The following is a 57483-nucleotide window of genomic DNA, read 5'->3' as shown; positions in this document are numbered from 1 at the left end:
CAATCCGGCTTTTCACGGTAACCGGTATCGACACGGTATCCAGCATTGCGGCAACGCAACTGGCCACTAATTCAGGTTTCGCCATCAGGCAGGCACCAAACATGCCGTTTTGTACCCGGTCCGACGGACAACCGACATTTATATTTACTGCGTCATAGCCGCGCTGCTCTGCCATTTTTGCACACTGCGCCATCTCTGCCGGATTAGAACCGCCCAATTGCAGCACTAATGGATGCTCCTGCTCGTTAAACGCCAGATAGTCGCCCTTGCCATGAATCAACGCGCCAGTGGTTACCATTTCGGTATACAGCACAGCGTGTTTCGTCATTAGCCGGTGAAAGTAGCGACAATGTTTATCGGTCCAGTCGAGCATAGGGGCGACAGAAAATTTGTGGTCGATAAGTTTTGAAGCCAAAAGTCACGTACCTGCAGAGAGTAATAAATATAAAACCAGATATTGTACAGCAAATAGCGTTAAAATTGACGGTTTACGGGCAATTATCAGTAGTCTCTGTGCGTGGAACTTAAATAGCAATATGCTACACTGCCTGCGACTGCTGCCAGGAGATCAGATTAAGTATGTCAACAGAATCATTAGTAACCCGGGCCAAAGCAATTTGCGATAAAAATGGCGCACGCTTTACTGCCATAAGGGAAAAAGTATTTCGGTTAATGGCTGAAACTGATGGCGGCATGGGTGCTTATGACCTGCTGGAGCAATTAAAACAGACTGAGCCGGCGGCTAAACCCGCTACTATATACCGGGCACTGGAGTTTTTAACCGAACAGGGCTTTATTCATAAAATCGAATCCAGCAACGCTTTTATGCTGTGCCATCACTTTGGCCATCACCACCCGGCACAACTTCTGATCTGCGACAGGTGCGGTAACGTAACTGAATTACACTCTGCAGTATTGCACCAGGAATTCAGTACACTGGCAACCGAAAAAGGTTTTAAAATTGAGCACCAAACTATTGAAGCTCATGGTTTTTGCCATAAATGCCAGCACGTTGCATAAATAACTGCAAACTCGTAGGCTAACTTGTATGATAAGCAAAATGCTCCTAGTCTTATAACGTCGAGCTGGTATATTCCATCGTATAACTTACAGGCGCGCTCCATGAATGTTGAGTATATAAATCCGTTTCTCTCTTCTCTGGTTAATGTTTTAGCTACCATGGCCAATACTACTATTGTTCCGGGCCAGCCACGGATTAAAAAAGATGAAATCGCGCGAGGCGACGTTTCCGGGTTGATTGGCATGGTCGGTACCGATATTAAAGGCTCGTTTTCAGTTAGTTTTGAAGAAGGCCTTGCGCTGGAAGTGATGTACCGCATGCTGGGTGAAAAACCCAAAACTATTAATGCCGATGTTACCGATATGGTCGGTGAAATTACCAATATGGTTACTGGCGGCGCCAAACGTATTTTAGGCGATAAAGGCTACGAGTTTTCGATGGCCACGCCAATAGTGGTATCCGGTAAAGCGCATACCATTACCCACAAATGCGAAGGGCCGACTATCTTAATGCCCTTCGATTCGGAATTTGGCAAAGTGCATATTGAAGTGAGCTTTGATAAATGAAAGACCGGGCTACTGCCTGGTTATGTACTGATAATCAACCCGCGGCGTAATGTTACATAGCAGCTCATAAGGAATGGTCTCAGCGCATTGCGCCACCCGTTCAATGGCCAGCTCCGGGCCCCACAACACCGCTTCATCACCAATACTTTCTGTTGGCGCATCACCAAGGTCAACGGTGATCATATCCATTGACACTCTGCCCACCAGCTTTACTTCGCGTCCGGCAAGCCATACTGGGGTACCGTTAATAGCATGACGCGGGTAACCATCGCCATAGCCAATGGCAATAACGCCAATCCACGTTGTTTGCTCCGCCCGCCAGGTGCCGCCATAGCCTACCGTTTCGCCAGCTTGAACCTGACGCATAGCAATTAAGCGGCTACTTAAGCGCATAACCGGTTGTAACTGATGCTGCTGGCCGAGCTTATCGGGTAGTGGCGAAATACCGTGTAGCATTAAGCCGGGCCGCACCCAGTCGCCATGACTCTGTGGCAAGCTGATTATTGCTGCACTATTCGCCAGGCTTTGTTGCTCGGCTTTATCGGTGCAAAGCTGTTGAAACAAAGCCAGTTGTTCTGCTGTTTTGGCAGAGCCCGGCATATCGGCACAGCAAAAATGGCTCATCAAGCGAATGCCCGGCTGCACTGCCTGACACTGCCATAGTCTTCGGTAGAACTCGTCAAACCGCTCAGGTGTAATACCTAAACGGTGCATACCAGTATCAATTTTTAACCATACCTTCAGCTGACCATCAAATGCAGTTTGCTCAAGTGCCTGCAATTGCAGCTCATTATGCACCACCGTTTGCAGGTTATTTGCTAACAGGATTGGCAGTTCAGCGGCTTCGTAAAACCCTTCCAGCAGCACTATCGGTTTAACAATACCAGCGGTACGCAGCGCCAACGCTTCATCTATCCGGGCGACAGCAAACGCATCCGCTGCCGTTAATGTCTGGGCCACTTTAACCAGGCCATGGCCATAGGCATTGGCTTTTAATACTGCCAATATCTTACTGGCCGGTGCCAGCTGCTGCACTCGTTGTAAATTATGGCTAAGGGCCGCCAGATTAATTTGAGCTACCGGCCGGCGCGACATTAATACTCGTCCTCGAAGCGGGCGCTGCCCGCATAGTTGTCAAAGCGTGAGAAATGGCCATGGAAGGTTAAGCGCACTTTGCCGATAGGGCCGTTTCGCTGCTTACCAATAATAATTTCAGCCAGGCCTTTTTCGGCACTGTCTTCATGGTAAACCTCGTCCCGGTAGATAAACATAATTAAGTCGGCATCCTGCTCAATAGAGCCGGACTCCCGTAAGTCTGAGTTGACCGGGCGTTTATCGGCACGTTGCTCCAGGCCCCGGTTTAGCTGCGATAACGCAATTACCGGCACTTTCAACTCTTTGGCTAACGACTTTAACGAGCGGGAAATTTCAGCAATTTCCAGGGTGCGGTTTTCACTTAAGCCTGGCACGGTCATTAATTGTAAGTAGTCGACCATAATCATACTCAGGCCACCATGCTCACGCGCCACCCGCCGGGCCCGCGAGCGCACTTCAGTCGGGGTCAGGCCAGAGGCATCGTCGATATACATTTTGCCTTTGCTGTTCAGCAATTCAATGGCTGAAGATAACCGCGCCCAATCTTCATCCTCCAGCTGGCCGGTACGTACTTTGGTCTGATTTATCCGTCCTAACGAGGCCAGCATCCGCATCATAATCTGATCGGACGGCATCTCCAGACTGAATATCAGCACCGGCTTATCACTGGTAATAGCCGCATGCTCGCACAGGTTCATGGCAAAGGTGGTTTTACCCATTGATGGCCGGGCCGCGACGATGATTAAATCAGATGGCTGAAAGCCATTGGTCATTTTATCCAGGTCCATATAACCCGATGATAAACCGGTAATGCCGGTTTGCGGCGAGCGAAACAGCGCGTCGATTTTATCGATGGTTTTGGCCAGAATATTGTTAATCGGCTCGGGGCCTTCATTAGCATTAGCCCGCTGCTCGGCAATTTTAAACACCTTACTTTCAGCGAAATCCAACAGCTCGGCACTGGTGCGGCCCTGGGTGTCGTAACCGGCATCAGCAATATCATGGGCTACCGCTATCATATCGCGCACCACCGCGCGCTCGCGTACGATGTCGGCATAGGCCATAATATTGGCCGCACTGGGGGTGTTTTTAGCAATTTCACCCAGGTAAGCAAAACCACCAATATCGTCCAGTTGCTGGTTGGCTTCCAATGCTTCGGATACGGTAATTAAATCGATGGGTTGATTGGCTTCGGCAATCCGCGCCATAGCGCTGAAAATGAAACGGTGTGAACGCAGGTAAAAATCCTGCTCAACCACCTTTTCTGACACCCGGTCCCAGGCCTGGTTATCCAGCATTAAACCGCCCAGCACAGATTGCTCAGCTTCGATAGAGTGCGGTGGCATTTTCAGGCCGGCGACTTGCTTGTCTTTATTACTGCTCATAACACCTGACAGAATTGGAAATAACTGTGCAATGCTACCTTGCAAGCGGCAGAATAAAAAGCGACGTTGCGAGTTTTTTTAAATGAACTGGTCAGGGTTAGATAAAACGGGGGAAAGAACAGAGTGGCGCACTGCATTGCAGTGCGCCAATAGCCTTAGGCTTCTGCGATAATAACAACTTTAATGGTTGCTACTACTTCAGCGTGTAACTGCAGATCGATGTCGAACTCGCCAGTTTCACGTAAAGTACCGTTAGGTAATTTCACTTCAGCTTTAGTGACTTTAACGCCAGCTTCAGTAATGGCATCTGCGATATCGCGGGTACCTACTGAACCGAACAGCTTGCCTTCGTCACCGGCTTTAGAAGCGATAGTCACTTCAGCCAGTTCTGCCAGCTTAGCAGCGCGGTCGTTAGCGGCAGCTAAGTCAGCAGCCAGTTTGGCTTCTAATTCAGCGCGACGCTGTTCGAACTTTTCAGTGTTAGCTTTGTTAGCCGGAACTGCTTTACCCTGTGGGAATAAGAAGTTACGAGCATAACCAGACTTAACAGAAACATTGTCACCTAAACCACCAAGGTTGGAGACTTTGTCTAACAGAATAACTTGCATACTTATACCCCTTCTGTATTAGCTGTGTGAGTCGCTGTACGGCAACAAGGCCAGGTAGCGAGCGCGCTTAATAGCACGAGCCAGCTGACGCTGATACTTAGCGCTGGTACCAGTAATACGGCTAGGTACGATTTTGCCGCTTTCTGTAACATAGTTTTTCAGAACAGCGGTATCTTTGTAATCAATCTCTACAGTGCCTTCTGCAGAAAAACGGCAGAATTTACGGCGACGGAAAAAACGTGACATTTGTCTGTCTCCTAACTTATTTGTTCAATCTGCTGGGCGTGCAGTACCAGTTTTGCCTGACCACTGCGGTTTTGGTGCCGGTTTAAAAACCCGCTAACCTTTACCATGCTACCCAACGTCAAAGTTTGAGCTTGCTGATGTAACACTGTGCCACTTAACACTGCCTGCATTCTGACATAAGCCTGGCGGTTAAGGCCGGCTTCCTGCTGATTGCTGCGATGCTCTATCGTGATAACAGTGTGCGGGATACCCGCCGGACTCTCACTGCGTTCAGGGTGCCGGCATACGGCGCCACTAAGCACGATGATATTGTCCATCAAACTTACTCTTCGTTTTCAACCTGCTCTTCTGTTTCACGAGGAGCACGGTCACGAGGACGCTCGTCACGTGAACGCTCTTCACGTACCTTAGCCATTGGAGATGGCTCAACTACGGCACCGTTAGTGCGCATAATCAGGTTACGTAATACAGCATCGTTGTAACGGAAGTTAGTTTCCAGCTCATCAATCACTGTTTGTGGTGCTTCCACGTTCAACAGCACATAGTGTGCTTTGTGCAGCTTTTGGATTGGGTAAGCCAGTTGACGACGGCCCCAGTCTTCCAAACGGTGGATAGTACCGCCCGCTTCTTTGATAGAGCCAGTGTAACGCTCGATCATGCCAGGCACTTGTTCACTCTGATCAGGGTGAACCATAAAAACGATTTCGTAATGACGCATTGTAGCTCCTTACGGTTAGTAAGCCTCGGGTGAGCTCGGCCAGGCTCGCATAGAGGCAAGGAACGTGAGTGTATGGCCGAAGGTCGCGTATTTTACGGAGTTAGCGGGTAAATAACAAGCAGAATATAAAGCAAAGAATTTAAAACCCAAACAAGTTGAAACAGTTTAACTTCGCTGGCGTACTGCTTCGAACAGGCAGATACCCGCGGCTACCGACACATTCAAGCTTGATACTGAGCCAAACATTGGTATTTTTACCAGACTGTCGCAGGTTTCGCGGGTTAACCGGCGTAAGCCTTCACCTTCAGCGCCCAACACTAATGCCAATGGGCCTTTAAAGTCGGCCTGGTAAATCGTGGTATCGGTTTCCCCGGCAGTGCCTACCACCCAGACGCCGGCTTCCTGCAATTCACGCAGGGTGCGGGCTAAATTAGTCACAGTAATAAAGGGCACCGCTTCGGCGGCACCACAAGCCACTTTGCGAACGACTGAGGTTAATTTAGCCGAGCGGTCTTTAGGCGAAATAACGGCATGCACCCCGGCAGCATCGGCGCTGCGTAAGATTGCACCCAGATTATGCGGATCGGTAACGCCATCCAGCACTAATAAAAACGGCTTATCTTTTTGCTCAAGTAAAGTCGCCAGGTCACTTTCATTGCCACTGCTGGCTAAGCGCGCTTTAGCCACTATGCCCTGATGCTGGCCATTAACCATATCGTCCAGGGTTCTGCGGTTACAAAACTGGATAGAGATACCGTTTTGGCGGGCTTGCTGAATAAGCGGTTGCATCCGCTTATCTTCGCGGTCTTTCATGATAAACAATTCTAAAATATCCTGCGGCGCCCGTTCTAACAGGGCATTTACCGCATGAATACCAAATACAAAATCTGCGCTCATAGTTAGCTTTATCTCAAATTTTTTGTTTAGCCAGCCTGGCCAATCAGGATTTTTTCGCCCGACGCCGCGGCTTTTTCGGGCCGTTTTTCGCCGTTTTAGGTTTATCAGTTGCCTTCGCTGCGGGCTTAGCAGCGGCTTTGCCACCACCTTTGCCACCGCGCCGCCCGGCGCCGCCAGCTTTCGCTTCTTTTTCAGCAAAGGCTGCGTTACGGCTGGCTTTACTGCCCGGCCCGAGACATTATGTTTTGGCTCGCCCACCACAGCTAAATCAATTTTGCGCGACTCTAAACTTACTGCCAGCACTTTTACTTTAACCTGATCGCCCATCCGGTAACTGACACCACTATGCTCACCGTTTAGCACCTGGCGCTCTGCATCGAAGCGGTAGTAATCGTTTTGCAACGAGGTAACGTGCACCAGGCCTTCAATGTACAAATCACTTAAGCGGACAAATAAACCAAAGTTGGTTACCGTCGCTACCACACCGTCAAACTCGGCGCCCAGATGATCCTGCATGTACTCACATTTCAACCAGTCAGATACCTCACGGGTAGCATCATCGGCCCGGCGTTCTGTCATTGAACACTGCTCGCCAAAATGGGTAATTTCTTTTTCGCTATAGGCCCGCTCACCATTTACTTTCTGGTTTTGCCTGAGCAGTATCGCTTTAATCGCCCGGTGCAACACCAAATCCGGATAACGGCGAATGGGTGAAGTAAAGTGGGCATATGCTTCCAATGCCAAACCAAAGTGGCCCTGATTATCGCCCTGATACACGGCCTGCTTCATTGAGCGCAGCATGGTGGTTTCTATCAGTTCCCGATCCGGCCGATCAGCCAGACTGGCCAGCACCTGAGTCAACTCCAACGGCGTCGGCTCGCTGGATAAGTTAGCTTCAATACCTAACTCAGCTAAAAACCGCCGGAAGTTAGCAAAACGGTCGCCATCAGGCCGTTCATGCACCCGGAATAAGGCCTGAGCCTCGTGCTTCTCAATAAAGCGGGCCGAGGCAACGTTGGCCATAATCATACATTCTTCAATGATTTTATGGGCCTCGTTGCGATGCACCGGCACAATTTGCTCAATTTTACGATGACTGTTAAAAATAAAGCGGGTTTCCACCGTTTCAAATTCTATAGCACCACGTTGCCCACGCACCTTAGCGAGCTTTTTATAAAGGCTGTAAAGTGTTTCCAGATTGGTCAGGTTTGCCTGATATTGCTTACGCAGCTCCGGGTCACCCTGCAAAATGGCATGGACTTTATTGTAAGTAAAACGCGCTGCCGAGTGCATAACGGCTTCGTAAAACTGGTAGCTTTCCAGTTTGCCGCTGGCACTGATGTGCATTTCGGCAACAAAACATAAGCGGTCGGTATGCGGATTCAGTGAACACAGACCGTTGGATAACGCTTCGGGCAACATCGGTACTACATGGTCGGGGAAATACACCGAATTACCCCGTTCCAGCGCACTGCGATCCAGCGGCGTGTCAGGTTTGACATAGGCACTGACATCCGCAATCGCAACCCATAGCTTCCAGCCACCATTGTCTTTGGCTTCAGCATATACGGCATCATCAAAATCGCGGGCATCTTCGCCATCAATGGTTACCAGTGGCAGTTTGGTCAAATCAACTCTACCGAGCTTGGCGTCCTCGGGTACCTGCTCACCGTATTTCGAAACTTGATCCATGACCGCTTGCGGGAACTCATGCGGGATCTGATGATTGCGAATGGCCACTTCGATTTCCATGCCAGGCGCCATATGCTCGCCCAGTACTTCAATAACTTTACCCACCGCGCTGACCCGCTTGGAAGGGCGCTGGGTAATCTCCACCAATACAATCTGGCCGTGACGCGCAGCGCCCTGTTCGCCCTCGGGGATCATGATATCCTGGGTAATGCGCGGGTCGTCAGGCACCACCACACATACCGCGGAGTCCTTGTAATAACGGCCAACTACCGGCTCGGTGCGAGGCTCGAGCACCCGCACGACGCGGGCTTCTACTTTGTCTTTGCTCTTCATCGCGGCGGCAGTGGCCAGGACTTTATCGCCTGGCAACACCCGCTGCATTTCATGATAAGGCAGATACCAGTCCGGACCGCCCTGCTCCAGCTTTAAGAAGCCAAAGCCTTCCCTATGACCGATTACCACGCCTTTTACCAGGTCCATATGGTCAACCAAACCATAGCGTTTACTTTTGGTAAAAATAAGCTGGCCATCGCGCTCCATCGCCCGTAAGCGCTTTTTCAGGGCGAAAATGGCATCGTCGTCGGTAAGAGCGAGTTCAGTAACCAGTTCGTCAAAGTAGGCAGGTTGTTGCCGCTTTTCGATATGCTCGAGAATAAATTCGCGGCTGGGGATAGGGTTGTCGTATTTTTCTTGCTCACGCGCAAGATGCGGATCATTTACCGTCATTAATTAAACTTTTTTTTCCTTTATTGATATATAGAGTGTAACAGCTAAGTGGGGACAGTGGATGAATTTCATTTGACAGGTCGTCTGGCATTGGCCACTACCCGCTCCGGCATCTTTTTGGCAAGCTGTTGCGACAGTTGTTGTATTCTAGCATGAGTGTTAGCGTCTGCACTAATAGCATGATGCAGCCAGCGATAGCTTTGTTCGTAATCAACCGGTGAGCCATGACCATCCACTAGTAACTGGGCATAGCGCAATTTAGCATTAAGGTTGCCCATTGCAGCAGCTTCATGCAGATACACCAGCGCTTTATCTATGTCAACCTGGACAAAACGGCCAATATGATAGTAACGGCCAACCTGTTCCAACGCTTCGGGTAAGCCTTGCGCTGCAGCTTGCAGCATTAAATCCCAGCCCCGCTCAACATTACGAGGTACGCAAACTGCGTAGGCCAGCATATCGCCATATAAAAACTGATAAGCTGGCAGACGCATAATATCAGCCCGGGCTTCGATATCCTCGACCAACTGGCAATCATCCGCCCGCACCCGGCGTAAGTGGCTATTAGTTTTAATTAAATCTAACAGCTCATCCTGACTGTAAAGTTGCACCGCATCGACTTGCTGGGCGCTAGCTGCCGGGGCAACCAGTAATCCAACCAGCAACAGGGCAGTTGGCAATAGCATCGCTGTTTTCATAAGGCGTCAAATAACCGTTAAATAATTCTGAGCAGTGATTATCCTGCAAAAAACAGGCCATACAGCTTTATTGCTCGTCATAGCGTAACCATTGAGGTTGCACCGGCTCCATAATGCGCCGTTGTTGTAAATTCTGACCACTTACCACGACTTCCGTGCACCTATCGTTATTGATGTAGGCCAGAGCTTCCGCATACAGCGGGTCATCGCTAACCCCCCAGTCGCCGGTTACAGTAGCCGTTACCGGGCAATTCGGACTTAATCCGTCAAAGTAGTCGCCAAAATCTAAGGCATTAACGGTCTGGAAGTTAATCGCAAACAGCCGGAAGTCACCTACCCGGTCTGGTATCTGACCGACCGGCTTGCCACAGGTTGTCTCGCCAATTTGCACCACGTCGATAAAGGGGCTGAGGGCATTGATTACCAGTTCGCTGGAAGAACAACTCCCCGCTGTGGTCAGTACAAAAACCCGGGGCAGATTCAGGTTAGTGCGACCAGCCCCTAGCGAGAAACTGACATTGTTATTTTTTCTGGTGTTCTTGTCGTTGTAGCGATATTTAACAAAAATGTTGCCCTGTAATTCTGGCAAAGCAATATGTGAGCTAAGCTGGTTGGCAACCCGGATTAAGCCCCCACCGTTGTAGCGAACATCCAGTACCAGCTCATCAATATTCTGCTGCGAAAAATAGCTGAAGGCCTGCTCCAGTTCCGTCTCTGATAATTCAATAAAGGTATTAAAAACCAGATAACCTACGGTTTTATCTGCAACCTGAGTTACTGAACGATGCATAACGGTATTAGTGCTGACGGTACCTTTAACAAAATCTGCCTGCCGCTCGCTATTATCCGGCTTACGCCAGACAAATTGCCGCACTACACCCTCTTCATTCGGGCCATATATATCTTCATTACTTGCAGTACCAGCGTCCAGCCTGGTTAACCACTCAGCAACGCTGATACCATCAATTTCAATTATTTTATCAGCCCGGCGTAAGCCCTGCTGGGCAGCAGAGCCGGCATCATAAACATATAGCACCTGCAAGGCACTATTATTATCTGTACGCTGAGTAGCAAAACCATACCCAAAAAACACGGCATTAATATAACGGTCCTGATACTGCTGTTCTGTCATAACAAAACTGTAGCGGTCCCGGTCTGCGATAACCTGTTCTAAATAGGCGGAGGGGCTGCTGAAGGCTAGCGGATCAACCCCGGTTTTCAGTTCGTCATACCATAAGTAGTCAGCATATAGCTTGCAGTACAACTGACTATTAATATCATTGCGACTGCATTCTGCAATGTTGGTATCCAAATTGTCGTCTGAACTGTCAGACCCACCACAAGCGGCTAATAACAGGCTTAAACAAACTACCAGAAGCTTATTCATCAGATACCTCCAACCATCATAGCTACAGCGTATAAAAAAACGCCACCAAATGGCAGCGTTTTTTTATACGAGTGGGTTACTGAAATGGATGCGTTAACACTATGGTCTGCACCCGATCCGGACCAGTGGAGACAATATCAATCGGCACCCCGGTTAGCTGCTCCAGTCGGCTGATATAGTCGCGTGCCGCCTGAGGTAACAGTTCAAGCTGTTGGATACCAAAAGTATTATCAGACCAGCCAGGCATAGTTTCATAAACCGGCGTTACCAGCTCATAGCCTTCAGCTGCCAATGGCGGCGTATCCAGCACGCTGCCGTCAGGCTGCTGGTAGCCGACACAAATACTGATCTGTTCCAGCCCATCCAGTACATCCAGCTTTGTCAGGCAAAAACCGGAAATACTGTTCAATTGCACCGCACGGCGCACGGCAACCGCATCGAACCAGCCAGTACGGCGTTTGCGCCCGGTAGTGGCACCAAACTCATGGCCCTTAACGCCAAGGTGTTCGCCAACGGCACAATCCAGCTCGGTTGGGAAAGGGCCGGAACCAACCCGGGTGGTGTAGGCTTTAACAATACCCAGCACATAGTCAAGGTAACGCGGGCCAAAGCCACACCCGGTGGCAACACCACCTGCCGTCGTGTTAGACGACGTAACATAGGGGTAAGTACCATGGTCAATATCAAGCAAAGTACCCTGAGCGCCTTCAAACATAATGTTGTCACCATTTTTGCGGGCTTTATCCAGCAAATCAGTAACATCAACGACCATTGACTTCAGTAAGTCAGCCATTGCCAGCGCATTATCCAGCGTAGATTGATAATCTACTGCATCAACTTTGTAATACTGAGTAAGCGTGAAGTTATGCAACTCCATTATTACTTTCAATTTTTCAGCAAACAGTTCAGGGTTAAATAAATCACCAACCCGTAATCCACGACGCGCTACTTTATCTTCGTAGGCCGGACCAATACCCCGGCCGGTCGTGCCGATTGCTTTGTCACCACGGGCTTTTTCCCGCGCCACATCCAGCGCCACATGAAATGGCAGGATTAACGGACAAGCTTCGCTAAGCAGTAGCCGTTCTTTTACCGGCACACCTCGCTGCTCCAGCATGGTCATTTCTTTTAAGAAAGCTTCCGGGGAAAGTACGACACCATTGCCAATAACGCACTTTACATTTTCACGCAAAATACCAGATGGAATTAAATGCAGTACGGTTTTCTCACCGTCAATAACCAGAGTATGCCCAGCATTGTGACCGCCCTGATAGCGCACCACATAACTGGCTTTATCGGTTAATAAGTCAACGATTTTACCTTTTCCTTCGTCACCCCATTGAGTGCCGAGCACAACGACGTTTTTGGCCATGGTTCCTACATCATGGAAAAAATTAGGCGAGGATTCTACCAAATCGCTGGCCAACTTACAGCTGTGTTGCCAAAAAAAAGCCGGTTTTTTATCCGGCTTATTCTGAATACTCACATTTAAGGATGCTGCAGGCAGGATAAATCAAATGCATCACTGTTCTGATACAAGCCAAAACCAAAGCGTAAACGGTCGCCCCGGTAGTCAGTAATAATACTGTTGTTCTTCAGAAACGCTGCTAATTCAGCTACCTGGCTGGTACTGGTCAGTTTGAAGGTGAAAAAATGGCCATGCTGCTCACCGTTGGCGAGTAACAGAGTATTTTGATTTAGTAACGGGTGTTGCCAGCGGCTAAGTTCAGTCATAAATGCCTGTTGCAACTGTTTAACGTATTGATGAATTCTGCCCACGGTAATGCCCTGCTGCTTAAATAGCAGTAATACTGCATGCAAACGGTAGAGGGCGGTGTAGTCCATGGTGGCGCCGGCAAAATGATTACCGTCGTTACTGTAGAGCACCAGGGCTGACTTTTCAGCTGCCAGTGTACCAAATTCTGCAAACCAGCCGGTATACCATGGCCGCTGCTGGCTGCCCGGCGGTACAACCATAAAACAACATCCTTCGCCGCCCTGGGCATACTTGTAACTGCCTGCCAGATAAAACGCCCGTTCAGTAACTTTCGATAAATCTGTTGGCAACGCCATAAAGCCATGGTAGCCATCAATCGCTATCAGCGCGTCAGTAACCGTAGCCAGAGCACTGACAAAGGCCGGTAAATCTGCAATTGCATAGCCTGAATTAAAAAAAACCTGACTGCAAAATACCATGTCCGGCTGTTGCGCCTCGGCTTCAGCTATGAAACGCTCAGTAAAGCTGGCAAAGGGTTCAGTTGGCACGGGTATCAGCTCTATGTTTTCAAACTCAGCCAGTCTTTTTGCCTGGCGCTGAAAGCTGTAAAATTCACTATCAGTGCTTAAAACTTTCAGAGGCTTACTTAAATCAAAACAACTAAACAGCCGCATGACTAATTCGTGGGTATTGCCTGAGAAAACAATTTGTTCAGCTACGGGTAAATTAAGTACATCCGCAATCAGTTGCTGGGTTTGCGGGATCATTTCGCCAAAAATATGTTGCCACTTATCATCTACCATGCGGGCGCTGTCGTCCCAGTATGCCAAAGTAGCATCACGGGTAACATCAGGCCAGTAATGATGAGAGTGGCTGGCAAAATGCTGCTTGCCCTGATTAGCTTGCAAAAAACGCTGATAAAAATGTCGATACATAGGGCCTCCGCTACACCTTGCTGAAGCAAAATTAGTCAGACAAAAAAGGCCCGTCAGGGCCTTTTTTTACTGGTGATATGTACTAGTTTTGTACTTTATCTGACTTCATGTATTTAAAGAAGTCATTGTCAGGCTGCACTACCATAATGTCGTCTTTATCTTTGAAGCTGTTTTTATAGGCTTCCAGGCTACGGACGAAAGAATAGAACTCGGCATTACGGTTATACACATCAGCATAAATTTTTGCTGCCTGGGCATCACCCTGACCACGCACAGTACGGGAGTTACGTTCAGCATCAGCCAGCATCACGGTAACCCGGGCATCGACATCAGCGCGAATAATATCTGACTCTTCCATACCACGAGAGCGATGTTCCCGCGCTACCGCGTGCCGTTCTGCTTCCATCCGGGCGAATATAGAACTACTGACTTCTGTCGGCAGGTTAATTTGCTTAACCCGTACATCAATCACCTCAATACCCAGCTCGTTGGCTGCTACACCGGCTTGAGACAGCGCACTTTCCATCAACTGGGTACGTTCACCGGAAACAATTTCCTGGATAGTACGGGCACCAAACTCAGTACGCAGGCCGTTATTAATGTACTGCTTTAACAGTACTTCAGCTTGCGAGGTTATACCCCCTGTCGACAAAAAGTAGGCGCCGAAATCCTTAATCCGCCATTTTACATAGCTGTCGACCAATAAATCTTTCTTCTCGGCAGTTACAAAACGATCAGGCTGGTCATCCAGGGTCTGGATCCGCGAGTCCAGTTTGCGCACCATTTCAATCATCGGAATTTTCAGGTGCAGACCAGGCTCATAAACCACGACCTGACCAGCGTCATCACGTTGTATTTTTCCAAACTGGGTCACAATAGCGCGTTGTCCCTCAGGTACCACAAATAACGCAGAAACGACGATAATAGCGACCACAACTATAATAGCGATAATAAAATTCTTCATAACTTACCCCCTTCCGCTGCGCGTTGAACCACTGCGCAAACTATCCTGCTGCCGCGGCGTAGTATTATCAGTGCTGCGAGCCGGCAGAGGCATCGGGTTTGCACTACCACTACTGCTGTTTCCACCTGATTGGTTCATCAGCTTATCCAATGGTAAGTACATAATATTATTGCCATTCTTAACATCGACCACCACTTTTGAGGTATTGCTGTATACCGATTCCATCGTTTCAAGGTACAAACGGTCACGGGTAACTTTCGGTGCGGCCAGATACTCTGGTAACAGTTGTTCAAAGCGGGCGACTTCACCCTGGGCTTTCAATACTATTTGCTGCTTGTAAGCTTCAGCTTCCTGCATTACCCGGTTAACCTGACCACGGGCACGTGGTTCAATTTCCCGCGCATAGGCCTGCGCTTCCTGCACGAACCGCTCCTGATCTTCCTGCGCTTTAATGGCGTCATCGAAAGCATCACGCACTTCTTCAGGTGGCCGCGCGTCACGGAAGTTAACATCAACCAGACTTAGCCCCATATTGTAAGGCGCAATTATAGACTCCAGCTCTTGTCGGGTATTCTGGCGAACGACTTCGCGGCCACGGGTTAATACATCATCCATAATCGAATGACCAATAACAAAACGCAGGGCGGCGTCGGTAGCTTCACCTAAACTGCGATCAGCATCGACCACAGAGAACAGATAGTCGCGGGCATTGTAGATACGGTACTGCACCTCAAAGGTAACCCGAACCAGATTTTGATCCTGAGTCAGCATAAAGCCATCTGAGCGCAGCGATTTAACTTCCTGCACGTTTACCGGGGTTACCGTATCAATAAAAGTCGGTTTCCAGTGAATACCGGCCCCCACTTCTGTGTGATACTGGCCAAAGCGCAGAATGACACCACGCTCCGCATCTTTAATCGTATAAAAACCACTTATCGCCCAAACCACAGCAGCAATAACCAGGATCAGGATAAACGCAGCTGAAGCACCATTGCCTGATGACTTGTTGCCACCACCGAAAATACCGCCAAATTTCTTGCCAAAATTGCGGAATACTTCATCTAAATCGGGTGGACCCTGGTCACGACCGCCCTGTTTCCAGGGGTCGTTATTCTTACCATTGTTACCCGGCTCATTCCAAGCCATGTTTAACTCCATCTCAAGTTATAAATTAACGGTTAATGTATCAAATAACAGGCGCTGTGACGATATAGTTTTGCAACTCACCATCGCTTTGCTTTAACAGCCGGGCCCATTGTGCCAGGGACAGCCTGATATCAAGTAAGCAAACCCCTTCGTCATCAAAACGTTCAGCGCTAATCACCTGCAACTCATGGAATTTCGCCCGCCAGGCAGCGCAATGTGGCGGCAGGGCCAACTTTAACTGCAGGTGCTCTGTGGATAACAGCGCAGCAATAGCTTGCTGCAGCAATGCCATGCCCTCACCGGTTAATGCCGACAGGTATACCGCGCGCGGCAGGCCATCATCACCATATTCTATACGGGCAGACTGGCCCATCTGATCTACTTTATTAAAAACCTGCAGTTGCAACACCTCGTCAGCGTCAATATCTGTTAACACTTGCTGGACTGATGCAATATTTTCCGTTTTCCGTGGGTCGGCACCGTCAATAACATGCAGTTGTAAATCAGCATCACGGGTTTCCTGCAATGTCGATTTAAATGCCGCCACCAGGTTATGCGGTAAATGCCGGATAAATCCAACGGTGTCAGCCAGGACGATTGGCCCGAAATTATCCAGCTTAACCTGACGTAGTGTTGGGTCAAGGGTAGCAAAAAGTTGGTCCGCTGCGTACACACTGGCTGCCGTCAACCGGTTAAATAGGGTCGATTTTCCTGCGTTGGTATAACCCACAATTGATACAACGGGTGTCGCGCTACGTTGCCGAGACTTTCGGCCCTGTTCACGCTGCAGACCAATTTTATCCAGCCGCTGCAGTAACGCCTTTACCCGTTCCCGCAATAACCGCCGGTCTGTCTCAAGCCGGGTTTCACCAGGCCCCCTTAAACCAATGCCACCTTTTTGTCGCTCGGCATTGTCCCAGCCACGGACCAGACGTGATGCCAGATGCTGCAACTGGGCAAGCTCAACCTGCAACTTACCCTCATAGGTGCGGGCGCGCTGGGCAAAAATATCGAGGATAAGGGTGGTACGGTCAATCACTCTGGCCTGGAGCAGCTGCTCGAGATTGCGGGTTTGGCTGGGGCTCAGAATGTGGTTAAAAATAACCACCGTTGCCGCAAACTGCTCGACGGCATCTTTGATTTCCTGTGCTTTGCCGGAACCGACAAACAACCGCGTATCCGGTGCGCGGCGGTTAGCCGTAACAGTGTGCATTGCCGTCACATTTGCAGAAGCTACCAACATGGTAAGCTCCTGCAAATCTTCGTTGCTATGTTCTTGCGGAAAGTTTACATGAACCAGAATGGCTTGTTCTGCAAGCTCGGCTAAATCAAACAAGCGCTAATGCTCCTGGCGTTATTCCACGTCCTCGCCTTCGCTGTCGCTCTGGCCGGCACCATGGCTCACCATAGTATTGACCGCACGCGCTGGCACAACCGTGGAAATAGCATGCTTGTAAACCATCTGGCTTACGGTATTTTTCAGCAAAATGACGAATTGATCAAAGGATTCAATCTGCCCCTGAAGTTTAATTCCATTCACCAGATAAATAGAGACCGGAATACGCTCTCGTCTTAAGGTGTTTAAAAATGGATCCTGTAAAGATTGGCCCTTTGCCATGTGCCGCTTTCCTTTTTTTATTAGTGAGCTGTATATAGGTATTATTTTTTTTATTTCAAGTTGTTAAAGCTAACTTTTTTTTCCATCTTATTTAGCTTAGCGAAGAAAGTACCGCTTGCAAGTTTTCAGCCGGTTCTGCTTCACTTTTTAACCAGATTACATCTGGCCAGCCGCGCAACCAAGTCAACTGCCGCTTCGCCAGCTGCCGGGTTGCTGCAATGCCTTTTGCTATCATTTCATCGTAGCTAAACTCGCCATCCAGATACTGCCAAACTTGTCGGTAGCCGACACAACGCATTGCCGGCAAATCCGCATGCAATTGTGGCAGGTTTTTCAACCGGATGACTTCCTGCTCAAAACCGTTTGCCAGCATCAGCTGAAACCTGTCAGCAATACGTTGATGCAGCTGCGCACGATCAGTTGGCGCAATGGCAAATTGGTGTACTTTAAACGGAAAAGGTTCCCCTTTTTGCACAGTTAATTCTGTCATGGTTTTGCCGGTAAGCCGGTAAACCTCGAGCGCGCGGTTTATCCGCTGCGGGTCATTCGGATGAATACGTGCAGCCGCAACCGGATCAATATGCTGTAATTGCTGGTGCATTGCTGGCCAGCCCACAGCAACAGCTTCTGCCTCTAACGCCGCTCTGATAGCACTGTCGGCTGCCGGCAACGGTGATATGCCCTCCAGCAATGCTTTAAAATACAACATGGTGCCACCAACCAGTATTGGTATCTTGCCGCGCCGCTGAATCTCACTAATTAAGCGCAGTGCATCGTCTCGGAAATCTGCTGCCGAGTAACTTTGTGCGGGGTCCAGGATGTCCAATAAATGATGCGGTGCCCGGACTAGTTCTTCTTTACTGGGTTTAGCCGTGCCGATATCCATGCCACGATATATCAGTGCACTGTCGACACTGATAAGTTCTGCCGGAAGATATTCAAGCAACTCCATCGCCAGGGCAGTTTTACCCGATGCCGTCGGGCCCATTATAAAAATAACAGGAATGGCGCTGCTCATAGTTGCCCTTGCTGGCCGAGTGCCTTAACGCTGAGACTTAAATCCAGTGGCACTGCCCGCCAGTTTTTGCTGTCCGTTAACATTGGCGCGAAATAGTTTATCAGGGTGGTAGCACTGAGCCAACCCGATGAAAGTAGCATAGACAAAATCGTCTGGCTGCTGGCAGTATTTTTTGCTGGCTGTAACAAGGGTAATGCTTGCAGTAACCATTGACTAAGAGGCGTTGACCGTAGCCAGGGCGCTACAGCTCTGACTATCGCAGTATTGTCCTGTAATAAAATATCAAACCCCAACTGTTGCAGCGTAGTTGCTGCTGCCAGCATCTGCTGCTTTTCATCATTGCTAAGCTGTAAACGCAGTGGCAGCAATAACGGTACTTTATTGCTATCGGCAAGCCAAAGTGGTGCTACGCTGGCTGCTAAATCCAGCAGCACCAGGCCATCAGCCCCCTGAGCAACGGCAAAGCCTTTGTCTGCAGGCAACATAATCACTGGCGGCTCAGCAACCGCTGTTGTCTCTTTACTCGCCGCCGTGAACTGTTCCTGCATATACTGCAGTTGCTGATGCGTTTGCCGTATGCCTCGCTTGTCAGCTTTAGCAGCTGCGCTAACTGCCGGTCGGCTGTTGGCTGGTGGTGACCATTGCTGGCCGCCAGCCCTTCTTGCACCATCAGCCCGCTGATACGCAGGCGCAGTGTCTGCGACCTGTTGCTGTGGGATGGCGAGCTCATCGGTTAACTGATTTAGCGCATCAGTCAGGGCGCTTACTACAAAATCATGTACCAGCCGCGCCTGATGAAAACGCACTTCGTGCTTTGCCGGATGAACATTAACATCGACTTCTGCCGGTGCTATCTGCAGATACAGCACAAAACCCGGCTGCTGCTCTGCAGTAAGTCGTTCACCATAAGCTTGCCGGATAGCGTGATTAAGCAATTTATCGCGCATCATCCGACCATTAACGTAACTGTACTGACAGCCAGGTTGACTCTGACATGCCTGCGGTGCCAGGATCCAACCGCTTAGTTTCAATGCGCCGTAGCTGTTTTCAATATAGGCAGCCTGCTCAGCAAAAGCCCGGCCACAAAGCATAGCGACCCGTTTCTGGCGCGCATTGTCCGACGTTGCCAGCGGCAGCCGGCGCACGCTCTGACCATTGTGGTTTAATTGCCAGCTGACATCAAACCTGCTTAGCGCTAAACGCTTTATTAACTCATCGATATGGCTGAATTCGGTTTTATCCGTGCGCAAAAATTTGCGCCGGGCCGGGGTATTAAAAAATAAGTCAACGACTTCAATACTGGTGCCGTCAGGGTGGGCGGCAGGTTTTACCGTCACCGCCATATCGCGGCCTTCTGCCTGCGCTTGCCAGGCTGCAGCTTGCCCGGCAGGTTTCGAGGTCAAGGTCAGACGCGCTACCGAGCTGATACTCGCTAAGGCTTCGCCCCTGAAACCCAGACTGCTTATCTGTGCCAGGTCGTCCAAATCACTGATTTTACTGGTGGCATGCCGGCTTAGCGCTAATACCAGCTCCTGCTCGGCAATACCCGCGCCATTATCACGGATCCGGATAAGCTTGCTGCCGCCTTTCTCAATATCAATATCAATCTGGCTGGCACCGGCATCGAGGCTGTTCTCAACCAGCTCTTTTACCACCGAGGCAGGCCTTTCAACCACTTCTCCGGCGGCAATCTGATTCGCCAGTTGTGGCGGCAGGATTTTAATAGCCATAGTCAGGGGATCCGCAATACCTGACCAATCCGGATACTGTCACTGGCTAACTGGTTGTGGCTACGCAAGGCATCCACTGACACATCATAGCGCTGAGCCAGTAACGATAAAGACTCCCCCGCCTGAACCTTATGCTCACGGGCCCGTTGTTGAGCAAACAATGAGTCTGCCGGTGGCGCCAGTTGAAAATGCCGTTTCAACGCCTGATGCAATGATTGCGCTAAGCGGGTTTGATGATTGGCCGACTTTAGTTGCTGTTCCTCTTTCGGGTTAGAGATAAAACCCACCTCAACCAGAATAGACGGAATATCGGGTGATTTTAACACCCCCAAACTGGCGGCCTGCGGTTTTGCCTGATGCAGTGAGGTTATCTTGCCTAGCTCGGCAAGCACCTGATTAGCCGCCTGATAAGCGGTAACCATCGAGTGATTCATCGATAAGTCCAGCACGGTTTGCGCCAGATAGCGTTCATTGGCTGAATCCCGGATAATTTCCGCCACGCCACCAAGCAACTCAGAGTGGCGTTCAGTTTGCTCCAGCATCCGCCCCACCTCAGTGGTGGCCCGCCGTAACGATAACACCCATACCGATGCGCCTTTTGGCTGTGGTGAGGTAAACGCATCGGCGTGAATTGATACCAGTAAGTCTGCTTGCTGGCCCCGGGCAACTTCAGTGCGACGGTTAACATGAATAAAATAATCGCCGGTGCGCACCATCACGGCCCGCATTCCGGGTTCTTTATTAATGAGTGCTGCCAGGCGGTTGGCTATAGGTAAAGTCAGATTTTTTTCGTAAATACCACTGGGGCCAATCGAACCTGGGTCTTCGCCACCGTGGCCTGCATCTATGGCAATAATAATATCCCGCGCCGCCCGGATACTCGGTGGCGGTCGACTCTCGGTGCGTTGCTGGTCGGGTAAATCAATTACCAGCCGGTGGCCATAGGGGGCGGTAGGGGTCAGCGCAAACACCGTGGGTTTAACTTTGCTGGTTAAATCCAGCACAATACGCATACTGGTATTATCGCCGCTGCTGCGAATGGCCTTGATCAGCTGCGAATCACCCGCTATTTTCGGTAGTGCTTTGTCACCGGCAATGTTGCTCAGATCAATAACCAGCCGGTCCGGATTGTCCAGGCTAAAACTTTTGTATTGTGGTGCAGCCGATAGATCCAAAACCACCCGGGTATTGTCTGGTGATGGCCAGATCCGGATACTTTGCACCTGATTACTGGCAAAACTCAACGCTGAAAAAAACCACAAAATGGTTAAACTGGCGCAGCTAAGAAATTTATTATTATTTTTCATCATCTCTTATAGCATCTATTATGGCTCGGCCCACAGCAGTGCCAGCACGAATAACAACCTGTCGCTGGGTATCAAGATAACTTAAGTGTATGTCGAGATCCGGTTCAGGTAAATAACCCTGGCCTTGCTCAGGCCATTCCAGCAGACAAAGGCTCTGGTCATTAAAATAGTCACGGATCCCCATAAACTCCAGTTCTTCAGGATCAGCCAGCCGGTACAAATCAAAGTGATACACTATTAGCGTGGTCAGCTGGTAGGGTTCAACTAAAGTGTAAGTCGGGCTCTTAACATTGCCCTGATGACCCAGCGCCTGTAATATCCCCCGGCAAAACGTGGTTTTACCTGCGCCCAGACTACCATGTAAAAAAATAACCTGCCCGCCTTGTAAATAGCGCGCTAGCCGGGCCGCCCATTTCAGGGTGGCGGCTTCGTCTGCCAGTACAGTTGTGACATCGGCTGCCGGTTCGCTGGCGTGCTTAGTTAAAGATTCAGTTGCCACATTACCTCTGATAATTAAATGCATTTAGCGAACGGGGTCGCCACTTATCCCGTTATGTTAACAAACTATGGCGAAGGCCGGCCAGCAAAACTGCTGATTGCCTGGCAGTATTACCTGAACACTCTGACCCGGAAATGAATATCCGGTTCCCGGCTACTAAAACGCTATGGTAAAGTACTGCTGGTTTTTATGCTAATGACATCGTCTGGAACTATCCGCTATGGCAATCGACTACCAGCAACTGGCTGCACAGATAAAACAGTGGGCGCAGGAGCTGGGCTTTCAGCAGCTGGGCATCACCGGCACTGATTTAAGCAATGAAGAACCAAAGCTTCAGGCCTGGCTGGAGCAAGGCTATCATGGCGAAATGCAATATATGGCCGAGCATGGCATGCTACGGGCCCGCCCCGCTGAGCTGTTGCCCGGCACATTGCGGGTACTCAGTGTCAGAATGGATTACCTGCCAGCAAAAGCCGGCTTTGCCACCAACCTGGCTGATCCAGCCAAAGCTTATATCAGTCGTTATGCCCTGGGCCGTGACTATCACAAGCTGGTTCGTAACCGGCTGAAACAACTGGCCAATAAAATCCGTAACCAACTCCCCGAGCTGAGTTTCCGGCCTTTTGTCGACTCAGCCCCTGTTCTGGAGCGCCCGTTGGCCCAGCGGGCTGGGCTGGGCTGGGTCGGCAAGCACAGCTTGCTGCTTAACCACGGCGGCGGTTCCTGGTTTTTCCTGGGCGAATTACTGGTTGATATCCCGCTGCCCGTCGACGAACCCCATAATGGTGATTGCGGTAGCTGTGTTGCCTGCATCACCAGTTGCCCGACTGGCGCTATTGTCGCGCCTTATATTGTTGACGGTCGTCGCTGTATTTCGTATTTAACCATCGAATTAAAAACGGCCATTCCAAAAGAATTGCGACCATTAATTGGCAACCGGATTTATGGCTGTGATGATTGCCAGCTGGTTTGCCCGGAAAACCGTGAAACCCCACTAAGTATAGAAAGTGATTTTCAGCGCCGGCCACAGTGGCAGGATCAGGATTTACTGCAGCTGTTTGCCTGGGATGAGCCGACCTTTTTACGCTTGACCGAAGGCAGCGCTATCCGGCGCATCGGCTTTGAACGCTGGCAACGCAATATCGCGGTGGCACTGGGCAATGCCCCATATCAAAGTGAAATTATTAATGCTTTGCAGCATGCAAGAGTGAATAGTTCAGTTCTGGTTGCAGAACATATCGACTGGGCGCTCGCGCAACAAAAACGTAAAAGCTGGCAGGCCGCTAATTTGCTGCCCCGCGCTACCGAGCGTCTGGTCAGAATTATTCAGAAGGGTCTGCCGCGGGATGCGTAAAGCCGGCCCGCTGTATCAGCAAACGTTGTTGCGCCCGCTGGATAATTTGCTGCTTGCGCTGCTCTGACGCCTGCTGCCATTCCAGTATCTCTGTCAGCAGCCGGCCACAACCTAAACAACGATCGTGTTGATCCAGACAACAATTGCGGACACAAGGCGATTCAACCATAGCGGCTTACTTTGTTCATTTAACACGAGTGTAGCAAACAATTGAAAAACAAAAAGCCGCTAATAAGCGGCTTTTTGTTCGAATTTGGAGCGAGTAACGAGGTTCGAACTCGTGACCTCGACCTTGGCAAGGTCGCGCTCTACCAGCTGAGCTATACTCGCATCGGCCAACGCTGTTGCGTTGTGATGGCGCGCATTTTACAAAATCAGCTGGCTTATGCAAGTACTTTATGTCGGTAATTTGAAAAAATATTGGCGATAGGTTACTAATTCAGCAATCGACTCCCGAATATCGTCCAGCGCCAGATGCGCGCCGGTTTTCTGTACTTTCTTTACAACGTCCGGGTGCCAGCGCCGCGCCAGCTCTTTTACCGTGCTTACGTCCAGATTACGGTAGTGGAAATAGCTTTCCAGGGTAGGTGCATATTCAGCTAAAAACCGCCGATCCTGGCCAATACTGTTGCCACACATTGGTGACTTACCTTTTGGTACATATTGGCTTAAGAATTCAATGGTTTGCTTCTCGGCTTCGGCCAGACTGACATTACTGGCCAGACAACGGGCTGTTAAACCACTTTTGCCGTGCTGCTCAACGCACCAGGGGTCCATATTATCAAGAATTTGTGCTGAGGTGCTGATAGCAAACACCGGCCCTTCGGCCAGAATATTCAGTTGACTGTCGGTAACAATGGTTGCCATTTCTAAAATAACGTCTGTTTTCGGTTCCAGCCCGGTCATTTCCAGATCCAGCCAGATTAAGTTGTTGTCATTTGTTGCCATATCGGTTCCTTAAGTGCGCGCTGCTTTGTTCAAATTCAGATTGCAGGTATGATACACGCCTTAAGCTTAACACTGATAGCGCCTCGTTGCGCACAACGGTATAACCAGCACGTGACCAAAAAAAAGCACCTGACCAAACGCCAGACCGACCGGATTGCCCAAAATGAGCAAAAACGGCTGCGTGGCAACAAGAAAGACAAAACAGAACAGTGGGATGACGATGTGCTGCTTGCTGCTGAATCCGGCCTGGTACTCAGCCGCTTTGGCCAGCATGCCGATGTAGAGGATAGCAGTGGCGCCGTTGTCCGCTGTAGTATGCGCCGCACCATCAGCTCGGTGGTGACCGGTGATAAAGTAGTCTGGCGCCGGGCCCGGCAAAGTACCGGCAGTATTGATGGTGTGATAGAGGCTGTGCAAGATCGCAGCTCAGTGTTGTTGCGGCCCGACTTCTACGACGGCTTAAAACCGGTGGCGGCCAATATTGATTTGATGATTATTGTCTCGGCCATTTTACCGGCGCTGTCGCTGAACATTATTGACCGCTACCTGGTCGCCGCCGAAATGACTCACATTAAACCATTGTTGGTAATCAACAAAGTCGACTTGCTGACGGACGAACAGCACCAGCAATTAAACCAGCAACTTAGTCTGTACCAGAAAATTGGCTATGATTATTTGTTGGTTAGCGCCAAAACTGGCCAGGGCATGCCAGAGTTGCTGCAGCACATTCACAGTGGCACCAGTATTTTTGTTGGCCAGTCGGGCGTGGGCAAATCATCATTAATGAATAACCTGATGCCTGGCCTCACTGCAGCTACCCGTGAAGTGTCAGAAAATTCCGGTTTAGGCCAGCACACTACTACTGTCTCCAGGCTGTATCATCTGCCCGAAGGCGGCGATTTAATCGACTCACCCGGCATTCGCGAATTTGCCTTGTGGCACTTAAGCGAACAGGAAGTGACTGAAGGTTTTATCGAGTTTCAGCCCTGGCTGGGTCGCTGTAAGTTCCGCGATTGTAAACATGTCAATGACCCGGGCTGTGCCATTCAGCATGCAGTCCAGCAAGGTGAAATCAGCGGTGAGCGCTACGACAGCTATTTAAAAATCCTGGCTAGTATGGCGCAGGACAAACCGAATTATTTTTAAGTGAAAGGTTAATAACCCTATGGATAAACTAAAAATCACCCTGCAGTACCTGATGCCTAAGCATCTGATATCGCGTCTGGCCGGTAAAGTGGCGGCCGCAGAACTGGGCTGGTTCAGCCACTTTCTGATTAAGCGATTTATCAAAGCGTATAAAATCGATATGAGTGAAGCTCAGTTCGAGCGGGCAGAAGATTACGCCAGCTTTAATGAATTTTTTACCCGGCCGTTAAAAGATGGCATCCGGCCACTGGCCAGCGAGCCTGATATTGTAGCGCATCCGGTGGACGGCGCTATCAGTCAGTTAGGCCCGATTGTTGACGGTAAACTGGTGCAGGCAAAAGACCACAACTATTCGTTGCAAAACCTGTTAGGTGGCCTGGAGCAAACCTCAGCCCCCTTCGCCGGCGGGACTTTTGCCACGATTTACCTGGCGCCAAAAGATTACCACCGCATTCATATGCCGGTAAGTGGCACCCTGCGTGAGATGATTTATATCCCGGGCGAGCTGTTCTCGGTAAATCCATTAACTGCTGAGTGTGTTAAAGACTTATTTGCGTTAAATGAGCGGGTAGTGACTATTTTTGATACTGAGTTCGGCCCGATGGCACTGGTGTTAGTCGGCGCTACCATCGTCGCCAGCATTGAAACCGTCTGGGCCGGTACCATTACCCCGCCAACCGGCAAACACATTTTCCGCTGGAGCTATCCGGCAAGCGGTAATACTGCCGTTAAACTGGAAAAAGGGGCTGAAATGGGCCGCTTTAAACTGGGATCTACCGTGGTATTGGCCTTCCCGGCCGGCAAAGTAGAGTTTCTGGCTGACCAGCAGCCTGGCACCGTAACCCGCATGGGTGCGCCTTTTGCAAACATTAACTAAGTTCTTCCTCCTGAGCAGGCCACTGTTGTGTCCTGCTTCTTTCTCCGAACTCGCGATAGCGCCGTATATTTTTTCTGCGACACGCCGTAAACCCATCCATGGGGGCTCGTTTCCGCCCGTCCAGGGCTTCAACGGTCTCAGAAAAAAATACTCTGCTCCCGCTTAAACTGCAGTAAACTAATCCAGAGTGGTTTAGAGGAGTTAGTATGCAAATCATTGCCCATCGCGGTGCCAGTGGCGACTACCCTGAAAACACCCTGCTGGCTATCGAACAAGCTCTGATTCAGGGTGCGGATGCTATTGAGATAGACGTATTTGCCGTGCAAGGCGAACTTATCGTTATTCACGACCACCACTTAGCCCGCACCACCAATGGCACCGGCAGTATTTATCAATACAATCTGACTGAGCTAATGCAACTGGATGCCGGTCAGGGCCAACGTATTCCCACCTTATGGCAGGTACTGGAGCTTACTAACGGTAAATGCTGGTTAAATATCGAATTAAAAGGTGACGATACGGTAGCGCCGCTGCTGGCACTGCTTGAACAAGCCGAACAGCAACTGGGGTTTGATTTGCAAAGCCTGGTTATCTCCTCTTTTAACCATCACCTGCTCTTTGCCATTAAACAACAGCAGCCACAGCTGAGATTAGGGGCACTGACTGCCTCACTCCCGCTCGATTACGCCGCCTTTGCCAGTATATTGCAGGCCTACAGCGTACATTGTGATGTCAGTTTTATTAACCAGGCCTTAGTTGATGACGCCAAAGCCCGCGGTTTAAAAGTATACGTTTACACGGTAGATCAAACTGACGATATCAGGCGTTTAAAAGAGTATGGCGTAGAGGGTATTTTTAGTAACTATCCAGCCCGCAGCCGGACCTGGTTACACAAAAAACCCGCTGGTTAAGCGGGCTCGTCGGCGTGATGTTCGGTCTCGCAGCTATCGCACTGGCTACATAATCGCATGTTCATCACATGGGCCAGCACCACCAGCGAGGCGCCAACAATTAACACCGCATGCTCATACTCATGGCCCCAAACATCCCGTTGCCAGTAGATGAAACCACCTAAAAATAATGAATAGAAAGGGTAAAGCTTACGGTGATAACGATGGAAACCGATAAACAGCGCTACAAAGCCAAGTACCATCGTAAACAACAACATAGCGCGTTCAAAAGCATGGTTATGATTAACGGTTAAGCCAAGCAGCGGCAGTACCGGTAATAATACCGGCAGCATAATACAGTGAATCGCACACAGCGACGTCACAGTAATACCTACTTTATCAAATAACACTCTGGCTTTGGCTAACACGATATAAACCTGCTGTGTTGAAACGGGTAAAACGATATAATATAACAAATCAAAACACAAATAAACGGCCTGGCCATATTTAGTTTCAGTTGGCCTTGCTTAACAGGAGTTGCCATGGCTGATCGTCGATGCTGCTTATGGCATAATAGCGCCACTTTTATTTAATCAGGCCTGATATGGACTCCTTACTATCCCAACTCGATGAAAACCTGAAAGAGCTGTACCGCAAAGCATTAGATGCTGACGCCGTGTTAGAACAGCTGCAACAGCAGGGCCAGGCAAAACACCAGAGCATTTTTCCGGCAAGCAGTGATTTCAGCGTCAGCAGTAACCGTTTTATGCCTTATCTAAGCGAAGCGGCTGAGCAGGTTGCCGCTATCCGGCAAAGCCAACAGTTTAATACCGCCACTCTGGCCCGGGTGGTTAAACAACTGCAACTACTGCACAAAACCCTGGCAGAATTCCGGCTCGTCGTTAGCAAGTAACCCCGGTTGTGGCGTAACTGGTAAAATTAGTAAAGTTTACTATGCTTAATGTTGGCAAGGTATGCCGGTCAGGCTAGTGAGCAGGTTATGCTAATTAATACGGTTACGAACAACAATGTCAGCATGGCAGCATCGGCTAATTCTAGTAATAGCCGGATAGCAGCTGCCGCACCTCTGATAACCACTAATCTGGCAGATACCGCTACGCGCCAGGCTAATCAGACTGCTGCAACAGTTAATACAATCTCGGATAGTCTGCCCGGGGCACCGTCGCAGCCAGCAGAGCGGAGCTCTGAACGGAATTCTGAAAGTGTCCGGGTAAGCAGTAGTATTGGCCGGGCGGCTTCCGCCGGCCAATTAACCAGAGAGCAGGCACTGGAAATTTACCGTAACATTGCCCGCTTTCTGTAATGTCAGGCTCACTGCTGCGGGTTACTTACCTTAGCAGGTAAAGCGGCATGCTCAGTAATTTTAGGTTGTAACTCTTTTTTGAACCAGTCGCGCAACATCTCCCGCTCAAAGGCAAATTCCGGGGTATTGCCCCGCGGCGTCATCCGGTTCATAAACCCCATATCGCGAAAACGCTCCTCGCCACCGACCACTTCTTCGCCATACTGATCACGTAACAGATGATTAAAACGAACCGCGGGCGAATGAATTTCCTTGATAACCCGGATAGCCTGCCCGGTATCGGTTACGAAGTAGTCAACTTCACCTGCCAGATCAATATCCGTTACCGTTACCTGCCAGCTATACCCATCAGGTAATTCATTGGCCATTTCCTGAAAAAACTTCTCAAAGTTACGCTGCACCCGCTCCTGAAAGCGGCTACGCGAATCATTAGCAGCGCGAATATCGGTAAACTTATCGGGCTCCTGCCAGTTCATTTCCAGCTCAGCACCAGACTCAGCGTTACTTAACACTGGCGCAGATAACACCAGAGCAAAAATTGCTATCAGATGTGTTTTCATTACTACCTCCCACTAAATATAGCGCTAACGTCTGGAAGGTTATACTGCAGACGGCGCCATATAAGACCATGATCACGATGTTAAGTTTAGTACACTGTCACACTATAGTGCACAACAAGCCAGCTAAGCTGTACTAATTTGTATTTATAGTCGGGGAAATGTGTGTAAAGTTGTAGCATAAAAAAAGCCCCCGCTGTTACCCGGGGGCTTTTTTAAAGCAGGGGCGCTAAATTACATCATGCCGCCCATGCCACCCATGCCGCCCATATCAGGCATTGCCGGGGCATCTTCTTTTGGTAGTTCTGTGATCATCGCTTCGGTAGTGATCATCAGTGAGCCTACTGACGCGGCAAACTGCAGTGCTGAACGGGTTACTTTGGTTGGATCCAGAATACCCATCTCCAGCATGTCACCGTAAACATCGGTAGCAGCATTGTAACCATAGTTACCTGTGCCTTCTTTTACCTTATTTACGACCACTGACGGCTCTTCGCCGGCGTTGGCGACGATTTGACGCAGTGGCGCTTCCATCGCGCGCAGCGCAATTTTAATACCGTGCGTTTGATCTTCATTAGCACCGGTTAAGCTGGTTAGCTTGGCAGCAACACGCACCAGAGCAACACCACCGCCAGGCACTACGCCTTCTTCTACCGCAGCGCGGGTAGCATGTAATGCATCTTCCACCCGGGCTTTCTTCTCTTTCATTTCCATCTCGGTGGTCGCGCCCACTTTGATGACCGCAACACCGCCAGCCAGCTTAGCCAGACGTTCCTGCAGTTTTTCTTTGTCGTAATCTGAAGTAGCTTCTTCGATTTGCTGGCGAATCTGCTTCACCCGCCCATCGATACCACTTTGCTCACCGGCACCATCGATAATGGTGGTGTTATCTTTAGTGATAACAACCCGCTTAGCAGTACCTAAATCTTCCAGGGTAGCTTTTTCCAGTTCCATACCGATTTCTTCAGAAATTACGGTACCACCGGTTAAAGTAGCGATATCCTGCAGCATTGCCTTGCGACGGTCACCAAAGCCCGGTGCTTTAACCGCAGACACTTTGACGATGCCACGCATGTTGTTAACAACCAGCGTAGCCAGCGCTTCGCCTTCTAAATCTTCAGCAATGATAAGCAGCGGCTTGCCTGCTTTAGCAACGCCTTCTAATACCGGCAGCAGTTCGCGGATATTAGAAATTTTCTTATCAACAGTCAGAATAAACGGGCTGTCCAGTTCAACCTGGCCGGCTTCCTGGTTGTTGATGAAGTATGGCGACAGGTAACCACGGTCAAACTGCATACCTTCAACCACGTCCAGCTCGTTGGCTAAACCCTGGCCTTCTTCAACGGTAATTACGCCTTCTTTGCCTACTTTATCCATGGCATCAGCGATGATTTTGCCGATTTCTTCATCAGAGTTGGCAGAAATAGTACCTACCTGAGCAATAGCTTTGGTGTCGGCACAAGGCTGAGATAAGTTTTTCAGCTCTTCTACTGCGGCGATAACTGCTTTGTCGATACCACGCTTTAAATCCATCGGATTCATGCCGGCAGCGACCGCTTTCACGCCTTCGTTGATAATATTCTGGGCTAGTACGGTAGCGGTAGTGGTACCGTCACCGGCTTCGTCATTGGCTTTAGAAGCAACTTCTTTCACCATTTGCGCGCCCATATTTTCGAACTTGTCTTCCAGTTCAATTTCTTTCGCTACTGATACACCATCTTTGGTGATAAGCGGTGAGCCGAAAGACTTGTCCAGAATAACGTTGCGGCCTTTCGGTCCCAGAGTTACCCGAACCGCGTTTGCCAGAATATTTACGCCTTTAAGCATTTTGTTGCGAGCTTCGTCGCCAAAACGTACGTCTTTTGCAGCCATTTTTTAAATTCCTTAATTCAGTTTCAAGTTAAACGATGAGTTAATCTGCAGCTTAAACAGCGCAACTTAATCGAGGATCACACCCAGAATATTGTCTTCTTTGGTGATCACAAACTCTTGTCCGTCTACTTTTTCAGTGCGCTCTACATAGGCACCAAATAATACTTTGTCGCCAACTTTTACATCTAATGGCTTCACGTCACCGCTATCCAGAATGCGACCATTGCCAACCGCAACGACTTCGCCACGGCTAGATTTCTCGGCAGAAGCACCAGTTAAGACGATGCCACCCGCTGACTTGCTTTCTGCTTCTAAGCGTTTGATGATGACACGATCATGTAATGGACGAATATTCATGCTCTAATCTCCTAAAGCGTTTTTTGAGTTTTAACATGGGTGTTAAAATGTGTGTTCGGTATATGGGGCAGTAGCCAAAAAAATCCAAGGGGCAAACTAAAAAATTTGTTGTGGCCCGGCGCGACTCAGTGTGCCCCAAATGGTATTTTTTAACGCCCAATTAAGTAATCATTGAAATACTAGCCCGGTGCAGCAGGTCTATTGCCTGCAGAGGTTGGTCGCAACTAAAAGGCCAACTGGGGATTATTAACGTATTATGGCGACATAAACCTGCAACAACGAACATATAATGGCGTGGTTACACCCTGCGTTTTGCATTTAAAAAGAAGGTTCTATTGATGTATAAAGTATTTTTGCTGCCCTTTCTGCTGTGGTTTTCTCTGCTGGGGTTAACGCTCAGCACCGTGCCAGCCCAGGCTCAGCAAAGCTCGGTGCTGGATAGCCTGTTACAGTCGGATGACGATTTTTTACCGGTAGATCAGGCTTTTGTCATGGATTTCCGGCAGCAGGACGACGAACTAATTGTTAACTGGACTATCGCCGACGGCTACTACATGTACCGCGATAAGTTTAAGTATGGCGGGGTAGCGGTGAGTTTTTCCCACCCTACCTACCCGGCCAGCATGCAGATTGAAGATGAGTTTTTCGGGGTTACCGACGTTTATTACCATCAGTTAACGCTGAAAATCCCGCTGTCTGATATCAGCGAAGATGCCTTTTTACGCATCCAATATATGGGCTGCGCTGAAGCAGGCTTATGCTATCCGCCAATTAACAAAGAAATTCCGATATCCATGCCGGGTAATACGGCAGCAACAGACGACAGTACAGCGAGCCCGGCGGGAACACCAACTTCCAGCCAATATGGTTTGGCTGAGCGACTGAGTAGTGGTTCTGTCTGGGTCAATATGGGTGTGTTTTTTCTGTTAGGTCTGGGGTTGGCATTTACCCCTTGTGTGTTCCCGATGTACCCCATTTTAAGCAGTATTATTGTTGGCCAGGGCAAACAACTGAGCACCCGCCGTGCTTTTGGCTTATCGTTTAGTTATGTGCAGGGTATGGCGTTAACGTATTCAGCACTGGGGCTGGTGGTTGCCAGCTTGGGCGTTAAATTTCAGGCCTGGATGCAACACCCTGCGGTACTAATTGCGGCCGCTGTGATATTCGTAGTTTTAGCTTTGGCCATGTTTGGGGTATTTAACTTTCAGTTACCAGCCAGTTGGCAAGCCAAAGTGAGTGCTATCAGTAACAAGCAGCAAGGTGGCAGCTTAAAAGGCGCGTTTGTAATGGGGGCCCTGTCAGGTCTAATTGCGTCGCCCTGCACCACGGCACCGTTGTCAGCGGCGTTAATGTACGTAGCTCAAAGCGGCGATTTAATGCTCGGTGCGCTCACATTATATATTCTTAGTCTGGGCATGGGCATCCCGCTTATTTTACTGGGCACCTCAGGTGGTAAGCTATTACCCAAAGCCGGCGCCTGGATGAATATTGTTAAATCCGCTTTTGGTTTCGTCTTATTGCTAGTACCCATTATATTGCTTGAGCGCATTTTACCGTTGTGGCAGGTGATTGTGCTGGCTTCATTACTTAGCCTGTTGGTCTGTGGCTATTTATTTAAATTGTTATTTGACGTAACAAGCAGCACCGCCAAAGCCAGCTTGCTGGTATCCGCTCAGGTGCTGCTGCTGGCCACCGTGTTTGTTAACTGGCAATATTTTGGCCCCTCCCAGAATAATAGCAGCAGTGTTGACAATACTACCGGTCAGTTTATTGAAGTAGCCGACCTGGCGGGCCTGGAGCAGCAACTGGCAGAAGCCAAAGCAGCCAATGAGTATACACTGGTCGATCTTTATGCAGAATGGTGCGTTGCCTGCAAAGAGTTTGAGCAATTTACCTTTCCGGCAGCACAAGTGCAGGCACACACCAGCAAAATGCGCCTGATTAAAATAGACGTCACTGAAATGACCCGCTCCGATGATAAACTGCTTAATCATTATCAGGTGCTGGGCCTGCCAACATTGTTATTTTTTAATCCTGCCGGCGAGGAGTTAACCAACGCCCGGGTTACCGGCTTTATGGCCGCTACGCCGTTTGCTGAGCATCTGGCCGCCCTTACTGCAGAATAATCTGGCACCCAAGGCCAGTTTGCATAAGCGACTGGCCTGGTATTTTTAGCAACCCTCCCCCTCTTCTTTTGTGTCACTTTTGGGTCACTCTGGCTGATAAGACCAGTATTTTGCTGCCATTTGTCACGATTTCACTATAATAAGGCGCTTATCTGGTGATAAAGGGGCGCAGCAATGTGTTGAATTAAGCAAACAGGTGCATTTTGGCACCGGCTCTCGTAAGATAAAGCTTATTCAATACATTTAGCGGAAATACAGCACAAATGGCGGCAAAATACCGAATTTTATTAGTAAATGGTCCAAACCTTAACATGCTGGGTGTACGAGAGCCTGGCGTGTACGGCAACGCCAGCCTGAATGATATTGTCAGCGAATTGCAAAGCCAGGCAGCTGGCATGAATGTCAGTCTGAGCCACGTTCAGTCAAATGCAGAGCATGAGCTGATTGCCGCTGTGCAGCAAAGCCTGGGCCAGCAGGATTTTATACTAATAAATCCGGGGGCATTTACCCATACCAGTATAGCGCTGCGTGATGCCCTGCTATCAGTAGCAATACCCTTTATCGAAATTCATTTATCCAACGTGCACGCCCGGGAAGCGTTCCGGCGACACTCTTATTTAGCTGATATCGCCCGTGGGGTTATCTGCGGCTTCGGCGCCAAAGGTTATCACTATGCGCTTGACGCAGCGGTAACAGCATTACAAACAACCAAGTAGACTACTTAATAAATTAACTAACATCAGGCGACAGACATGGATATTAGAAAAATTAAAAAATTAATCGAATTGCTGGAAGAATCTGGCATTTCTGAGCTGGAAATTACCGAGGGTGAAGAGTCAGTGCGGATCAGCCGCAACAGCCCGGTGCAGCACTACGCGCCAATGCAGCCTATGCAGTATGCCCAGCCACAAATGCAAGCGCCGGCCCCGGCAGCAGCACCCGCTGCTGTAGCGGCAGAGCCTGCCAAGCCAGCAGCCACAGGCCAGGTAGTTAAGTCGCCGATGGTTGGCTCGTTCTACCGGGCGGCGTCGCCTACTTCCAAAGCCTTCGTTGAAGTCGGCCAGAGTGTGAAAGTCGGTGATACCCTGTGTATTGTTGAAGCCATGAAAATGATGAACCAAATCCAGTCTGACAAAGCGGGCGTGGTAAAAGAAATTCTGGTTGAAAACGGCGACCCAGTCGAATTTGATCAGCCGTTATTTATTCTCGAATAACCGAAAAGGCTGACCGATGCTAGAAAAAGTACTCATTGCCAACCGGGGAGAAATTGCACTGCGTATTTTACGCGCCTGCAAAGAACTCGGTATCAAAACGGTCGCAGTGCACTCCACTGTTGACCGTAACCTTAAACACGTGCTGCTGGCTGACGAGACCATTTGTATTGGCCCGGCACCTTCACCACAAAGTTACCTTAACATTCCTGCGCTGATTGCCGCAGCAGAAGTTACTAATGCCCAGGCTATTCACCCGGGCTATGGCTTCTTAGCTGAGCGTGCCGACTTTGCCCAGCAGGTAGAAGAAAGCGGCCTGGTATTTATTGGCCCGCACCCCGACTCTATCCGCCTGATGGGCGATAAAGTATCAGCCATTGAAGCCATGAAAAAGGCCGGTGTGCCCTGCGTACCCGGTTCAGACGGTGCCGTAGGTGATGATGCTGACACCAATAAAACCATCGCTAAACGCATTGGCTACCCGATTATTGTTAAAGCCGCCGGTGGCGGTGGTGGTCGCGGTATGCGAGTGGTGCGCAGCGAAGAAGAACTGGTTAGCTCAATAGAAATGACCAAAGCTGAAGCCAAAGCCGCGTTTGGCAACGACATGGTGTACATGGAGAAATTCCTGGAAAACCCCCGCCATATCGAAATTCAGGTATTAGCTGATGGTCAGGGCAACGCTATTCATTTAGGTGAGCGCGACTGTTCAATGCAGCGCCGTCACCAGAAAGTTGTAGAAGAAGCACCGGCCCCGGGCATTACCCCTGAGCTACGCGCTTTTATTGGCGGTCGTTGTGTTGATGCCTGTAAGGTCATGAATTACCGCGGCGCTGGCACCTTCGAATTCCTGTTTGAAAACGGCGAGTTCTTCTTTATTGAGATGAATACCCGGATTCAGGTAGAGCACCCGGTTACTGAAATGATCAGTGGCGTAGATTTAATTAAAGAACAGTTACGGGTAGCCTCTGGTATGCCGTTAACGCTGAAGCAGGAAGATATTGTGATCCGCGGCCATGCGGTGGAGTGTCGGATCAATGCTGAAGATCCGGTAACTTTTATGCCCTCACCGGGTAAGATCACCCGCTTTCACCCGGCAGGGGGTAATGGCGTGCGCTGGGATTCGCATATCTACGCTGATTACACCGTGCCACCAAACTACGACTCTATGGTCGGCAAGCTGATAACTTACGGTGAGAGCCGTGAGATTGCTATCGCCCGGATGCGCAACGCGCTGGACGAGCTATTGGTGGAAGGTATTAAAACCAATATTGCGCTGCACAAGGATATTATGCGCGATACTGAGTTCTGCAAAGGTGGCACTAATATTCATTACCTGGAGAAAAAACTGGGAATGAAGTAAACACAGCTGATTGCTGCACCCGCAGCTTTTAACTGAGAATAAAGGCCGCAATTGCGGCCTTTTTGCTATAATGCGCCAAAATTTGCTGCAAGAGACAACCGATGCCCTGGATCCAATTACGTGTCACCACTACTGAAGACAAAGCCGAACAAGTCAGCGATATGCTGCAGAGCTGGGGTGCTCAGGCAGTAAGCTTTGTTGATGCCCATGACACACCCATTTATGAGCCCATGCCAGGTGAAGTGATTTACTGGACCAACACCGTGGTGGTTGGCTTATTTGATGCCGAGCATCCAATGGAGCAGGTGATCAGTAAGCTGCAGCAAGTCGCTTTCTTTAAAGACAATTTGGAATATAAGCTGGAGCAACTGGAAGACAAAGACTGGGAACGGGAGTGGATGGATAACTTTCACCCGATAAAATTTGGCAAACGGCTTTGGGTTTGCCCCAGCTGGCGCGATATTCCCGACCCGGCGGCAGTAAATGTGATGCTGGACCCCGGCCTGGCATTTGGCACCGGCACCCACCCTACTACAGCCCTCTGTATGCAATGGCTGGATCAGCATATTCAACCAGAACAAACCGTCGTCGATTTTGGCTGTGGTTCAGGTATTCTAGGCATAGCAGCACTGAAACTGGGAGCAAAACGGGTAGTTGGTATCGATATTGACCCGCAAGCAATAGAAGCCAGTACTGCCAATGCTGCCCGTAATAATGTCAGCGGCCAGATAGAGCTCTATTTACCAAAAGATCAACCGCAGTTACAGGCTGATGTGGTGGTGGCCAATATCCTTGCCGGGCCACTGGCGGAGCTAAGCCAGGTTATCAGTAGCTATGTTAAACCAGGCGGCCTGCTGGCATTGTCAGGCATTTTGCAAAGCCAAGCTCAACATGTAATCGATGCGTACAGCAATGAGTTCAGCTTCGACCCCATTGCCGAGCAGGACGAATGGGTGCGGTTGAGCGCCCGGAAACATACCAGTTAAGCTACCGGCAGACTGCTGGCAAATTGGTGGCAAAATAAACAGTCGTACAATTATCTTTTTGTCCAGGCCATTGTTTCCGGGCCGGCGGTAGCAGGAAAACACGCCTTTTCAGCCTTTTAGCGAATGTCAATCCCACAAAGGCCAAATTAATTACACTTTTGTTTAAATAATAACCTTTGCTTTGTTGGCAAAAATCCGTAAACTTAGCGCCCCTTGGGGGTAGAGCCTTGGATTACACGGTGCGGATAGGTCCTTATCAGTTAGCGAACAAGGTAATTTGTGCGCCGATGGCCGGCGTAACAGATCATACTTTTCGTGAGCTTTGCCGGCGGTTTGGCGCCGCTTTAGCTGTCTCTGAGATGCTGTCGAGCAATCCTCAGGTCTGGCAAAGCGAAAAGTCGCAAAACCGAATGGGCCACCGCCAGGAGTCCGGCATCCGTTCAGTACAAATTGCCGGCAGTGACCCGGCTCAGATGGCCGCAGCGGCGCAATACAATGTTGAGATCGGTGCCGATATTATCGACATCAACATGGGCTGCCCGGCCAAAAAAGTGAATAAAAAACTGGCTGGTTCGGCATTGCTACAATACCCGGAACTGGTCGAACAAATTATTCAGGCCGTGGTTAAGGCAGTAACAGTACCGGTAACGCTGAAAATTCGTACCGGCTGGGACCCCGATAACCGGAATGGAGTGCAAATTGCCCGAATTGCTGAGGACAATGGCATTCAGGCCCTGGCAGTACATGGCAGAACAAAAGCCTGTATGTACAAAGGTGAAGCCGAATACGACACCATTAAAGCCATTAAACAGGCAGTGTCATTACCGGTTATTGCCAACGGCGATATTACTACGCCAGAGAAAGCACAATATGTGCTCGATTATACCGGTGCCGACGCCATTATGATTGGCCGGGCGGCACAGGGACGCCCCTGGATATTCCGGGAAGTGGCCCATTACCTGGCAACAGGTAAAAAACTGGCTGCACCAGCTATTGCTGAAGTGCAGCAAATCATGCTGGAGCATGTGCAGGGCTTGCACCAGTTATACGGTGTGCATTTGGGGCCGCGAATTGCCCGCAAGCACGTTGGCTGGTATTTAGCTGAGCATGATGCCCAGGGTGTGTTTCGCAGCGAATTCAATGCTATTGAGCAGGCAGAACGCCAGTTCGAAGCATTAAATGACTATTTTCATAAACTAGCAGCAACCTAACGCAAAAGAGATAAGCAATGTTTAATTCGAACGTTACTTCGCCATTTATTACTAATGCCCATGTTCAAACCCAGGAAAAACCACAAGCGTTAAGCAACGCAGTGCAAAAAGCCGTTGCTAACTATTTACAGCAGTTAAACGGCCAGGACGTGAACGACCTTTACGAACTGGTACTGTCAGAGTTAGAGCGGCCATTACTGGAAGAGGTAATGAAATATACCCGCGGTAACCAGACCCGCGCCGCTAACCTGATGGGCATCAACCGCGGTACGCTGCGCAAGAAGCTGAAACAATACGGCATGAGTTAATGCCACTGCGGGGCTCCGGCCTCGCCACTAAGCACCTTCGGGTGCTTTTTTATTGGATAGGTTAAAATCTGATTTCTGCAAGCGACAAGAGAATTTAAGCATGACAACACTACGCCCTATTCGCCGCGCACTGTTAAGTGTGTCTGATAAAACTGGTATCGTCGAATTTGCCCGCGCCCTGGCTGCTCAGCAAGTGGATATTCTGTCTACCGGCGGCACCGCTAAGCTGTTAGCGGAACAAGGTATTAAAGTTACCGAGGTTTCAGACTATACCGGCCACCCGGAAATTATGGACGGCCGGGTAAAAACCCTGCACCCGAAAATTCATGGCGGTATTCTGGCCCGGCGTGGTGTTGACGAAAACGTCATGGCCGATAACAGCATAGGCCCGATTGATCTGGTGGTAGTGAATCTGTATCCGTTTGCCAGCACCGTAGCCAAACCTGGCTGCACGCTGGAAGATGCAGTGGAAAACATCGACATCGGCGGCCCAACCATGGTGCGCGCCGCAGCAAAAAACCATAAAGATGTCACCATTGTAGTTAATGCCAGAGATTACAGCACGGTGCTGGCAGAAATGAACGAGAATAATGGCGCCACGACCCACGCCACCCGGTTTAGCCTGGCGATTAGCGCCTTTGAACACACCGCGCAGTACGATGGCATGATCGCCAACTATTTTGGCGCCATGTTGCCAGCTTATGCCAACCCAGCCGAGCCAGTCAGCAAATTCCCACGCACGTTCAACAGCCAGTTCGTTAAAAAACAAGACTTACGTTACGGCGAAAACAGCCACCAGAGTGCCGCTTTTTATGTGCAGGAAAACGCGACTGAAGCGTCAGTCTCTACCGCTAAGCAACTACAAGGCAAGGCGTTGTCGTACAACAATATCGCCGATACCGATGCGGCGCTGGAATGTGTGAAAGAATTTGCCGAGCCAGCCTGCGTTATCGTTAAGCACGCGAACCCGTGCGGCGTAGCCATTGGTGAGTCTATTCTGGCTGCGTATAACCGCGCTTACCAGACCGACCCCACTTCAGCGTTTGGTGGCATTATTGCCTTTAACCGTGAGCTGGATGAAACCACGGCTAAAGAAATTGTCAGCCGCCAGTTTGTCGAGGTGATTATTGCCCCGGCAGCATCTGATGAGGCAGTAGCGGTAGTAGGCACTAAGCCTAATGTGCGGTTACTGGTATGTGGTGAATTCAGCCAGGCCGCTAACGCGCTGGACATGAAACAGGTTAACGGCGGCATGCTGCTGCAAGACCGCGACCAGGCTATAGTCACTGCTGACGATTTAAAAGTCGTAACCAAACGCCAGCCGACCGAGCATGAGCTGAAAGACTTATTATTCTGCTGGAAAGTGGCCAAGTTTGTTAAATCGAACGCCATTGTGTATGTCAAAGACAGCATGACCATCGGCGTCGGCGCCGGCCAGATGAGCCGGGTATACAGCGCGAAAATCGCTGGTATCAAGGCTGCTGATGAAAAACTAGAAGTAAAAGGCTCGGTGATGGCCTCAGACGCCTTCTTCCCGTTCCGTGACGGTATCGACGCCGCAGCCGCCGCTGGCATTACTGCCGTTATCCAGCCAGGTGGCTCCATGCGCGACGCTGAAGTGATTGCCGCCGCCGACGAGCACGGTATGGCCATGGTATTTACCGGCGTGAGACACTTCCGTCACTAAGTGCTTAGACACTAAAAGCAGGCGTTACTATACACCTGCTTTAGTTTTAGAAAAGGCCGCGCTGCGGCCTTTTTAATTGCATAAAATATCTCACTTCTCTGCAAACAAAAAATCACCCGACAAAATCTGCTGCAAGTGATCAATTGGGTGGTTATAGATATAGACCCAGGCGCTAATCATTTCGCCGTTTTCAAGGGTGATCTGTTGTTGCAGCCGCAGGTATTCGGTGGGCATTGTACAGCCGGGACCGCACTCTTCATAGGCATCCAGTTCAGCCAGCAATAACGCTGGTTGTTTAAGCTGATACACCTCGCCTGCTACCTGCCAGGCAGGATTATCGCTGATAACTGCACCGGGGTAATAATCAACCAGATAGAGTTTGGCCTGCAGCCGCCCTTCGGCAATGAAGCTGGCATGCTGTTGTAACAGCTGATAACACTGCTGCCCAACCGTTCTGCGCGGCGCATGGTGGCGAAGGGTACCGTAAACAAATAAGTAGTCTGGCATTGGCAAAAACCGGTTACACAGTAGACGGCAATTCTACATAAATTTAGCCGGAACTGACCACTCCAGCTGAAAGCTGTTGCTAACTTCGCAATATGCCAGACAGGTTAACGAGGCTTTTCTGATTTTCAGCGCCGGCTGATGGTTACCCAACAATAAACTAAGCAATGTTGAAAAATCAGGTTCATGACCTACCAGCAAAGTGTGTTGTGGTAATGTCGGCAGTTGCTGATGCAGTTGGCTTAATGCGCTCTGGCTGTCAGTTGCCAGCGCCAGCCAGTCACGCTCGCTGGCCTGCACCAGATCCGCTTCCTTGCCTACTATTGCCGCAGTCTGAATAGCTCTGGGATAGGGGCTGCTTAAAACCAGCTCCGGCGCAATATTGTGGCGCTGCATAAAGTGCGCAACCCGCCTCGCTTGCAAACGCCCTTTTTCGATAAGACAGCGGTCGATATCCAGCTGATTGGGCCGGATAACCTCTGCGGTAGCATGACGAAGGAAATATAAGAATTTAGTCATAGGCCAGCAGTTATAGCACTGAATTAAGGCAGATTTATGACCCGACCTGTGTTACGCAAATTTCTTATCCCAACTTAGCGCCATTAGGCACCGGGCTGTCGACCCCAACCAGCACAATGGCGCCGTCGTCGCGGGCAAAGCCGGTGACCAGGCATTCCGACTGGATGGGGCCGATTTGCTTAGGCGGGAAATTCACTACCGCCAGTACCTGGCGCCCCAGCAATTGCTCTTTACTGTACAGAGTGGTGATTTGGGCGCTGGATTTTTTTATGCCAATTTCGCTGCCAAAATCCAGTTGCAGTTTATAGGCGGGTTTACGGGCCTCTGGAAAATCTTCCACGGCAATAATAGTGCCAACCCGAAGTTCTACTTTGGCAAAGTCCTGCCAGCTGATAGTTTCCATCACGTCTCCCGCGTTAAGCTGTTAAGCTGCTATGCTAATATCCTGAACATAAAGCATAACTTAATCCGGAGATCTTTATGGCGCAATGGTTAAATGCAACCGTTTCTGAAACAATTTACTGGACCAGCAACTTATTTAGTATCAAAGCCAAAACCGGGCGGCTGCCATTTATTGCCGGCCAGTTTGTGCGGCTGGCAGTTGAAGGCCCTGAAGGGCGAATTCAACGTGCTTACTCACTGGTTAATCCGCCGGATAGCGAGCACCAGGAGTTTTTAATCAGTACCGTGGCTGATGGCCTGCTATCGCCATTACTGCAGCAACTGACGCCGGGCGATACATTGGGTATCAGCCAACCTGCCACTGGCTTTTTTATCCTGGATGAAGTGCCGGATGGCGACAACTTATGGTTGATTGCAACCGGAACAGGCATAGGCCCTTACTTGTCGATGCTGGCGACGGCCGAACCCTACCGGCGTTTTGCGCATATTATTCTGGTGCACAGTGTCAGCAGAGCCGCCGATTTAGCTTATAAAGATTTAATTGAGGGTTTTGTAGCCCAGCATCCCGGCCAATTGCACTATCAACCCGTTGTAACCCGCGAGCCACACCCCGGCGCACTGCAAGACCGCATTCCTAATCTCATTGCCTCACACCAGCTCCAACAACAATGCGGCCAGCTGCTCAACCCAAAATCGCAGGTGATGCTGTGCGGTAATCCACAAATGATTACCGACACTAAAGCCTTACTGGACAGCATGGGATTAAAGAAAAATCTGCGCCGGACCCCCGGCAATATTACGGTAGAACAATATTGGTAAGGTTGCCGCTGTCATTGTTTCAGCAGCAGTCTTCAGAAAATACCCGCTAACGAGCGCAGCAACCCCTGATGCAGAGGCTGTTCAGCATCTTCCCAGCTCAAGTTAGCTTTATTGGCAAAGCTAACCACTTTAACCTGATACTTACGCCGATCAGTTGCCAATTCCCATAACAATTCCGTATTGCCGCTATCGCCCTGTTTTAGCTGTTGCATGCTGGTTTCCTGCACCATACCTATGCTATCGGATGCAATGCGCTCCGCCAGCTGGATATCGGTTAACATGGTGTAGTATTTATCCTGTACTAATTGGTTGCCAACATATTCCGCCCCCGCCCAGGCCGCCAGTACCACTAACGCTTTGGCGATGTCTTTACCATCGATGTTAGTGCCATAGCTGGCGTCAGCGTATACCGCCACGTTGCTGGCCCGGCGCTGCGCCGTAACCCCTTGTGGCTCGGGCTCAGGTAACGCAATACCGGGGTATAATAAACGGTGAATTTGCTCAGGACTCATATTATATTCGTCGCTGGCCAGCACCACTTCAGGCCGCTCTTTTAACACAGTACGCACATTAACCTGCAACCAGTACTGGGCCTGCTGGGGCGAATCGACCAGGTGATAGCCTCTGCTCAGTAATAGTTCGCGCACATCATTGGCCAGCGGCAACTGGTATTCAGCCGCAGTCTGGCGAATATCAATAAAAATGCTGCGAAGCTCAGGTTCAACCGGATCTAAATAAATAGTTTCACTCATCCGGGTTTGGACATCAAGCTTACCCTTCGCCACCGACGTGTGCAGCGCCATGCAGCCAGACAATGGCAACAGCACTAACAAACACAGCAACAGACGCACTTAAAACAAACCTGCCAGTGAACGCGCCACACCATCAGTAAGCTGGGGTGCCGCTTCCGGCCATTTCAGGTTAGCCTGGTTAGCATAGCTCATAACCCGGCTTTGATATTTACGCATATCAGTCTGACGCTGATAGCTCGAGGTAGTGCTACCACTGTCACCCTGTAACAACTGATGCTCTGAGCGCTCGCTAACCGTGCCGCTGTAACGCTCCATTACCTGAATATCAGTAATTGCGGTGTAATATACATCCTCCACCAGCGCATCAACGATAGTGCCCGCTGCAGCACCCGCCACCGCAGCGCCTAAACCAGCGGCGCCAGACCCACCGGTGGCGCGGTGAATGGCATAACCGGTAACGGCACCACCGGCCATACCCGGGCCGGCAGCAAAGGCCTGGTTTGCCTCACGGCCATTGGTGCGCCCTACCTGCAGCACATTGGCCTGCAACCAGTAGTGCGCCTGGCCCGGACTATCGATAACCTGATAGCCTTTCGCCCGCAGGTTAGCAACCACCTGCGGTTTTATATCAAACTCGGGTTTATCAGAGGTGTTGCGGACATCAACATAAATAGTGCGCTGTGAGGGTTCTACCGGATCCAGAAAAATACTGGAAGACATCTTGGTTTGCACATCCAGATTGCGTTTGGCGACTGAGGTATGTAAGGCGCCACAGCCGGCCAGACTTACCAGCAAACTCGTTGCCAATGCCAGCTTAATAATATTCATAGAAACCTCATAAATTAGTTTTTTATGCTTTTAAGTATTTTGCGCAGTTAAGCTGAATATTATCTGAATGGTAAGCGCAGTGTTAATAAATAACGGTAAAACAATGTAACCGAATATGTAAAGTCATATCGCCGACATTTGAAAGTCAATTATCTTTACTTTTCAGCTGGAGCCGCTACAATACGCGCCGCTCTTTTGTTTGATCTTTATACAGCTGTCTTCAGCTGTTTTTAAACGCTCTTTATAAAAAAGGTAATCGCTATGCATCCGATGTTAAACATCGCCATTCGTGCTGCCCGTAGTGCAGGTAATATTATCGCCCGTGCTTGTGGCCAGTTAGATATGGTGCAAAAGCTGCAAAAGGGCAGCAACGACTTTGTCACCAACGTCGATAAAGAAGCTGAACAAGCTATAGTGGCAATTTTGAAAAAGTCTTTTCCCACTCATGGTATTGTAGGTGAAGAGCATGGCGATTACGGTAACAGCGACAGCGAATTCCAGTGGATTATTGACCCGTTGGATGGCACCAGTAATTTTATCAAAGGCATACCGCACTTCGCGGTCTCCATCGCCTTAAAACACCAGGGTAAACTTGACCAGGCAGTGATCTTTGATCCACTGCGCGGTGAGTTATTTACCGCTTCACGTGGCCGTGGCGCGCAGCTAAACGGCACCCGGATCCGGGTAACGGCTCTGCCAGATATGACCGGCGCCATATTAGCCACCGGCTTTCCATTTAAAGCCAAGCATCACTTAGACAGCTACAGTAAAATCTTTAACAGCTTCTTCGCGGACTGTGCTGACATGCGCCGCACCGGTTCAGCTGCACTGGATTTAGCCTACGTCGCAGCCGGCCGTTTCGACGGTTTCTTTGAAATTGGTTTAAAGCCGTGGGACATCGCAGCCGGTGAGCTGATTGTTCGCGAAGCCGGCGGTATGGTCTGTGATTTTACCGGCGGCTCTAATCAGATGAAAAGCGGCAATATCGTTGCAGCCAGCCCGAAAGTACTGCAAGCCATGGTAAAAGGCATGCGCCCGCACCTGTCAGAAACCCTGGCTAAATAAGCTGATAAACTTACCGGCTTAGCGCGCAGGCCTAAGCCGGTATTTCCACCGCTAATCCCTGCTCAGTCCATTCTCTGTAGCCGCCCGCTAAACTCAGTACCTGCTGATATCCCATCTGTTGCAAGGTCTGCGCCGCCAATGCTGAGCGATAGCCGCCACCGCAGTACAATACTATTTTTTGTTTTTTATCCGGCACAGTTTGCTCAATATCCCGCTCGATAATCCCTTTGCCCAGATGCATGGCTTCCGGTAAGTGGCCTTTAGTCCATTCGTGGTCTTCCCGGATATCCAGTAGGACATAGGGCTGATTATGTTGCAGTAACTCACTGATGCTAATTTCGTTGATGTGTTTTTTCGCTTGATTTACCAGCGCAATAAAGCCCGGTGCATGTTGGGCGGCCATAATTGTCCTCACGTTTTTTTAAAACATTCTCAAAAAAAATGCCAGTCACAGACTGGCATTTGTAGCACATATAAAGCTGCTTTACAGCAAAGGCTCGGTACCCTCGCCTTCTTTTTCCGGTGGTGGCGGTGGCAGCATATCTTCGCGGCTGATGCCCAGCTGCACGGCCAGGGAACTGGCCACAAATATCGATGAGTAAGTACCAATACCAATACCAAACAGCAAAGCAAACGCAAAGTTATGAATTAACGCGCCGCCCATAGTAAACAGCACCACCAGCACGATAATGGTGGTTAATGAGGTAACGACTGTCCGGTTCAGGGTAGACGTAACAGCTTCATTGATGGTTTCATGCACCGTCGCGTCACGCAGCTTACGAAAAGTCTCCCGAATACGGTCAAACACTACGATGGTATCGTTGATCGAATAACCAATCAGTGCCAGAACCGCAGCCAGTACCGTTAAATCAAACTCCAGCTGCAACAACGAGAATAAACCCAGGGTAATTATCACATCATGGCCCAGTGATAATACTGCACCCACTGATAAACGCCATTCGAAGCGCATGGTGACATACAGCAGAATGCCGATTAATGCCGCCAGCATGGCTAAACCACCCTGCTCTTTTAACTCATCACCAACACTGGGACCGACAAACTCAACCCGGCGCATCTCAATGGGCTCACTGGAGGTAACCGTCAGCGCACTGAGCACTTCATTAGAGATAGTCGATTGCTCCACACCTTCACGGGGCGATATTCTAATCGCCACGTCTTCGCTGGAACCAAAGTACTGCACTACTGCATCCGGATATCCGCTGTCGGCTAACACCTGGCGAACCTGCGATAAATCGGCGCCGCCACTGTAACCCACCTCAATAACAGTACCGCCAGTGAAATCAAGGCCCCAGTTCATACCTTTAACAGTAATGGTGGCTATCGAGGCAATCACCAGCAGACCTGATAAGATCAGTGCCGGCATTTTAAACCGCATAAAATTAAGCGGTTCAGTAAAGCTAAATATTCTCACACCGCCTCCTTACATGGGTAGTGACTGCACGCGGCGGCCACCCCAGATTAAATTAACCAGCAAGCGGGTACCGACCACTGACGTGAAAATTGAGGTCAGAATACCGATGGCCAGGGTGATAGCAAAACCTTTGACCGGACCAGTACCAATCCCGAACAAGATCAGCGCCACCAGCAAGGTGGTAATATTCGAGTCGGCAATGGTGGCAAACGCCCGGTCATATCCATGATGAATAGCTTGCTGCACACTGCGCCCTTCGGCCAGTTCCTCGCGGATCCGTTCAAAAATCAGTACGTTGGCATCAACTGCCATCCCGACTGTCAACACGATACCCGCCATGCCAGGCAGGGTTAACGTCGCGCCTGGGATCATCGACATAAAGCCGGTGATCAGGATCAGGTTTGCCAGCAGTGCCACATTGGCAATTAAACCAAAAGCCTTGTAGTACAACACCATGAAAATCAGTACGACTACCATGCCCCACATAATGGCGGTCATACCTAAATCGATGTTTTCCTTACCCAGGCTTGGGCCTATGGTACGTTCTTCGATGATCTGGGTCGGCGCGATCAAAGCACCGGCACGTAGCAATAACGCCAGATTCTGGGCTTCAGCCGGATTATCGATACCGGTTATCCGGAAACTGCGACCCAGACGCGCCTGAATAGTGGCAGCGTTAATCACTTCTTCATACTTGACCAGCACTGGCGTGCCGTCTTCGTTGCGCTCTTCACCCGGCTTATATTCAATAAACACCGTGGCCATTTGCCGGCCAATGGTGCTGCGGGTCGCGTTCGACAGTAAGTTACCGCCCTGCGCATCCAGTGAAATACTGACCTGCGGCCGTGAGTATTCATCATAACCGGAAGTGGCACCGGTGATATGATCACCGGTTAGCATAGTCCGGTTTTCCAGCAAGTAAGGCTGGCCATTGCGGTCACGATATAAACTGGCTCCGGCTGGCAAGCGGCCGTCTAAGGCGGCGCCCAAATCTGAGTCGTTATCAACTAACCGGAATTCCAGGGTCGCTGTTGCGCCCAGGATTTCTTTAGCCTGCGCCGGGTCCTGTACACCGGGTAACTGCACGATAATCCGGTCAGCACCCTGCCGCTGCACTAATGGCTCTGCGACACCAATCTCATTTACCCGGTTGCGGATAATAGTGATGTTCTGCTCCAGCGCATATTCACGAATTTCTTTAACCCGGTTTTCGCTTAAGCTGACAACCAGACTATGCTCATTATCACCATCACTAAACACCAGCTCCTGGTCGTTTTTAGCAAGCGCAGCGCGCGCTGCTGCCACATCTTCGGCACTGCGCAGTAAGATTTGTACCTGGCCACGCTCTAAATCGGCCTGTACTGCCCGGTAACGTACCCGCTCTTCCCGCAAGTCTGCCCGAAACGCCTGCACCAGATCATTGATATTTTTATCAATAGCCGCTTTCATATCGACGGCCATTAAAAAGTGGACACCACCACGCAAGTCCAGGCCCAGCTTCATCGGGCTGGCACCGATCGCACGCAGCCAGCCTGGGGTGGTCGGTACCATATTAAGGGCCGTGATATACGTGCTGCCTAACTGCCGCTCGGCCACTTCCCGCGCGCGCAGCTGGTCTTCTGCGCTGTTAAAGCGGGCCAGGATCTGGCCTTCTGTCAGGGTAACGGCTTTAGCCGTAATGTTGGCGTCAGTAAAGGCCTGCTCAAGTTCAGCGCGGGTGGTTTCACTGACCACACCGCCACGACTGGCATTAATATTTAATGCCGGATCTTCTGGGTACACATTGGGGAGTGCATACAGAAAGGCTGCAAGCAGCACCCCGAGCACCACCAAATACCGCCAGAGAGGATTTTTGTTTAACACAAGATGATCCTTTTTATTCGCTTAGCCGCTTACAGCGACTTTAAGGTGCCTTTCGGTAAGACGGCACTGATCGCTGATTTCTGCACGGTAACTTCAGTGCTGTCATTTAACGCCACGGTAACGAAGTCTTTGTCATCAGCAATTTTGCTGATCCGACCCACAATGCCACCCTGAGTAAGTACTTCATCACCTTTACCCAGTGCCGACATCAGATTACGGTGCTCTTTCACCCGTTTAGCTTGTGGCCGGTAAATTAAGAAATAGAAAATTAAGCCAAAGGCCAGCAACATTATAATTAAATCCCAGCCGCCACCTTGTGGTGCAGCTGCAGCGCTGTCGGCGTAGGCATTGCTGATAAATAGACTCATGGTTATCCCCTTAAAATTAATAAAATAGTTAAGTTTTAATTTATGTCGAAATTAGTGCTAGTCGTTATTAATTGCTGCTAACTGGTGTTTCTGTATTATCTAACCTATTGGCATCTGAGCCATCGGCAAGCTGCTCAAGCGGCGGTACCGGCAACTCACGCTTCGCGTAAAATTCGCTGACAAACTGCTCCAAGGTACCAGCGGCTATGGCGTCGCGCAATCCCTGCATCAGTTTTTGGTAATGATGCAAATTGTGGATAGTATTAAGCCGTGCGCCCAGTATTTCGTTGCAGCGGTCCAGATGGTGTAGATATGACCTGGAATAATTTTTACAAGTGTAGCAATCACATTCCGGGTCCAATGGCGAGATATCGTCTTTATGCTTGGCATTACGAATTTTCACCACGCCGCTGCTGATAAATAAATGACCATTACGGGCATTGCGGGTTGGCATAACGCAGTCAAACATATCTATACCCCGACGCACCGCTTCAACGATATCTTCCGGTTTACCGACGCCCATTAAGTAGCGCGGTTTATGACTGGGCATCTGGCCGGTGGTATGGTTCAGAATATTGATCATGTCCTCTTTCGGCTCGCCCACCGATAAGCCACCAATGGCGTAGCCATCAAAGCCAATTTCTTCCAGCCCCTGCAATGATACGTCACGTAAATTCGGGTACATGCCACCCTGAATAATGCCAAATAACGCCGCCGGGTTATCGCCATGCGCATCTTTAGACCGTTTGGCCCAGCGCAGTGACATTTCCATCGACTTTTTCGCTTGCTGTTCGGTAGCAGGATACGGCGTACATTCATCGAAAATCATCACGATATCCGAGCCTAAATCGCGCTGCACTTCCATTGAGCGTTCCGGGGTCAGCATGATACGCTCACCATTGAGCGGTGAACGGAACTTGACGCCCTCTTCGGTAATTTTGCGAAGCTCGCCCAGGCTGAACACCTGAAAGCCACCTGAGTCGGTCAAAATAGGCTTATGCCAATGCATAAAGTCGTGCAGATCACCGTGTTTTTTGATGATGTCAGTGCCAGGGCGCAGCATTAAGTGAAAGGTATTGCCTAAACAAATCTGAGCGCCGGTGGCGTCCAGTTCTTCCGGCGTCATACCTTTAACGGTGCCGTAAGTACCTACCGGCATAAAGGCCGGCGTTTCGACAGTGCCACGCTCAAAAATCAGCCGGCCACGGCGGGCCCGGCCATCGGTGGTATCTAGTTCAAATTTCATTACTATCCTCAATCGCCAGAAAGACAGTCTGGCTTAATTCGCGGCGCATTATAGCAGCTAAATCCAGATTAACTAAATCACATGGATAGGGTTCCGGGGATAAGGAGATTCACGCTTCGCCGCCTTCGACAGCACATCCCTGTGCTGTCTCAGCCTGTGCGGCATCCCTGCCGCTGCTGCGCGCAAACACCTTATCCCCTGTTTATCTGGCATGTTTAGCTAATAAACATCGCATCGCCATAAGAGTAAAAACGATATTGCTCATTTATTGCCGTATCATAGGCATTCATCACATATTCGCGGCTGCTAAACGCAGATACCAGCATAATCAGTGTTGATTCCGGCAAATGAAAGTTAGTGATCAGCGCATCAATCACCTTAAACTGATAACCAGGGTAGATAAAAATCTGGGTATCACCATTGTAGCTAATCAGCTGGCCCCCACCCTGCTGCGCCGCTGATTCCAGCGAGCGTACTGAGGTCGTGCCAACTGCCACCACCTTGTTACCCCGAGCTTTACAAGCAGTAATCGCATCAACAACCTGCTGTGACACCTCGATATATTCGGCGTGCATCTTATGTTCCAGCACATTATCTACCCGCACCGGCTGAAACGTCCCAGCGCCGACATGCAAAGTAACATAAGCAAACTCCACGCCTTTAGCCTGCAGTTTATCCAGCAGCGGCTGGTCAAAATGCAGGCCGGCCGTCGGCGCCGCTACAGCACCGGGTTTTTCGTTATAAACCGTCTGATAGCGTGCCTTGTCCTCCTCGGTATCAGGCCGGTCAATATAGGGTGGCAACGGCATATGGCCTAAACGTTCCAGCATGGTCAGCACCGGCTCATCGCTTAGCACTTCCAGCTCAAACAGCTCATCGTGGCGCTGATTCATTCGCACGTCGGCTGAATTTTCCAGCACTAACACAGTGCCTGGCTTCGGTGCTTTACTGGCCCGGACGTGAGCTAAAAAGCGCTTATCGTCTAACATTCGCTCCACCAGTACCTCAACTTTACCGCCTGAGGCTTTCTGGCCAAATAAACGCGCCGGGATCACCTTGGTATTGTTAAACACCAGCAAGTCACCAGGCGTTAGAAAATCGGTTAAGTCTCTGAAAATATGATGGCTTAGTTTGCCGCTGTGTTTATCCATAGCTAACAAGCGGCTGTTCGAGCGTTCAGCTTTGGGAAAACGGGCAATAAGTTGCTCGGGCAACTCGAATGAAAAGTCTTTAACTTGCATACTTTTAGTTTGCATAGCGGGGTTCCTTGGCTTTACCGACCATAGGCACGGCTGTAAAAAAACAGCCGGTATTCTAGCAGAACCTAAGCAAAAGTTACTGGCATTTTTGTTGTAATACTTCACTTATCAGGCTGGTCATTAAGCGGTAACTTCGGGCCTTACTTGATGTCGGCCGCCACGCTACGCCTATATCGCGGTATGCATTGCCGCTGGTGGGCAGCTGAGTAATAAGTTCAGTATTCTCCAGCAAGCCGCTGTTAATCGCCATTTGCGGAATAAAGGTCACGCCCAGTTTATTATTTACCATCTGGGTCAGGGTATGCAGGCTGGTGGCGAAAAATGGGTTGACCTTACGGCTGTCTTCTAACTCACAGGCTTTTACGGCATGGCCGGTCAGGCAATGCTCCCGCTCCAGTAAAAAAATGCTTTCATCCGGCCACTGGCTGATATCCTGATTAAAACCCCGGCCCAGCCAGTCTTTGTGCAACACCAGTTTGAAGCCATCCTGCGCCAGCACTTCAGTATGAAACGCACCAGTTTCATAGGGCAACGCCAGCAACACCATATCTAAGCGCCCCTCTGCCAATGCATGCAACGAATTATCGGTGGTATCTTCGCGCAACAGCAATTGTAAATCAGGGTAACGCTCGCGGCATAAGCTCATTACCTCGCTCAGTACAAAAGGGGCGATAGTAGGAATGCAGCCGAGGCGAAAAGGCCCGGCCATTGGTTTGCCTTGCGACTTGGCAAATTCGGTCAGCTCTTCGCATTGCTCAATAATATGTCGCGCCTGACGCACCACATCTTCACCTAATGACGTGAAAATAAATGTTTTATGATCGCGCTCCAGCAACTGGGTGTGCATAGTCTCTTCCAGATTGGCAATAGCAGCACTGAGCGTAGACTGGCCAACAAAACAGGCCTCAGCCGCACGGCCAAAATGCTGATGTTCATGTAACGCCAGCAAATACTGCAGTTGTTTTACACTGGGTAATCTTTTCATTGCAAATTCCGATTAAAAAGCAAAATTTGTACATTTATACGAATGAATATATCTGATCACCGCCTCCGGGTCGAGCAACAGCTAGAATTAACATTTGTTTTCATTTTAGATAATACAATCAAGTAATTAACCATTAAATTTTTTTAAAAACTATTTTTCATACACTTACATTTAATATTTGTATTTTCTGTAAATTACAAATTGAAACAATTAGCCATATGTTATAACTTGATGTTCTCATTGTATGTATCTGTAGCAATGTCGCATCAGTACCCTGGAATATTTTCTCCATTCAGATACAGACGAGTTGTGCATACATTGACCCTTGGTTGCGAGTTGGGCAGTCCGTAAACCAGTTTGAAGGAACAAATCTATTATAAAAATCACCTCAGGAGGGTGAAACATGTCCAAATTAACCAAACCACTGGCCATTGCCAGCTGTAGCCTGCTTGCTGTTGCCGTTAGCAGCGCATTAGCAGCCCCCGCTAAAAACAGCACTGATGACAATCGCTATATCATTAAATATAAAGACAGCAGTCTGGGTTTAAGCAAACAACAGGATTTCGTGTTAAGCCACCACAAACGCACCAAAGACGCTATTCTGGCCCGCCTGGGCGACAATAGCAGCAAATTAAAACGGCAGGGTGCAAAGGTTCATCACTTACTGGCAGAGCAACGGGCCATCGCAGTCGAACTGCGGCCGGGCCTGGTAAACTTATTGAAAGCCGACCCGACCATCGAATTAATCGAAGTTGATCAACGTCGTTACCCGCTGATGCAGCAAATTCCTTATGGCTTTCCAATGGTTCAGGCTGACCTCGTCAGTGATGAGTTCGCCTCTAATCAGACCGTCTGTGTTATCGACTCAGGCCTGGGTTTGCCACATGAAGATTTCGCCTCAGGCAATATCAGCGGCACCAATGATGTGGGTACCGGCAACTGGTTTGATGCCGGCGGCCCGCACGGCACCCACGTAGCCGGTACTATCGGCGCCCTGAACAATGATACCGGTGTGGTTGGCGTTATGCCAAACGGCCAGCTTAATATGCACATTATTAAAGTGTTTAATGCTGCTGGCTGGGGCTATTCCTCAACCCTTGCCAGCGCCGTTAACGCCTGTGCGGATGCCGGGGCAACTGTGGTTAATATGAGCCTGGGTGGTGCTGCCCCCAGCGCGACGGAAAGTAATGCCATGCAAGCGGCCTTCGATGCTGGCCTGTTATTAATTGCTGCCGCTGGTAATGATGGCAACACCGCAATGTCTTACCCGGCCTCATATGACTCCGTGGTCTCTGTTGCTGCAGTAGACAGCAGTAAAACCCTGGCAGATTTCTCACAACGTAATGCGCAGGTAGAATTGGCCGGCCCGGGTGTTGATGTCCGTTCAACTTATCCCGAGGGTACTGCGCTGGAAGCTCAGCTGAGCGTTAACGGCGTATTTTATGATGCCAACCCTATGTCAGAATCTGGCAGTGGCAGTGTTAACGCCGAGTTTGCCGACTGTGGTCTGGGGCTCGAAGCCTGTACTGATGTCGCTGAGAAGGTCTGCTTAATCTCCCGTGGCGAAGTGGCGTTCTCCCAGAAAGTAGAATCATGCCAGGCCGGTGGTGGTCTTGCTGCCATTATTTATAACAATGAGTCGGGTAATTTCAGCGGTACAGTAGAGGGCACAACCTCTACTATTCCAGCGGTCAGTGTTTCTCAGGAAGACGGTCAGATGTTGCTGGCTGAATTGGGCAGCATTGCCAATCTGAACTCCGGTGCCAGCAATTATGGTCTGATGAGCGGTACTTCTATGGCATCACCACACGTTGCCGGTGTAGCCGCGCTGGTCTGGAGTCATTTCCCGGATTGCAGTAATGCCGAGATCCGTTCAGCCCTGGCGGCCAGCGCGGATGACTTAGGTGCAGCCGGCCGCGATACCTCTTACGGTTTCGGCCTGGTGCAGGCAAAAGATGCGGTAGATTATCTGGCCGAATATGGCTGCAGCGGTTCAGGTGATGAGCCGGACGAGCCGACGCCACCAGGTGCAACTGAACTGGAAAATGGTGAAACGGTAGCTAACCTGGATGGCGCCGGTGGTGAAGAATTACTGTTTACGCTGGATGTACCCGCCATGGCAACTGACTTGTCTTTTGTAATGAGTGGCGGTACTGGCGACGCTGATTTATACGTTAAGTTTGGTACCGCACCAACCCTGGGCGACTACGATTGCCGGCCTTATCTGGCTGGTAACAACGAAAGTTGTGAAATTGATCCGGCGATGGAAGGGACCTATTACGTTAAAGTAATTGGTTACTCGGCTTTTACCGACGTTAGCCTGACCGGTAGCTTTATTGCTGAAGATGAACCGGATGACCCGGATCTGCCAGATGCCGGTGGCGAAACTATTACCAATATTAATGTTGGCCGTCGCAGCTGGCAGCACTACACGCTGGACGTACCGGCAGGCATGGCAGAGCTGAGCGTAACCATTACCGGTGGCCGGGGCGATGCCGATTTATATCTGAAGTACGGCAGCACACCCAGTGCAGGCAGCTATGATTGCCGGCCCAACCGCAATGGTAATGAGGAAACCTGTGTTATCTCAAACCCTGAAGCGGGCGTATGGCATATGTCAGTTTATGGCTTTCGCGCAGTCAGAGACTTAACGCTGATCAGCGAATACCAGCCTTAACTGCTAACGATTCACTGATCCATTTACTCAAGGGTAAAATAATAAAGGGGCTGAAATTCAGCCCCTTTTTATATGCTGCCTTATCGCTACAGCGTAAATAAGAACTGCAATATATAGAAGAAAATAATGGCCAGGCCAGCACCAACAGGCAGAGTAATAACCCAGGAGATGAAGATATTGCGCACCACACCTAAATTCAGCGCAGCGATACCCCGGGCTAAGCCAACCCCTAACACAGCACCTACCAGAGTCTGGGTAGTCGATATCGGTAAACCAGCACCCGAGGCAATAACTACTGTTGATGCCGCTGACAACTCGGCAGCAAAACCCCGGCTTGGCGTTAAGTGGGTTATAGCCGTCCCTACTGTTTTAATGACCCGGGCCCCCAACGTTGCCAGACCAATGACAATACCAATGCCGCCTAACGGTAAAATCCACCAGGCCAGTGCTGCTTTACTGGCAATTTCGCCACCCGAGCTGACCACGCTGACCACCGCTGCCAACGGGCCTATGGCATTTGCCACATCGTTCGAGCCATGGGCAAAGGCCATGCAGCACGCAGTCGTAATCATCAGCACACTGAAAATCCGCTCAACATTGTTAAACTGCATTTTTTTGTCTGCTGCCGGGTCAATTTTTATCCGGCTGATGGCTACTTTACCAATCAAGCCGACAACAATCCCCAGCACGATAGCCAGCAAATAACCGTTAGCGGTACTAATATCCAGGCCAATATGTTTTAAACCTTTTTGCACTGTTACCAGTGCCATCACAAAGGCCGCAAAGGCCATATAAAACGGTACATACTTCTTGGCATTAACAATGGGCTGATCGGTATCGAAAATCAGTTTCTGCGCACTCATAAAAAACATATAGGCCAGTATACCGGCCAGGATCGGCGTTACCACCCAACTGCCGACAATACCACCGACTTTGTCCCAGTGCACCGCGTCAATACCCACGCCTACTGCGGCAAAACCAATAATAGAACCAACAATGGAGTGGGTGGTAGATACCGGCCAGCCAAAGTATGACGCGACAATCAGCCAGGTTGCAGCCGCCAGCAGGGCCGCTATCATGCCGTATACCATCAGCTCAGGCGTGTCGACAAAAAACGCGGCATCGGTAATTCCGCCGCGAATGGTAGAAGTCACGGAGCCACCGGCCAGGTAGGCACCGGCAAATTCGAAAATAGCGGCAATAAAAATAGCTTGTTTAATCGTCAGCGCTTTGGAACCGACCGAGGTTCCCATGGCATTGGCCACGTCGTTGGCGCCAACACCATAGGCCATCAGAAAACCAAAAACTGCAGCCAATATAATCAGAATGAGGCCGTATGATTGAATAATATCCATCAGCAATACCTTTTTAAATTAACGGGCTAGCATAATTTCTAAGCGGGAACCCACTTTCTGGGCAATGTCGGCTAAATCGCCAATCCACTCGATTGTCCGGTACAAAAACATCACATCAACCGGATTCAGTTCGGCTTCCGCCAACCGCACGGCCTTACGCAGCTTTATTTGCATTTCGTCAGTGTCGTGTTCAATAGCGTCCAGTTGTTCAACCATTTTAATCACCAGATCCACTTCCCGGCCCCGGAAGCCGGTTTCGAGTAATTCATCCAGTTCATTAATGGCTTCCGATGCCATCGCCGTTGCGTCAATACAGCGCTGAATGTAGGCATGAAAATCGGTTTGAATAGCGACAGGAATTTCCAGTTCACGGCCAAGCACCCGGCCGGAGATATCCTTGGTTTTATTGGCAATTTTATCTTGCTGTGCCACGAGCTCCAGAATATCGGTACGATCAACCGGTAGAAATAAGCCACGAGGCAAATTAATCCGGATTTCCCGCTTCATCTTGTCTGCATCTTTTTCCAGGGTAACGATGTCTTTTCGCACCTCAGCCGCTTTAATCCAGTCTTTCTGATACACCGCCGCAAAAAAAGGCAATAACAACTCACTGGCTTCGTGTACTTTGCGAATGTGTTCTTCAATAGGTTTTATCGGTGACTTGGCAAACACGGATAAAAAAGTATTACCTGGCATAGTGTGGCCTCATAATATTCAGGGTGAATAAGGTCGGCGCGCATTGTAACTGCAATCAAACCGCAATAAAAATGAAATATTAGCAGATAAAACAGAAACGCCTCAGCCAGAAGTCTGGTTGAGGCGTTTCAAAAAAGCGAGCCAGTTTCGAAAAAGTCAGCTGCGGGCTTCTTTCTCAAGGGTTTCTTCTGAGCTGTGACGAACCACTTTACCTTTAACAAAAAAGATAATGTATTCAGACAGGTTCTTACAGCGATCACCAATCCGCTCCAGCGATCGGGCCGACCAGAGTACATTCATAATCTTTGGAATGGAGCGTGGGTCTTCAATCATATAGGTCATTAACTGGCGGGTGATAGACTCGTATTCGCGGTCGACTTTTTTATCTTCTTTATGCACTGTCAGCGCCGCTTCCACATCCATTCTGGCGAATGCATCCAGCACATCGTGTAACATCTGACCGACATGCCGGCCCAGATTGTCCAGATTAACCAGTAAATCCTGCTGCGCACTGTTAAAAGAT

At 49.8% G+C, this 57483-nt stretch carries 60 protein-coding genes and 1 tRNA gene (2 of these 61 running past the window's edge); 19 read left to right on the top strand and 42 right to left on the bottom strand.

Annotated elements, in window-relative coordinates:
- On the bottom strand, positions 1-415 hold the start of the coding sequence (dusA, locus tag KG631_RS18545; protein WP_214001132.1) for a tRNA dihydrouridine(20/20a) synthase DusA. It extends 560 nt beyond the left edge of the window; 415 of the gene's 975 nt are visible here — the first part of the coding sequence; its start codon is at positions 413-415; its stop codon lies beyond the left edge, outside the window.
- Positions 416-579: 164 nt separating this feature from the next.
- Here dusA and zur point away from each other — a divergent pair, with 164 nt between their 5' ends.
- Positions 580-1020 carry a zinc uptake transcriptional repressor Zur gene (gene zur, locus KG631_RS18540; RefSeq protein WP_214001131.1) on the top strand — a complete coding sequence of 147 codons (441 nt, stop codon included), beginning with the start codon at positions 580-582 and terminating at the stop codon, positions 1018-1020.
- A 102-nt stretch (positions 1021-1122) separates the two neighbouring features.
- Positions 1123-1587 (top strand): chemotaxis protein CheX, encoded by a 465-nt coding sequence (locus KG631_RS18535; RefSeq protein WP_214001130.1) that lies wholly within the window; start codon positions 1123-1125, stop codon positions 1585-1587.
- Positions 1588-1596: 9 nt separating this feature from the next.
- On the opposite strand, the gene alr is transcribed toward KG631_RS18535, so the two are convergent.
- From alr to tsaE, 19 genes are all read right to left on the bottom strand, one after another.
- Entirely contained in the window at positions 1597-2682 is a 1086-nt protein-coding gene (gene alr, locus KG631_RS18530; protein ID WP_214001129.1) for an alanine racemase, read from the bottom strand.
- Positions 2682-4079 carry a replicative DNA helicase gene (dnaB, locus tag KG631_RS18525; protein WP_097111672.1) on the bottom strand — a complete coding sequence of 466 codons (1398 nt, stop codon included), beginning with the start codon at positions 4077-4079 and terminating at the stop codon, positions 2682-2684. The genes alr and dnaB overlap by 1 nt, the downstream gene beginning before the upstream one ends.
- Positions 4080-4222: 143 nt before the next feature.
- A complete protein-coding gene (gene rplI / locus KG631_RS18520) occupies positions 4223-4675 on the bottom strand; it encodes a 50S ribosomal protein L9 (RefSeq protein ID WP_214001128.1) in 453 nt (150 codons plus the stop codon).
- A gap of 18 nt (positions 4676-4693) precedes the next feature.
- Positions 4694-4921, bottom strand: a complete 228-nt coding sequence (gene rpsR, locus KG631_RS18515) for a 30S ribosomal protein S18 (RefSeq protein ID WP_008218940.1) — start codon at positions 4919-4921, stop codon at positions 4694-4696.
- 11 nt (positions 4922-4932) lie between these two features.
- On the bottom strand, positions 4933-5238 hold the full coding sequence (priB, locus tag KG631_RS18510; RefSeq protein WP_019675937.1) for a primosomal replication protein N: 306 nt from the start codon (positions 5236-5238) through the stop codon (positions 4933-4935).
- A 5-nt stretch (positions 5239-5243) separates the two neighbouring features.
- A complete protein-coding gene (rpsF, locus tag KG631_RS18505; protein ID WP_097111460.1) occupies positions 5244-5639 on the bottom strand; it encodes a 30S ribosomal protein S6 in 396 nt (131 codons plus the stop codon).
- A 165-nt stretch (positions 5640-5804) separates the two neighbouring features.
- On the bottom strand, positions 5805-8954 hold the full coding sequence (gene rnr / locus KG631_RS18495) for a ribonuclease R (protein ID WP_301004000.1): 3150 nt from the start codon (positions 8952-8954) through the stop codon (positions 5805-5807).
- 68 nt (positions 8955-9022) lie between these two features.
- On the bottom strand, positions 9023-9652 hold the full coding sequence (locus KG631_RS18490) for an SEL1-like repeat protein (RefSeq protein ID WP_214001126.1): 630 nt from the start codon (positions 9650-9652) through the stop codon (positions 9023-9025).
- Between the two features lie 67 nt (positions 9653-9719).
- Complete coding sequence (locus KG631_RS18485) at positions 9720-11039, bottom strand: S41 family peptidase (RefSeq protein WP_214001125.1); 1320 nt, start codon at positions 11037-11039, stop codon at positions 9720-9722.
- Positions 11040-11115: 76 nt separating this feature from the next.
- Positions 11116-12411 carry an adenylosuccinate synthase gene (locus KG631_RS18480; protein ID WP_214001124.1) on the bottom strand — a complete coding sequence of 432 codons (1296 nt, stop codon included), beginning with the start codon at positions 12409-12411 and terminating at the stop codon, positions 11116-11118.
- Positions 12412-12527: 116 nt separating this feature from the next.
- Complete coding sequence (locus KG631_RS18475; RefSeq protein WP_214001123.1) at positions 12528-13691, bottom strand: aminotransferase class V-fold PLP-dependent enzyme; 1164 nt, start codon at positions 13689-13691, stop codon at positions 12528-12530.
- A gap of 82 nt (positions 13692-13773) precedes the next feature.
- Entirely contained in the window at positions 13774-14655 is an 882-nt protein-coding gene (hflC, locus tag KG631_RS18470) for a protease modulator HflC (RefSeq protein ID WP_214001122.1), read from the bottom strand.
- A gap of 3 nt (positions 14656-14658) precedes the next feature.
- Positions 14659-15801 carry an FtsH protease activity modulator HflK gene (gene hflK, locus KG631_RS18465; RefSeq protein ID WP_214001121.1) on the bottom strand — a complete coding sequence of 381 codons (1143 nt, stop codon included), beginning with the start codon at positions 15799-15801 and terminating at the stop codon, positions 14659-14661.
- A gap of 40 nt (positions 15802-15841) precedes the next feature.
- Positions 15842-17137 (bottom strand): ribosome rescue GTPase HflX, encoded by a 1296-nt coding sequence (gene hflX, locus KG631_RS18460; protein WP_214001120.1) that lies wholly within the window; start codon positions 17135-17137, stop codon positions 15842-15844.
- A gap of 18 nt (positions 17138-17155) precedes the next feature.
- The gene (gene hfq / locus KG631_RS18455; protein WP_097111450.1) at positions 17156-17419 is read right to left on the bottom strand and encodes an RNA chaperone Hfq; all 264 of its coding nucleotides are present in this window, start codon (positions 17417-17419) and stop codon (positions 17156-17158) included.
- 91 nt (positions 17420-17510) lie between these two features.
- Positions 17511-18437, bottom strand: coding sequence for a tRNA (adenosine(37)-N6)-dimethylallyltransferase MiaA (miaA, locus tag KG631_RS18450; protein WP_214001119.1), 927 nt, complete (start codon positions 18435-18437; stop codon positions 17511-17513).
- Positions 18434-20167 carry a DNA mismatch repair endonuclease MutL gene (mutL, locus tag KG631_RS18445; RefSeq protein ID WP_214001118.1) on the bottom strand — a complete coding sequence of 578 codons (1734 nt, stop codon included), beginning with the start codon at positions 20165-20167 and terminating at the stop codon, positions 18434-18436. Before mutL ends, miaA begins: the two co-directional genes overlap by 4 nt.
- Before the next feature lie 2 nt (positions 20168-20169).
- The gene (locus KG631_RS18440) at positions 20170-21477 is read right to left on the bottom strand and encodes an N-acetylmuramoyl-L-alanine amidase (protein WP_301003999.1); all 1308 of its coding nucleotides are present in this window, start codon (positions 21475-21477) and stop codon (positions 20170-20172) included.
- Positions 21464-21973 carry a tRNA (adenosine(37)-N6)-threonylcarbamoyltransferase complex ATPase subunit type 1 TsaE gene (tsaE, locus tag KG631_RS18435; protein WP_365869424.1) on the bottom strand — a complete coding sequence of 170 codons (510 nt, stop codon included), beginning with the start codon at positions 21971-21973 and terminating at the stop codon, positions 21464-21466. The genes KG631_RS18440 and tsaE overlap by 14 nt, the downstream gene beginning before the upstream one ends.
- A 220-nt stretch (positions 21974-22193) precedes the next feature.
- Between tsaE and queG the strand changes: the two genes are divergently transcribed.
- Complete coding sequence (queG, locus tag KG631_RS18430; protein ID WP_214001116.1) at positions 22194-23327, top strand: tRNA epoxyqueuosine(34) reductase QueG; 1134 nt, start codon at positions 22194-22196, stop codon at positions 23325-23327.
- Here the strand turns inward: queG and KG631_RS18425 are convergent.
- From KG631_RS18425 to orn, 3 genes are all read right to left on the bottom strand, one after another.
- Positions 23296-23496: a DUF1289 domain-containing protein gene (locus KG631_RS18425; RefSeq protein ID WP_214001115.1), complete on the bottom strand. Its 201-nt coding sequence runs from the start codon at positions 23494-23496 to the stop codon at positions 23296-23298. The two genes, queG and KG631_RS18425, sit on opposite strands and share 32 nt — an antisense overlap.
- A gap of 85 nt (positions 23497-23581) precedes the next feature.
- A tRNA-Gly gene (locus KG631_RS18420) sits at positions 23582-23657 on the bottom strand.
- Between the two features lie 66 nt (positions 23658-23723).
- Entirely contained in the window at positions 23724-24275 is a 552-nt protein-coding gene (orn, locus tag KG631_RS18415; protein ID WP_214001114.1) for an oligoribonuclease, read from the bottom strand.
- Positions 24276-24386: 111 nt separating this feature from the next.
- Between orn and rsgA the strand changes: the two genes are divergently transcribed.
- The 3 genes from rsgA to KG631_RS18400 all read left to right on the top strand — a co-directional run bounded on the left by rsgA (position 24387) and on the right by KG631_RS18400 (position 27209).
- Entirely contained in the window at positions 24387-25421 is a 1035-nt protein-coding gene (gene rsgA / locus KG631_RS18410; protein ID WP_214001113.1) for a small ribosomal subunit biogenesis GTPase RsgA, read from the top strand.
- A 19-nt stretch (positions 25422-25440) separates the two neighbouring features.
- Entirely contained in the window at positions 25441-26298 is an 858-nt protein-coding gene (gene asd / locus KG631_RS18405) for an archaetidylserine decarboxylase (protein WP_214001112.1), read from the top strand.
- Between the two features lie 206 nt (positions 26299-26504).
- Positions 26505-27209: a glycerophosphodiester phosphodiesterase family protein gene (locus tag KG631_RS18400; protein ID WP_214001111.1), complete on the top strand. Its 705-nt coding sequence runs from the start codon at positions 26505-26507 to the stop codon at positions 27207-27209.
- Here the strand turns inward: KG631_RS18400 and KG631_RS18395 are convergent.
- Complete coding sequence (locus KG631_RS18395) at positions 27206-27616, bottom strand: MerC domain-containing protein (protein WP_365869420.1); 411 nt, start codon at positions 27614-27616, stop codon at positions 27206-27208. The genes KG631_RS18400 and KG631_RS18395 overlap by 4 nt on opposite strands.
- A gap of 176 nt (positions 27617-27792) precedes the next feature.
- Here KG631_RS18395 and KG631_RS18390 point away from each other — a divergent pair, with 176 nt between their 5' ends.
- Both KG631_RS18390 and KG631_RS18385 read left to right on the top strand, forming a co-directional pair.
- Entirely contained in the window at positions 27793-28101 is a 309-nt protein-coding gene (locus tag KG631_RS18390) for a prephenate dehydrogenase (protein WP_214001109.1), read from the top strand.
- Between the two features lie 87 nt (positions 28102-28188).
- A complete protein-coding gene (locus KG631_RS18385) occupies positions 28189-28512 on the top strand; it encodes a hypothetical protein (RefSeq protein ID WP_214001108.1) in 324 nt (107 codons plus the stop codon).
- An 8-nt stretch (positions 28513-28520) separates the two neighbouring features.
- Here the strand turns inward: KG631_RS18385 and KG631_RS18380 are convergent, their stop codons facing one another.
- The 3 genes from KG631_RS18380 to KG631_RS18370 form a co-directional block, all read right to left on the bottom strand.
- On the bottom strand, positions 28521-29072 hold the full coding sequence (locus KG631_RS18380) for a DUF3016 domain-containing protein (RefSeq protein ID WP_214001107.1): 552 nt from the start codon (positions 29070-29072) through the stop codon (positions 28521-28523).
- Positions 29073-29303: 231 nt separating this feature from the next.
- Positions 29304-30941 (bottom strand): chaperonin GroEL, encoded by a 1638-nt coding sequence (groL, locus tag KG631_RS18375; RefSeq protein WP_214001106.1) that lies wholly within the window; start codon positions 30939-30941, stop codon positions 29304-29306.
- A 66-nt stretch (positions 30942-31007) separates the two neighbouring features.
- Positions 31008-31298, bottom strand: a complete 291-nt coding sequence (locus KG631_RS18370; protein ID WP_046554672.1) for a co-chaperone GroES — start codon at positions 31296-31298, stop codon at positions 31008-31010.
- Positions 31299-31636: 338 nt separating this feature from the next.
- Between KG631_RS18370 and KG631_RS18365 the strand changes: the two genes are divergently transcribed.
- The 8 genes from KG631_RS18365 to purH all read left to right on the top strand — a co-directional run bounded on the left by KG631_RS18365 (position 31637) and on the right by purH (position 40190).
- Entirely contained in the window at positions 31637-33424 is a 1788-nt protein-coding gene (locus KG631_RS18365) for a protein-disulfide reductase DsbD (RefSeq protein WP_214001105.1), read from the top strand.
- 263 nt (positions 33425-33687) lie between these two features.
- Complete coding sequence (gene aroQ / locus KG631_RS18360; RefSeq protein WP_214001104.1) at positions 33688-34140, top strand: type II 3-dehydroquinate dehydratase; 453 nt, start codon at positions 33688-33690, stop codon at positions 34138-34140.
- Positions 34141-34176: 36 nt separating this feature from the next.
- On the top strand, positions 34177-34638 hold the full coding sequence (accB, locus tag KG631_RS18355) for an acetyl-CoA carboxylase biotin carboxyl carrier protein (RefSeq protein ID WP_214001103.1): 462 nt from the start codon (positions 34177-34179) through the stop codon (positions 34636-34638).
- 16 nt (positions 34639-34654) lie between these two features.
- Complete coding sequence (gene accC / locus KG631_RS18350) at positions 34655-35998, top strand: acetyl-CoA carboxylase biotin carboxylase subunit (RefSeq protein WP_214001102.1); 1344 nt, start codon at positions 34655-34657, stop codon at positions 35996-35998.
- Positions 35999-36099: 101 nt separating this feature from the next.
- Positions 36100-36984, top strand: a complete 885-nt coding sequence (prmA, locus tag KG631_RS18345) for a 50S ribosomal protein L11 methyltransferase (protein WP_214001101.1) — start codon at positions 36100-36102, stop codon at positions 36982-36984.
- A 227-nt stretch (positions 36985-37211) separates the two neighbouring features.
- Positions 37212-38195, top strand: coding sequence for a tRNA dihydrouridine synthase DusB (dusB, locus tag KG631_RS18340; RefSeq protein WP_301003998.1), 984 nt, complete (start codon positions 37212-37214; stop codon positions 38193-38195).
- A gap of 17 nt (positions 38196-38212) precedes the next feature.
- A complete protein-coding gene (fis, locus tag KG631_RS18335; RefSeq protein WP_019676480.1) occupies positions 38213-38503 on the top strand; it encodes a DNA-binding transcriptional regulator Fis in 291 nt (96 codons plus the stop codon).
- Between the two features lie 100 nt (positions 38504-38603).
- Positions 38604-40190: a bifunctional phosphoribosylaminoimidazolecarboxamide formyltransferase/IMP cyclohydrolase gene (purH, locus tag KG631_RS18330; RefSeq protein ID WP_214001100.1), complete on the top strand. Its 1587-nt coding sequence runs from the start codon at positions 38604-38606 to the stop codon at positions 40188-40190.
- A gap of 90 nt (positions 40191-40280) precedes the next feature.
- Here the strand turns inward: purH and KG631_RS18325 are convergent, their stop codons facing one another.
- The 3 genes from KG631_RS18325 to KG631_RS18315 all read right to left on the bottom strand — a co-directional run bounded on the left by KG631_RS18325 (position 40281) and on the right by KG631_RS18315 (position 41616).
- On the bottom strand, positions 40281-40697 hold the full coding sequence (locus tag KG631_RS18325; RefSeq protein WP_214001099.1) for a gamma-glutamylcyclotransferase family protein: 417 nt from the start codon (positions 40695-40697) through the stop codon (positions 40281-40283).
- A gap of 33 nt (positions 40698-40730) precedes the next feature.
- Entirely contained in the window at positions 40731-41213 is a 483-nt protein-coding gene (locus KG631_RS18320; RefSeq protein WP_214001098.1) for a histidine phosphatase family protein, read from the bottom strand.
- A gap of 64 nt (positions 41214-41277) precedes the next feature.
- A complete protein-coding gene (locus tag KG631_RS18315; RefSeq protein ID WP_214001097.1) occupies positions 41278-41616 on the bottom strand; it encodes a tRNA-binding protein in 339 nt (112 codons plus the stop codon).
- Between the two features lie 77 nt (positions 41617-41693).
- On the opposite strand from KG631_RS18315, the gene KG631_RS18310 reads away from it, so the two are divergent.
- Positions 41694-42434: a ferredoxin--NADP reductase gene (locus tag KG631_RS18310; RefSeq protein ID WP_214001096.1), complete on the top strand. Its 741-nt coding sequence runs from the start codon at positions 41694-41696 to the stop codon at positions 42432-42434.
- Positions 42435-42466: 32 nt separating this feature from the next.
- On the opposite strand, the gene traT is transcribed toward KG631_RS18310, so the two are convergent.
- Together traT and KG631_RS18300 are read right to left on the bottom strand one after the other, a co-directional pair.
- Positions 42467-43285 carry a complement resistance protein TraT gene (gene traT / locus KG631_RS18305; protein ID WP_214001095.1) on the bottom strand — a complete coding sequence of 273 codons (819 nt, stop codon included), beginning with the start codon at positions 43283-43285 and terminating at the stop codon, positions 42467-42469.
- Positions 43286-44014 (bottom strand): complement resistance protein TraT, encoded by a 729-nt coding sequence (locus tag KG631_RS18300; RefSeq protein WP_214001094.1) that lies wholly within the window; start codon positions 44012-44014, stop codon positions 43286-43288.
- Between the two features lie 261 nt (positions 44015-44275).
- Here KG631_RS18300 and suhB point away from each other — a divergent pair, with 261 nt between their 5' ends.
- Positions 44276-45079 carry an inositol-1-monophosphatase gene (gene suhB, locus KG631_RS18295; RefSeq protein WP_214001093.1) on the top strand — a complete coding sequence of 268 codons (804 nt, stop codon included), beginning with the start codon at positions 44276-44278 and terminating at the stop codon, positions 45077-45079.
- 31 nt (positions 45080-45110) lie between these two features.
- Here suhB and KG631_RS18290 read toward each other — a convergent pair whose 3' ends face one another.
- From KG631_RS18290 to KG631_RS18260, 7 genes are all read right to left on the bottom strand, one after another.
- Positions 45111-45482, bottom strand: a complete 372-nt coding sequence (locus KG631_RS18290) for a rhodanese-like domain-containing protein (RefSeq protein WP_214001092.1) — start codon at positions 45480-45482, stop codon at positions 45111-45113.
- 81 nt (positions 45483-45563) lie between these two features.
- The gene (secF, locus tag KG631_RS18285; protein WP_214001091.1) at positions 45564-46511 is read right to left on the bottom strand and encodes a protein translocase subunit SecF; all 948 of its coding nucleotides are present in this window, start codon (positions 46509-46511) and stop codon (positions 45564-45566) included.
- Between the two features lie 9 nt (positions 46512-46520).
- A complete protein-coding gene (secD, locus tag KG631_RS18280) occupies positions 46521-48374 on the bottom strand; it encodes a protein translocase subunit SecD (RefSeq protein WP_214001090.1) in 1854 nt (617 codons plus the stop codon).
- 29 nt (positions 48375-48403) lie between these two features.
- Positions 48404-48742 carry a preprotein translocase subunit YajC gene (gene yajC, locus KG631_RS18275; RefSeq protein WP_019676498.1) on the bottom strand — a complete coding sequence of 113 codons (339 nt, stop codon included), beginning with the start codon at positions 48740-48742 and terminating at the stop codon, positions 48404-48406.
- Positions 48743-48809: 67 nt separating this feature from the next.
- Positions 48810-49988: a tRNA guanosine(34) transglycosylase Tgt gene (tgt, locus tag KG631_RS18270; RefSeq protein ID WP_214001089.1), complete on the bottom strand. Its 1179-nt coding sequence runs from the start codon at positions 49986-49988 to the stop codon at positions 48810-48812.
- Positions 49989-50203: 215 nt separating this feature from the next.
- Positions 50204-51229 (bottom strand): tRNA preQ1(34) S-adenosylmethionine ribosyltransferase-isomerase QueA, encoded by a 1026-nt coding sequence (queA, locus tag KG631_RS18265; protein WP_214001161.1) that lies wholly within the window; start codon positions 51227-51229, stop codon positions 50204-50206.
- Between the two features lie 94 nt (positions 51230-51323).
- A complete protein-coding gene (locus tag KG631_RS18260; RefSeq protein ID WP_214001088.1) occupies positions 51324-52232 on the bottom strand; it encodes a hydrogen peroxide-inducible genes activator in 909 nt (302 codons plus the stop codon).
- Positions 52233-52635: 403 nt separating this feature from the next.
- On the opposite strand from KG631_RS18260, the gene KG631_RS18255 reads away from it, so the two are divergent.
- Positions 52636-54909: a S8 family serine peptidase gene (locus KG631_RS18255; protein WP_214001087.1), complete on the top strand. Its 2274-nt coding sequence runs from the start codon at positions 52636-52638 to the stop codon at positions 54907-54909.
- Positions 54910-54995: 86 nt separating this feature from the next.
- Here the strand turns inward: KG631_RS18255 and KG631_RS18250 are convergent, their stop codons facing one another.
- The 3 genes from KG631_RS18250 to phoU all read right to left on the bottom strand — a co-directional run.
- On the bottom strand, positions 54996-56264 hold the full coding sequence (locus KG631_RS18250; RefSeq protein WP_214001086.1) for an inorganic phosphate transporter: 1269 nt from the start codon (positions 56262-56264) through the stop codon (positions 54996-54998).
- Between the two features lie 18 nt (positions 56265-56282).
- Positions 56283-56960, bottom strand: coding sequence for a TIGR00153 family protein (locus tag KG631_RS18245; protein WP_214001085.1), 678 nt, complete (start codon positions 56958-56960; stop codon positions 56283-56285).
- A gap of 156 nt (positions 56961-57116) precedes the next feature.
- On the bottom strand, positions 57117-57483 hold the 3' portion of the coding sequence (gene phoU / locus KG631_RS18240) for a phosphate signaling complex protein PhoU (protein ID WP_214001084.1). Its footprint extends 344 nt past the window's final position; only the last 367 of its 711 coding nucleotides appear in the window; its start codon lies beyond the right edge, outside the window; its stop codon occupies positions 57117-57119.

The organism is Arsukibacterium sp. (assembly GCF_018402695.1).
Lineage (GTDB): Bacteria > Pseudomonadota > Gammaproteobacteria > Enterobacterales > Alteromonadaceae > Alishewanella.
Note: the sequence above shows the minus strand (reverse complement) of the source record. Positions and strands in the feature narration are given on the sequence as shown.

Excerpts from the sequence above, each read along its gene's own strand:
- zur (WP_214001131.1), top strand. The coding sequence starts at position 580 with ATGTCAACAGAATCATTAGTAACCCGGGCCAAAGCAATTTGCGATAAA.
- KG631_RS18535 (WP_214001130.1), top strand. The coding sequence starts at position 1,123 with ATGAATGTTGAGTATATAAATCCGTTTCTCTCTTCTCTGGTTAATGTT.
- alr (WP_214001129.1), bottom strand. The coding sequence starts at position 2,682 with ATGTCGCGCCGGCCGGTAGCTCAAATTAATCTGGCGGCCCTTAGCCAT.
- rplI (WP_214001128.1), bottom strand. The coding sequence starts at position 4,675 with ATGCAAGTTATTCTGTTAGACAAAGTCTCCAACCTTGGTGGTTTAGGT.
- rpsR (WP_008218940.1), bottom strand. The coding sequence starts at position 4,921 with ATGTCACGTTTTTTCCGTCGCCGTAAATTCTGCCGTTTTTCTGCAGAA.
- priB (WP_019675937.1), bottom strand. The coding sequence starts at position 5,238 with ATGGACAATATCATCGTGCTTAGTGGCGCCGTATGCCGGCACCCTGAA.
- rpsF (WP_097111460.1), bottom strand. The coding sequence starts at position 5,639 with ATGCGTCATTACGAAATCGTTTTTATGGTTCACCCTGATCAGAGTGAA.
- rnr (WP_301004000.1), bottom strand. The coding sequence starts at position 8,954 with ATGACGGTAAATGATCCGCATCTTGCGCGTGAGCAAGAAAAATACGAC.
- KG631_RS18490 (WP_214001126.1), bottom strand. The coding sequence starts at position 9,652 with ATGAAAACAGCGATGCTATTGCCAACTGCCCTGTTGCTGGTTGGATTA.
- KG631_RS18485 (WP_214001125.1), bottom strand. The coding sequence starts at position 11,039 with ATGAATAAGCTTCTGGTAGTTTGTTTAAGCCTGTTATTAGCCGCTTGT.
- KG631_RS18480 (WP_214001124.1), bottom strand. The coding sequence starts at position 12,411 with ATGGCCAAAAACGTCGTTGTGCTCGGCACTCAATGGGGTGACGAAGGA.
- KG631_RS18475 (WP_214001123.1), bottom strand. The coding sequence starts at position 13,691 with ATGTATCGACATTTTTATCAGCGTTTTTTGCAAGCTAATCAGGGCAAG.
- hflC (WP_214001122.1), bottom strand. The coding sequence starts at position 14,655 with ATGAAGAATTTTATTATCGCTATTATAGTTGTGGTCGCTATTATCGTC.
- hflK (WP_214001121.1), bottom strand. The coding sequence starts at position 15,801 with ATGGCTTGGAATGAGCCGGGTAACAATGGTAAGAATAACGACCCCTGG.
- hfq (WP_097111450.1), bottom strand. The coding sequence starts at position 17,419 with ATGGCAAAGGGCCAATCTTTACAGGATCCATTTTTAAACACCTTAAGA.
- miaA (WP_214001119.1), bottom strand. The coding sequence starts at position 18,437 with ATGAGCAGCGCCATTCCTGTTATTTTTATAATGGGCCCGACGGCATCG.
- mutL (WP_214001118.1), bottom strand. The coding sequence starts at position 20,167 with ATGGCTATTAAAATCCTGCCGCCACAACTGGCGAATCAGATTGCCGCC.
- KG631_RS18440 (WP_301003999.1), bottom strand. The coding sequence starts at position 21,477 with ATGATGAAAAATAATAATAAATTTCTTAGCTGCGCCAGTTTAACCATT.
- queG (WP_214001116.1), top strand. The coding sequence starts at position 22,194 with ATGGCAATCGACTACCAGCAACTGGCTGCACAGATAAAACAGTGGGCG.
- KG631_RS18425 (WP_214001115.1), bottom strand. The coding sequence starts at position 23,496 with ATGGTTGAATCGCCTTGTGTCCGCAATTGTTGTCTGGATCAACACGAT.
- orn (WP_214001114.1), bottom strand. The coding sequence starts at position 24,275 with ATGGCAACAAATGACAACAACTTAATCTGGCTGGATCTGGAAATGACC.
- asd (WP_214001112.1), top strand. The coding sequence starts at position 25,441 with ATGGATAAACTAAAAATCACCCTGCAGTACCTGATGCCTAAGCATCTG.
- KG631_RS18400 (WP_214001111.1), top strand. The coding sequence starts at position 26,505 with ATGCAAATCATTGCCCATCGCGGTGCCAGTGGCGACTACCCTGAAAAC.
- KG631_RS18390 (WP_214001109.1), top strand. The coding sequence starts at position 27,793 with ATGGACTCCTTACTATCCCAACTCGATGAAAACCTGAAAGAGCTGTAC.
- KG631_RS18385 (WP_214001108.1), top strand. The coding sequence starts at position 28,189 with ATGCTAATTAATACGGTTACGAACAACAATGTCAGCATGGCAGCATCG.
- KG631_RS18380 (WP_214001107.1), bottom strand. The coding sequence starts at position 29,072 with ATGAAAACACATCTGATAGCAATTTTTGCTCTGGTGTTATCTGCGCCA.
- groL (WP_214001106.1), bottom strand. The coding sequence starts at position 30,941 with ATGGCTGCAAAAGACGTACGTTTTGGCGACGAAGCTCGCAACAAAATG.
- KG631_RS18370 (WP_046554672.1), bottom strand. The coding sequence starts at position 31,298 with ATGAATATTCGTCCATTACATGATCGTGTCATCATCAAACGCTTAGAA.
- KG631_RS18365 (WP_214001105.1), top strand. The coding sequence starts at position 31,637 with ATGTATAAAGTATTTTTGCTGCCCTTTCTGCTGTGGTTTTCTCTGCTG.
- aroQ (WP_214001104.1), top strand. The coding sequence starts at position 33,688 with ATGGCGGCAAAATACCGAATTTTATTAGTAAATGGTCCAAACCTTAAC.
- accB (WP_214001103.1), top strand. The coding sequence starts at position 34,177 with ATGGATATTAGAAAAATTAAAAAATTAATCGAATTGCTGGAAGAATCT.
- accC (WP_214001102.1), top strand. The coding sequence starts at position 34,655 with ATGCTAGAAAAAGTACTCATTGCCAACCGGGGAGAAATTGCACTGCGT.
- prmA (WP_214001101.1), top strand. The coding sequence starts at position 36,100 with ATGCCCTGGATCCAATTACGTGTCACCACTACTGAAGACAAAGCCGAA.
- fis (WP_019676480.1), top strand. The coding sequence starts at position 38,213 with ATGTTTAATTCGAACGTTACTTCGCCATTTATTACTAATGCCCATGTT.
- purH (WP_214001100.1), top strand. The coding sequence starts at position 38,604 with ATGACAACACTACGCCCTATTCGCCGCGCACTGTTAAGTGTGTCTGAT.
- KG631_RS18325 (WP_214001099.1), bottom strand. The coding sequence starts at position 40,697 with ATGCCAGACTACTTATTTGTTTACGGTACCCTTCGCCACCATGCGCCG.
- KG631_RS18320 (WP_214001098.1), bottom strand. The coding sequence starts at position 41,213 with ATGACTAAATTCTTATATTTCCTTCGTCATGCTACCGCAGAGGTTATC.
- KG631_RS18315 (WP_214001097.1), bottom strand. The coding sequence starts at position 41,616 with ATGGAAACTATCAGCTGGCAGGACTTTGCCAAAGTAGAACTTCGGGTT.
- KG631_RS18310 (WP_214001096.1), top strand. The coding sequence starts at position 41,694 with ATGGCGCAATGGTTAAATGCAACCGTTTCTGAAACAATTTACTGGACC.
- KG631_RS18300 (WP_214001094.1), bottom strand. The coding sequence starts at position 44,014 with ATGAATATTATTAAGCTGGCATTGGCAACGAGTTTGCTGGTAAGTCTG.
- suhB (WP_214001093.1), top strand. The coding sequence starts at position 44,276 with ATGCATCCGATGTTAAACATCGCCATTCGTGCTGCCCGTAGTGCAGGT.
- KG631_RS18290 (WP_214001092.1), bottom strand. The coding sequence starts at position 45,482 with ATGGCCGCCCAACATGCACCGGGCTTTATTGCGCTGGTAAATCAAGCG.
- yajC (WP_019676498.1), bottom strand. The coding sequence starts at position 48,742 with ATGAGTCTATTTATCAGCAATGCCTACGCCGACAGCGCTGCAGCTGCA.
- tgt (WP_214001089.1), bottom strand. The coding sequence starts at position 49,988 with ATGAAATTTGAACTAGATACCACCGATGGCCGGGCCCGCCGTGGCCGG.
- queA (WP_214001161.1), bottom strand. The coding sequence starts at position 51,229 with ATGCAAGTTAAAGACTTTTCATTCGAGTTGCCCGAGCAACTTATTGCC.
- KG631_RS18260 (WP_214001088.1), bottom strand. The coding sequence starts at position 52,232 with ATGAAAAGATTACCCAGTGTAAAACAACTGCAGTATTTGCTGGCGTTA.
- KG631_RS18255 (WP_214001087.1), top strand. The coding sequence starts at position 52,636 with ATGTCCAAATTAACCAAACCACTGGCCATTGCCAGCTGTAGCCTGCTT.
- KG631_RS18250 (WP_214001086.1), bottom strand. The coding sequence starts at position 56,264 with ATGGATATTATTCAATCATACGGCCTCATTCTGATTATATTGGCTGCA.
- KG631_RS18245 (WP_214001085.1), bottom strand. The coding sequence starts at position 56,960 with ATGCCAGGTAATACTTTTTTATCCGTGTTTGCCAAGTCACCGATAAAA.